This is a genomic window from Mycobacterium sp. D16R24 (assembly GCF_002013385.1).
Taxonomy (GTDB): domain Bacteria; phylum Actinomycetota; class Actinomycetes; order Mycobacteriales; family Mycobacteriaceae; genus Mycobacterium.
On record NZ_MAEV01000012.1, the window covers coordinates 56,626 to 113,778 of the forward strand.

Consider the following 57,153-nt stretch of genomic DNA (forward strand, 5'->3'; position numbering starts at 1 on the left):
GGACAGCAGCGCGTCCTTGGCCGAATCGCCAGCCTGCTTGACGAACTCCATGTCCTTGGTGCCGTCTGCGGACACGAACGTCGCGGTCACCCCGGCGTTGCGCAGCTGCTGCACCAAGGGGGCCGCTTCGGCGTAGTAACCGCCAAAGAACACCGCATCCGGTGTGGCGCTCTTGAGCTGAGAGACCGCCGCGGAGAAGTCCTTGTCCCCCTTCTTCACCGAGGCGTTGCACTCGGTTCCGAGTGTCCCGCGCACCGCGTTGGCAAGCCCGGAACCGTAGTCGGTGCTGTCGTCGACCACGCAGATCTTCTTGTACCCAAGCGTCTTCTTGAGGTAGTTGGCAACGGCCGGGCCCTGCACCCCATCGTTGGCCAGGCCTCGGAAGAATGTCTTCCAGCCCTGCTGGGTGAGAGTCACGTTGGTGGCCGAGGCGGTCGTCGAGACCAGACCGGCTTCACTGAAGATCTGGCCCGTCGACTTGGTTTCCCCGGAGAATCCCGGCCCGATCAGTCCAATGATGGTCGGGTCGCCGATGATTTGCGGAGCAATGTTGCTGGCATTCTGCGGCAGCCCCTCGGTGTCGAACTCACGGAGTCTGATCTGGCAGCCGGGATTAGCGGCGTTGTGCTTATCGATGGCCAGTTTTGCCCCGTCCAGGATGTTGATTCCCAGCGCCGCATCCGGGCCGTTGAGCGCACCGGCCATCGCCAGGGAAATGTTGGCGCACTGCGCCGTTCCATCACCGGCAGGATCGGCTGCCGACTTCACGTTGGACGCGGGCACCTCGGACCCGTCCTGAGCGATCTGCACCAAGGGCGAGATCTTCAGGCTGGTCTGGTTGGAATCGTCCGACTGAGTGCCGGCATGACAACCGGCCAGGGCGACGGTCACCGCGCCCAGCATGATCACACTCGCGCGTGCACGCACGATTACCTCCGGATGGCTGGGGCTGACAGGGCGAAACAAAAACGCTGATCAGAAAACATAGTCAACCGCGGGGCAACGCGCAGTGCTTACCCGAGTTTCAGCTCGGCGCGTCGGTGTCGAGTGTTTCCAGTACCACCTCGGCAACCCGCTTCATGGTGGTGCGTCGGTCCATCGCGGCGCGTTGGATCCATTTGAACGCTTCGGGTTCGGTGAGGCCCTGGGTTGACTGCAGGACGCCCTTGGCGCGCTCGACAAGCTTGCGGGTCTCCAGCCGGTCAGCCAGGGTCTGAACTTCCTTCTCCAGCGCGGTGAGCTCGCCAAAACGGCTCACGGCGACCTCGATGGCGGGCACCAGGTCAGTCTTGGAGAACGGCTTCACCAGGTATGCCATGGCACCGGCGTCGCGGGCCTTCTCGACGAGGTCGCGCTGGCTGAATGCGGTGAGGATCACGATCGGGGCGATGCGCTTGGCGGCGATCTCCGACGCGGCGTCGATGCCATCCCGGCGCGGCATCTTCACGTCCATGATCACCAGATCCGGTTTGAGCTCCTCGGCCAGGTCGACGGCTTCCTGCCCGTCCCCGGCTTGACCCACCACGTCATAGCCCTCCTCGTGGAGCATCTCGACCAGGTCGAGGCGGATGAGGGCTTCGTCTTCGGCGACGAGCACGCGGCGCGCGGGTGCCGCCGGTTCGGTGTTCTGAGGGCCGGTCATGGCGACCATTGTGACGCATGTGGTCGCACGTACGGCCATACCCTGGTGAAAGTGATGTACCCCATCCCTTAAGGTTGGAGATCGCGCGACTGGCCGCTGGCCACAAAAACGGCAGTAACGCCAGGCCCTCGTATCCCAACTGGCAGAGGAAACGGATTCAAAACCCGTGCAGTGTGAGTTCGAATCTCACCGAGGGCACCACGAACTACCGGCATCATGCTTTGATTCCCCGCATGAACCGAGCAACTGTCGGTGTGCTGACGCTTATGGTGTGCGCTTCCGCGGTCGCGGCATGCCAGACATCCTCTGGCATCACCCGGATATCGGAGACATCGTCGTCAACGGCCACCACGAAGGCCTTCGCCGCGTCGACTATCCCCAGGTCCACATCCATCTCGCCCACTACCAGTGCCGACGCGGATGACCCGGCCAAGCGCATCCGCGATACGTTCCGAAGCCTGCAAAACCCCGTCGTCGCCGCGACGAAGGACGGCGCCGGCAGCTATGAGATCCCGGTGCCACCCCAACCGTCAGCGTCAGGACCTGCGGCCTACATCGCGGCGCTGTGCACCGGCGGCCCGGCAGTCAACATCGCTCTCGACGGCGCTCCGGTGCCGGGCGGCGGTGTCTGTGGTGACGATCCCGGCAAGCCCGGAATCATTGTGATGCTTCTCGCTGTCAGAGCCGACCCGTCGGCCCCCCACACCATCAAGGTGCAGGGAGCCGCCGGACAGCGCAGCTGGGTGTCGATGGCCTACGGCCAGATGTACTGACCCCTGCAGCGCAACGCCTAGCCGACGTCGGTGCAGGTGACTCCGGGGTTCTCACAATCGGCGCCGGTCTGTCCGGGTGCGCTGACCCAGCCGCCATCGTCGTCATGTCCTGGAGCGATATTGGATTCGGGTGGGTTGTTGTCGGAACCACAGACCACCCAAGCGTTCTCGCACTGTGCTCCCGCGCCGCCGGGCAGGTAGCCCCAGCCGCTGTTTCCGTCGTTGCCCGGCTGATCGACCAAAGATCCGTGCGATGGCGAGTTCGGCGAGCCCGGAACCGGAGGTGCCGGAGACGGATCAGCCGACGCCACCACAGCCCCGAATCCGACGAAGGCAGCAGCCAGGACGCCAGCCGCAGGCGCCACAACAAGACGAGTGCATGAGTTCATGGGCACCTCTTCAAAGGGCGGACAAATACAGGACAAATGTACTCCCACACACAGCTTTTGCAGATGATCTTGGTAGGAACCGCACACCATGTCTAACCCCCGCCGATGCCGCACGCGACGCCCCTTCGCGTGCTACTACTGGCAATCATGACCCTCGCCACACTCGTCGACATCCACGAAATCACCGAGCTCAAGTACCGCTATGCCCGAACCCTCGACAACAAATTGTGGGACGAGTTCGCCGACACCCTCACCGAAGACGTCCAGGCGACGTATGGCACCGCGGTGCACGGCGCGCCCCTCGAGTTCACGTCGCGCACTGGCGTTGTCGACTACATGCGGTCATCGCTGACCACCGACATCACCAGCGTGCACACCATGAGTCATCCCGAGATCCAGGTCGACGGCGACACTGCGACCGGAAGCTGGGCCATGAGCGATGTCGTCATCGTCCCGGCCCACAGCGTCCTGATCACCGGTACCTCGTATTACACCGACCGCTACCGCCGTGATGTGGACGGTAAATGGCGGATCAGCTACATCTCCTATTACCGCCTCTATGAAGCCATGCAGAACACCAAGGACATCGGCTTCAACCTGATTGCGAACCGCTGGTCGCAGTAGCGCCGAGAACCGGGTACCCTATCGCCGGGTCTGGAGACATCCGTACTCCACATAGCTGGCTAAGGAGGGACCGGTGCGCTGCCGCCTGTGCGACTCGACGGAGCTGCTCAGCGTCGTCGATCTGGGTGCCACCCCGCCCTGCCAGAAGTTTCTGCACGCCGAAGAGCTGGATCTGCCGGAGCCCACCTATCCCCTGCACCTGAGGCTGTGCCGGGGCTGCATGTTGCTGCAAATTCCCGCTCTGATTAGCCCCGAGGACAACTTCACCGAGTACGCATATTTTTCGTCGTACTCCGACAGCTGGGTCGACCACGCGCACTCCTATGTCACCGACTCTATTGCGCGACTGGGACTTTCCCCTGAGCGTGCTGACGACTTCATTATCGAGGTAGCCAGCAACGATGGCTACCTGCTTCAGCATGCGGTCGCCGCGGGTATCCGCTGCCTCGGCATCGAGCCCTCAGTGAATGTTGGGCACGCCGCGCGCGACAAGGGCGTTCCGACACTGACGGCCTTCCTCGATGAGGACACCGCCGCCCGCGTTCGCGCCGAACATGGTCCCGCCCGCCTGGTAGCCGCGAACAATGTGTACGCGCACATCCCCGATTTGCGTGGGTTCACCCGTGCGCTGCGCGGGCTGGTCGCCGATGACGGGTGGATGAGCATCGAAGTGCACCACGCGCTGAACCTCATCGAGCTCGGCCAGTTCGACACCATCTACCACGAGCACTTCCAGTACTACACCGTATTGGCGGCCCAAAGAGCGCTTGCTGTAGCGGATCTGGAAGTGGTCGATGTCGAACTCCTTGATACGCACGGTGGTTCGATAAGGGTCTGGGCGCGCCCTCGCGAGTGCCGGCCCGCGATCGCGCCATCGGTCGCCGAGGTCTTGGAACTGGAACGGCGGGCCGGTCTACACGAGCTTTCTGGATATGAGCGATTCCGCGCGACAACCGAACGAATCCGTTTGGAACTCTTACAGTTTCTTCTAACCTGCAAGGCCGAAGACAAGACTGTCGTCGGCTACGGTGCGCCCGGCAAGGGCAATACCCTGCTGAACTACTGCGGCATCCGCACCGACATTCTCGCCTATACCGTCGACCGGAATCCTTACAAGCAAGGCATGTTCAGTCCCGGCACCCGCATCCCGGTGTACTCCCCCGAGCGCATCGACGAAGACAAGCCCGATGTGGTGCTTGTGCTCCCGTGGAATCTGGAAGCTGAGATCACCAGTCAATTGCGCCATGTCGGCGAATGGGGCGGAAAGCTGGTCTATCCGCTGCCCCGGCTGCATGTGGTAGAACCGCACGTTGAGCCCGAAGGAGCATCGGTATGAAGGTCGTGCTTTTCTGCGGCGGCTTTGGAATGCGCATGCGCAACGACGCCGGCGACGTGATTCCCAAGCCTCTCCAGATGGTCGGGCCGCGGCCGCTCATCTGGCATGTGATGAAATACTATGCGTACCACGGGCATAAAGAATTCATCCTGTGTCTGGGCTACGGTGCCGAAGCGATCAAGGACTTCTTTCTCGGCTACAACGAGGCACAGTCCAACGATTTCGTCCTGGCGGAAGGTCAGGTGCAGCTGTTGAAATCGGATATCGCCGATTGGACGATTACGTTCGCGGACACCGGCGCCGAGTCGCCCATCGGTGAACGGCTCCGGCGCGTCCGCCACCACCTGGGCGACGATCGCTACTTCCTGGCCAACTACGCCGACGTTCTGACCAACGCTCCCCTTGATGATCTAGTGGCCAAGTTCCAGGATTCCGGAGCGGCCGCGTCGATGCTTCTGGTTCCGCCGCAATCGTCCTTCCATACCGTGGATGTGAATGAGGGCGGATCCATCACCGATATCACCGCGGTCTCCAAGCTCGACATGTGGGAGAACGGCGGCTACTTCGTGCTCTCCCAAGATGTCTTCGATTATCTGCCCGCGGGTGGCGACCTGGTCGAGGACGCCTGTGGGTCGCTGGCCAAAGAGGGCAGGATGTTCGGCTACAAGTTCAACGGGTTCTGGAAGCCGGCCGACACGTTCAAGGAACGTGCCGAACTCGACGAGGGTTATCGCAGGGGTGTGCGCCCGTGGATGGTCTGGGAGCAGGAGCCCGCCACCACGTGATTGAACTCGGCACCGGATCCGTTGATGAAATCACACTACTGGCGGCCCATTGCGACGATATTGCGATTGGCATGGGCGGCACGCTGCTGACTATGGCCACGAGTCGGCCCGGCTTGCGCGTGCGGGCCCTCGTGCTGACCGGCGGCGGAACCGAACGGGAGTCTGAGGAGCGGGCCGCGCTAGCGGCGCTGTGTCCCGGCGCCGAGGTCACCGTCAACGTACTCGACTTTCCCGACGGACGGGCTCCTGCGCACTGGAATCAGATTAAGGACGCCCTGGCCGCATTTCGCCGTGAGTCCGCGGCCTCGGTGGTCTTCGCTCCGCAGCGTCACGACGCCCATCAGGACCACCGGCTGCTGGCGACCCTGGCACCCACCGAGTTTCGCGACCACCTGGTCCTCGGCTACGAGATCATCAAATGGGAGACCGACACCCCGACACCCACCGTCTTTCAGCCACTCAGCGATGAGATCGCCTGCAGCAAGGCCGATCTCATCTACACGCACTATCCGTCTCAGCGACCGCATGACTGGTTTGATCACGAGACATTTCTCGCCTTGGCACGAGTACGCGGTGTGCAATGCCGCCACCGGTACGCCGAAGCGTTCGTACTGGAAAAAGCAACGATCTCTCTAGGAGCAACGCAGTGAAGGTTCTCGTCACCGGTCATCAGGGCTATCTCGGCACCGTCATGTCGCAGATGGCCGCCGAGGCCGGTCACGACGTTGTCGGCCTGGACTCGGGGCTCTTCGCAGAGTGCGTCTTGGGCCCGGCACTCGTGGATCCGCCGTCGATTACCGTCGACCTTCGCGACGTCACGGTCGATCAGCTGGCTGGTTTCGATGCGGTGATTCACCTGGCAGCGCTCTCGAACGATCCCCTCGGCGCGCTGGCGCCGGACCTCACCTACGACATCAACCACCACGCCTCCGTGCGGCTGGCGCGGCTGGCCAAGGACGCCGGAGTGGGTCGCTACCTCTACGCCTCGACGTGTTCGGTGTACGGGTCGGCGGGCGATGAATTGGTCACCGAGAACGCTCCCCTTAAGCCCTTGACTCCGTACGCGGAGAGCAAGGTTCGCGTCGAGGACGATGTCGCGGCGATTGCCGACTCTGGTTTCTCCCCGGTGTTCCTGCGCAACGCCACAGCATTCGGATACTCACCCAGGCTTCGCGCCGATATCGTGCTGAACAACCTCGTCGGCAACGCCGTTATCACCGGTGAGGTCCGGGTACTCTCCGACGGAACACCCTGGCGCCCTTTGGTACACGCCCGCGACATCGGCTCCGCGTTCCTCGAGTGCCTCACGGCACCTCAGGACATGATTCACTGCGCGGCGTTCAACGTCGGCACCGAAGAGAACAACCAGACGGTCGCACAGATCGCGGAGGCGGCCGTCTCCGCCGTACCCAACTCGACCCTGACCATCACGGGCGAGACGGGCGCAGATCCTCGCTCCTATCGCGTCGACTTCTCCGCGATCCGAGCCGCACTGCCCGGTTACCACGCGCAATGGTCGATCGAGGCAGGCGCCAAGGAGCTCTACGAGCAGTGCGTGGCCGGCGACCTCACCGAATCGATGTTCCGCCAGTCCTTCACGCGGCTCGCCCATCTGAAGAGTCTGCGTGAATCGGGAGCAGTTGACGACACTCTGCGACCGGTCACCCGGTGAGCCGGTCAGCTTCCGGTCAACGCGGCCCAACTGCCGGCGGCGGCGTCCTTGGCGCTGATGACGGTGACCGGAAGCGGCCAGTCGATGCCGAGCTGGGGATCGTCATGGGCGACCGAGACATCCTCGGCGGGGTCGTGCGGCCGGTCGATGCGATAACAGAGGTCGGCCCACTCTGTCAGCGCTTGATGGCCATGCAGTACGCCGGCCGGGACGAATAGGTGTTTGAAGGTGGAATCGTCGAGAGTGAAGCTCTGCCAACGTCCGAAGGTCGGTGACGGGTGTCGCGCGTCGACCAGCACATCGAAGACGGCGCCGCGCGCACAGCGGATGAGTTTGCTTTCCCCCTTGCCGGAACGTCCGTGTAGACCGCGCAATACGCCCTGGCGCGAACGTGACTGGGAATCCTGCAGAAAGTCGGCGGCCCGAACCGCCGCTCCGGCGGCAAGCTGGTACTCATCGAAAACCGTGGCGTCGAATGTCCGGGTGAAGAACCCGCGGTCGTCCTGGTGTGGCGTGGGCTCCATCAGCAGTACGCCGTCGATTTCGGTGGTGTGGATGCGCACTCCGCCATACTGCCGTACGGCGCAAAGATTGTGGTGCCAACGGTGATCAGGTGTCGTTATTGCCAGGGCCAGGAGCTGCGCCGGGTCTTGGACCTGGGCGCCGTACCGGCCGCCGATCACTTCCCCTTCGCCTCCAGCACACCGGCGAAGGACACGCTGCATCCCCTGGGGATGATGATGTGCACGGACTGTGCGCTCGCACAGCTCGAGATCGACGATACCGACACCGAGGAGCCGCGGGCCGTCGAGCCGCAAGCCCTGCGGGACCAGGCCGCCGACGCGGTTGCCCGAGCGGAGGCCGCCGGCCTCCTCGCTGGACGCACCGTGTACGAGTTCGCCAGCCCTCATGGCGGCAGCTGGCTGAACCTCCTGGTTCCCAAAGGGTTTGAGATGGCAGCTGCTGAGCCTGCAGATCTGGTGTTGGACAGCTTCGGCATGATGCACGATAAGGATCAGGCCAAAGCGATCGGCCTGCGCGCCCGCCGCACCAGCGCGGACGGTGTGCTGCTTCTTCAATTCCATTCGATAGAGACGATCTTGAGTCTGGGTCAGTGGAACTCGCTGCGGCACGGACATTTTGCGTACTACTCCCTGACCGTGCTGCGTCGAATGCTCGCCGATGTGGGTATGTCCGTCGTAGCCGTATGGGAGTTCGACTTGTACGGCGGCACCCTGATGGTGGCCGCGCGGCATGGTGGGCACCCGGCTCCGCCTTCCGTGGAGCGGGTCCTGACACGGGAGAAGGCACACGGCGCTGAGAATTCAGGCGGCTTCGCCCAGCTGCAGCACGCGGTGGACGAGCAGGTGCAGCGGCTCAACCGCTGGCTTGATGAACGACGCGAGTCGGGACAGACTGTGTATGCGTATGGGGCGCCGTCGCGCGCGGTCGCGCTGTTTCACCGGGCGGGATTGACGACGGACTCGGTGGTGGCGGTCGCCGACGCATCTGTAGCCAAACAGGGGCGACGTATGCCCGGAACCGATATCCCGATCGTTTCCCCCGCCGATCTGGTGGCTGCCGATCCCGCCCACGTGCTGCTTACCCTCCCGGATCTGTATGCGGAAGTGCGCCTGCGCTTTCCGGAGCTGGAGGGCCGTTGGATGACGGGGCTGTGTTAACGCAGTAGCGCGGTCGCCAGGGCCGGGCTGAACTGTCCCCCGGGCGCGTCGGGCGCGGCGCCACAGGGGCCGTTCGAGCTGCCCGGCGCGAGAATCCAGAGGTTCATGTCCAGACCGTCGGGGCGCCCCAGCACCGCAGGCGGTGTCCCGAGCACACGGCCAGCGGGGTTGCACCAGTCGAAGTTCCAGTCCGGGTTGCCGTTCTGCGAGGTGTCGACCACATAGCGTGGATCAGGGATGCCGAACCACTGTTGCAACGCCGCCCGGATGCGTTGCGCGTACGCGGTGATCTCGGAGGTCGGGGCGAACGATGAGACGTTGACGGAGTACCCCACGTGATCGGAGACGCCGACCTTGGCGAGCAGGGCCGCCATGCGCTCCGGCGTCACCGAACCCGATGAGGTTCCGGCGTCGATGTAGACGCGCGTGTTGGCGTTCCGCGCCGAGAAGGTAGCAACCACATACCGGAGGGAGCCGATCCGATCGCCAAAATCAGTGCCCTTCAGGGATTGTCGATCGGCGAACCACAGGGCGTCGGGCTCGACGATCAGCACCAGCCGAGCGTCGCCCACGAGCGCGGACACCCGGTCGACCCATGCTCGGTACACCTGGGGCGTGACAGCGTGGTGCGGTCCCGAGAAGCCGTCATCGCGATCGGGAATGTTGTACAGCACCAATTGCGCGGTACCACCGGCATCGCGGGCCCGCGTGACGATGTCTCCGATGTTTCGGCGGTCGTCCTCGTCATTGCCGGTGACCCACATCGCGATCGGGTACCGGGCGATCCGATCCCGGATTGCCCCGGCGCGCGCGTCATCGGGGTGGGCGCGTACCCACCACTGCACGTCGAGGGCACCCGGCACCAGCGGGCCGGTATCGAGTCGGTGCGTCGCGGTGTCCGCGGCGCTGCGATGTTCAAACTTGCTGGAGTCGCGCGTCAGCACCATCGCAGCTATCAGGCCCACCACCGCGAGCGCCGCCGCGCACAGCCACCGCGGACGGCCATCTCGCAGTGCTGCCGCTCCGGTCACAGCGGGGAACGATACAGACCCATTGAGCTCTACACTTGGCCCGTGCCCAACACCGATCCAGCGCCTGCACCCGTGCGCGTCCTGGCCATCGGACCGGCCCCGGCAAGTCCCGAAAGCCGCGGAGGTATGGCAACCGTCATGGCGCATATGGTGGCGTTGACTGACCCCGCGGTGATGGTGCGGGTGGTGCCCACCTATGTGGACGCCGCGCGGTGGCGTTGGTTGTGGGTGGGCGTGCGAGGAATGATCGTGTCGTCATGGTTCGTCCTCGCCGGGCACGTCGACGTCCTCCACGTCCATCTCGGTCATGGCGGCAGCGTCGTCCGCAAAGCAGTGCCGCTATGGGCCGCACGCCTTCGGGGGGTACCGGCACTCATTCATGCGCACAGCTTCGACTTCGTTGGGTGGTACCGCGAGCAGCGGGCTGCGGTGCAGCGTGGCGTGCGATGGGGACTACGCGCCGATCAGTGGATCATCCTTGGACGTGACCTGGCCGATGAGTACACGGCCTGCCTGGAGCTCGATCCCTCTCGGGTGTCCGTACTGCGGAACCCGGTGCGCATCCCCGAACAGACCGCGATCTCCCGCGGCGACATCCTGACAGCGGTAAGCCTGGGCAGGCTCGGTCGGCGCAAGGGCACATACGACATCATCCGGGCGACATCGGCGCTCGCACCCGAGATTCGCGCAGCACTGCATATCCACCTTGCCGGCGACGGCGAAGTGGAACAGGCGCGCACCGCGGTCGCTTCGGCCGGTGTCGCGGATGTGATCACCGTGCACGGCTGGCTGGATGCGGCGTCGGGTGCCGAATTGCTCAGTGGTGCGGATATCTTCGTACTGCCCAGCTATGCCGAGGGGCTGCCCATGGCGCTATTGGAGGCGATGGCCTCGGCGGTCGCGGTAATCACATCACCGGTCGGATCGATTGCCGAGGTCGTGCGCGACGGAGAGAACGGCCTGCTGGTGACTCCCGGCGATATCGATGCCCTGGTCGGGGCCCTCACCCGGCTGACCACGGATCACCAAGAGCGTCGCAGACTGGCGGCCGCCGGGCGTGAGACGGTGCGCGGTCTCGACATCTCAGACTGGGAGGCACAGCTAGTGCGGATGTGGAAGCTGCTCGCAGATCGCTAAGAGCTTGGCTGCGGCGTGATCTGCGGTGAAGTTCCGCGCGTAATGCTCACGTGCCGCCCCGCCGAGGGCTGCGGCGACCACGGGATCGGCGTGGCGGTCGAACGCCGCGGTGAGACCGGAGGCGTCATCACGGCCCAAGGCGACCTCACCGGGCGGCTGAAACTCAGCCAAGGCACCCTCGGTAGAGACGATGACGTTCACACCCAGCTGCATCGAGAGCGTCTGCACCCCGCTCTGTGAGGCCTGCCGATAGTGCACAACGGAGGCCTTGGCTTTTGAAAGTGGTTGCAGCACATCGCTATAGCTGTACGGACCACGAATCCAGCGCACCGACTCAGGCAGGGTGCCCCTGATGTCTCCGTCACCGATCAGCACCAGATGATCGCCGCGCCAGGCCGGACCCGCGACGTGGGCCTTCCACGCGCGCAGGATGAGGTCGACGTTCTTGTACCCGTTGAGCCGCCCGATCAGGACGAAGTCCCGACGTCCGCTGGCGGGAGTGAGGGGTGGTACACGGTGCGGATCAAGATCACTGGTGAGCGGAACCACCCCGACCGGCGACGAAGCGTGCGAGGTGATGTGCTGCGCTACATAGTCGCTGAACGCCACGCGATGCGCCGCGTTCGCCTCCCATCGGCGAAACGCAGCATGCCGCCATCGCGACACCTCCTCAGACGCGTCGTGTGGCCGATCGTCGTGAATCAGCAGCACGCGCGGCCGGCCTGCGCCAAGTAGCTGCCAACGCGGATCGCGGACCAGCTCGGTGATCACCACATCAGGCTGGAACGCCCGGACTTTTGGCACCGCACGTACCCAGGTCACCCACCCGCCGGGATCCTTGAGCGAGGGCTCGAGCACCAGCTCATAGTCCCGTTCCGGCCCGGACTCGGGATGTTGGTCGGAGGTCACCAACAGCACCGAAGCGCCCCGACCGCGCAGTGCCTCGGCATGCACGCGTGCCAACGGCCTCATCCACGGCGATAGCCACAGGATTCTCATCTGGTCTCAGTCCTTGAGCACCGCGGTGAAGGCCTGCTCGTACGAGTCCGCCATCGTCTCGATCGTGTACAGCTCGCGCATGCGCTCAAAACCATTGCGTCCCATTACTGTCAAACGCTCGGGGGCGGCAAGGACGTCTCTGAGCGCGGCGCGCCACGACGGTACATCGATGGGCTCGACCACCAGGCCACTGCCGTTGTCGAGCATGTCGGGGACCGAGCACACCGCGGAGCCGATGACCGGTACGGCGCGTGCCATCGCTTCGAGGATCACCAGGGGAAAGGCCTCGCTTCGGCTGGGCACGCAGAGTACATCGCAATCGGCCAGCGCATGCTCGGGTCCCGGAGACCAACCCCTCCACCGCACACGGTCACGGACCGCCTCGGGAGTGAGCGCTTCCAGACGTTTACGGTCGGGTCCATCTCCGAAAATGGAAAGCTGCCAATCATATTCGGCCAATCCGCTCAGTGCCTCCACCAGCAGATGCGGATTCTTGTGTTCGACGATGCGGGACAGCATCACGAAGCGCAACGGGCCGCTCGGCGCCCGGCGCCCGGGCGCGCTCTCGGGAAGGTCTCGGCGGCTCACCACCCCGTTGGGCGCGGTGAAGAAACGCGCGCCCACCCGTTGATGTGCCGACACTTCCTCCCAGTGCCTCCGCGATAGCGCGATAAAGCCATCGGCCCGGCTCATCGCCGCCGCAAGTGGCGCCGAATATGTTCCGGTTTTCAGCTCAGGCGGGATATGGGCGGCCACAAGCCATCTGCGTTGCCTTCCGGCTGCGCGCCAGAGAGTCGCGGATCCGGTCTCGGTGTTGGTGTCCCCCGATACCAGGATGGCAGGTCCGGGGGCGGTCTCAAAGGTGGGACACCACCAAGGCTGGCGGACCACCCGCACAGTCGGCGGGATCTCGGCCACCAACGGACCGAGCCGCTGCATGCACGCGATGGTTACGGAGTAGCCGCGCCTGTCCAGTTCAGTGGCCAGTAACACATGCTGGCGTTCGGCTCCCCCATACACCAACCGATTCGTGGTCAGGATTATCTGCGGGCGTCCCCCACCGGGTTTGATCCGGATGCTGCGCGCGCGCCGGGCCGCGGGCTGTATCCGGTCCAACACGGATGTACCGGCCAGGTAGAGATCGGCCGAGCGCACTCCTCTCGAGTGTTCGAGTGTCAGCGCGATATTGGCCCGCAGCAGATCGTCGGAGCGGATGCCGCGCTGCCGATCTCCGGCGACGGTCCCCTTGGCGCTGTGCGTGACACCGGGTTCATCGACAAGAATCAGCCGCCATCCCGCTGACCGAGCACGGAGCTGCCAATCGGCTTCCTCGCCGTAAAGGAAGAACTCCTCGTCGAAGCCGCCGATCTCATTCCAGGTCCGCCGGTTGATCAAAAGGCAGGCGCCCGTGAGGTAGCCGTCGACGTCAGTGGGACGCGTTCGGTACAGCTCCGAGATCGCGCGACCGCGCAAGGCCGGCGCGTAGCCCGTACGTGACACCAGTGCCCGCAGCAAGCTGGGAGCGCGATGCCCGTTATCCCACGGGGACTCGCCGGGAAGCGGGGTGGCGGGCGCTATCGGCGGTGCGGCAGCGGCCACCCCCGCATCGAGCGTGACGCGGGCGCGGGTCTGCGTGAGCGGCCCCGTCACGATGGCATCGGGGTTGAGCAACAGCAGATGTGCTCCCGGTGCGAAGTCGGCCAATCTGTTGACGGCGGAGGCGAATCCCAGATTGTGACCCGTACCGTGCCAATGCACATCTGGGTACATCGCCCGCACCGTGTCCATCCCCGGGTAGTCCGGTCCGGAGTTGTCCCACACGTACACCGGCAGATCGCCGAGATGTTCGTGACAGGACCGCAGGCAGTCCTCGAGCAGATCCGGACGGCGGTACGCCACGATGCACACCGCGATACCCCCGTGCACCTCACTGACCCGAGGGGCCGGCAAGTAGGCCCGGTTGAGCTCCTTATGTCTTTTCCTAGCCATGTCGATCACCCATCAGAGCCCTCCTTGCGGAGTACTTCCCGGACATCTCTCAGGCGCACGGGTCCTGCCCACAGGTTCACCACCGCATACACACCGGCGGCGATGGCGGCGGCGATCAATTCGTGCATCCACTGCGCGCAAAGCAGGAGTGTGCCAACTGCCGCTAGCGTCGGTATGGCCAACCGCAACAGGAACATCCACGGCGTGCGATAACCCGTACAGGTCGTCAGTCTGATGGTGGCAGCGACCAAGCCCACCACCTCGCTGGTCACCAGCGCGATCGCCGCGCCCAGGGAACCCAGGTGTGGGATGAGCAGGATATTGAGAACGATGTTGCCGGCGAGATTGAAGACATTGAGGCGCAGCAGAAACGATTGATGATGCGCCGCGAACAGCGCCTGACTGACGGTGCCGGTCAGAAAGGTCAGGCCGACCGCGACCAGGAGTAACGGCATCACCAGATTCGATTTGTCCACGAACTGTTCGGTACCCAGGAGTGCGACCAGATCGCGGCCCACGAAGAAGCCGACGACTGCGATCGGCACCGCGATGGCCACCATCAACCCCATGGAACGCTCGGTGAACGCCGCGAAGCGCTCACGCGATGAGGCAAACAGTCCCGTCATCGTGGACAGGGTGGCGCCCAGGAAGAAGTTCCCCGCCAGCGACAAGGTGAACGCGGTCTGGTAGGCCAGGCCATACCGGCCGACTTCGGAGGGCGTGCTCATGAGACTGAGTATCACGCCATCAATACGCCAGTAGAGGACGCCGATAATGAGCACCATTGTCTGCGGCAGGCTTTCGCGTACGAGGGCCCAGGTCTCTTTCGCCGACACGACGATTCGCAGCGGGGTGATGCGATGTGCCGCGATGCCTTGTATCAACAGCAGCATGGCCGGTGCCGCCACCTGGGGCAGCGCGTACCAAACATGATCCGCACCAACGGTTACCAGGATGATCGTGACGACGAGCATCCCGACCCGGGATAGCGTGTCCGCCAGTGCCACCGCCGAGAACCGGACCGAGGACATGAATATCGGGTTGAGACAGCTCGACAGTGTTGTCAGTGTGAGGCTCGCACTGACAATCAGCAGCATCGACTGCACCTCTGGCTGATCCGCGTAGATCAGCCAACCCGATACGGCGGCCACGGCGGCAAGCGGAAGGCAATAGCTGAGGGAGAAGGCAAGATTGATACCGACCAGCCGCTGCAAGCTTCCGGCACCCGCAGAGACCCGTCGGACGATCACCACGCCGATACCCAGCTCAGTCAAGCTGGTCCACAGTCCGATGAAGAAGATCGCGGAATTAAGATGCCCGTAGGACTCTGGCCCCAGCGCACGGGTGGTCAGTGCGATCGCGGCGATGGAAACGATCGTCCCCAGCACCCGACCGCCCAGTTGCCATGCGACAGCACTGGCAATGCGCCGTCCAGATGCCGGCTCGGTGACAGGGGATCCATCGGCATGCTCCGGCGTCATGTGCTACCTTGCGCCGACACGGGATGGGAACAATGCAACGACGACTCCACGCGTATGTGGCTTTGCCGCACGGCGTTTCGGCTTCGCAATGGGAGGTCCGGAACCGTGCCGATGAGGTGCCGGACCGGGCGCCTTACGGACTGCATCGGTTGGCCAACTACGGCGTAGCCCCGACGTTCAGTGAATTCTCGTTTGGGCGCCGCCTTGAACGCGTGGCCGGTCACATTCGTTATCGCACCGGTGATCTGGAAATCCTGGAGGTCGTGGCTAACAGGGCGGCGCGACGTGCGTGCGATGTCGTCTTCTGTTACGACGAACGCACCGGTGTACCCGCCGCGGCCGCTGCGGCTATCCGGATGAGCCCGCCGGTGGTGACCGGAGTCGGGTGGCTCACCGAGCCCGCAGACTCTCCGCCGGTTTATCGCGGGCTGGCGCGCCACACGCTGGCCCGTAGCGCAGCGGTGTTTTCGCAGTCCCCCCCTCAGGTCGAACTGCTTTCCCGCGCCTGGGGCGTCGACGATTCGCGGCTGCACTTCGCACCTGTGGGGATCGATACCGATTTCTATCGCGTGCAACCGTGGGAGGGCACGGCCACTCCCCTGGTCGTCAGCGCGGGCGAGGACGTCCACCGGGATCACGCCCTCCTTATCCAGGCGGTTCTGACCGCCCGTGAGCGTTGCCCGAGCCTCTCGCTCGAGTTGGCTACCGCGCTGCCGGTCAGCGCGCCACCGGGGGTGGTCACACTGCATGCCGAGCGTCTCTACGGACGTATGCGCGATCTGTACCGCCGATCCACCGTGGTGGCGATCGCAGTACGCCCCAATGTGATCACCGGTTCGGGCCTTACGGTCGCCCTTGAGGCCATGGCCAGCGGGCGCCCGGTGGTTATGACGGACAATCCGGGGATATCGCATTACGTCCGGCACAACGTCGACGGCATCCTGGTGCCACCCGGTGACCCCAACACCTTCGCCCGGGCGATCGCGGAGCTGGCGTGCGATCCCGACCGCGCTCGCGCCCTCGGACAGGCGGGGGCGCAGCGGGCGCGGGCGGAGTTCAGCTCCGAACGAATGGCTGAGCATTTTGCGAGCATTATGCATGGGGTTTAGCTACGACGCGTGCCAGGATCGTGTGGGCTCGACCGAGGCCCTCCGTAACCGCATGACGGCCGCCGGCCCCTGCACCAGGTATCGCCGCGCCATGCGCCGTGGTTCGCGGCCCAACCGATAGGACCACTCGAGTCCGCAACGCTGCATCCATTCCGGTGCCCGCGTGACGGCGCCGGCAAGAAAGTCCGCGGATGCGCCGAAGGCCAGCAGGATTGCGGCACCGGCGGTCACACCGTGACGTGCAATCCACAGCTCCTGCAGAGGTTTTCCGAGCCCCACCACCAGCACATCGGTACCCCCGGCAGCGATGTCACGCGCCAGGTCCTCGCTGCGACCCGGGTCCGTGAGGTCAAGGCGATCGGGTGCCCACCAACCAGCGATTTCAAGGCCCGGATAGCGTTCGTCGAGCACCGCGCGCAGCCGGTCATGCATCTGCGGCAGTCCACCCAGGAATCCGACGCGCTGACCGGTGCGTGTCGCCTGGTCGAGAACCAGCGGCAACAAGTCGGCCCCGGTAATCCGCGGCCAGCTCCGCCGCGTCCTGAGGCGGGCACGTGCCACGATCGGTGCCCCGTCGGCAAGCATCAACCAATCCAGCTGCGGCCCGAGCTCCGCACAGTCCGGGTTCGCACGACCAGCGCCGAAGTGATGCAGATGGTCCAAGTTCACCGAGCCAACCACCAGCGGACGATCAGCACGCGCTGAGGCACGTTGCGCGACGGCGGCAAGGACATCCCGCACGGAGCAAAGATCCACCGTCACTTGGGAGATCGTCACCCTCACTGGCGAGCCCAGCGCTTTTGTCGACACGGCGGACAGCCTAGCGTCGTTGATTCCATACGGCGGGCAAGTGTGGGTTATCCTCGTGACCAATAACGCTGGTTATGGGACGGCGCGCCTGCTGCGAATAGTCCGGACGATAGCGAGAGTCGGAGCACCCGTGAACGTCAACGACCTGGTCAGGCGGATCTTGAACCGGCGAATCGCACTGCTCCTGGTGGCCATGTTGGTGTGCGGTGCGGGGGCCTACGGGTACACCACGGGGGTCACCGTTCGCGCGTCCACGGCCTCGGCCGTCGTCATACCGCCTCCCACATACTCCTCAACCGGTGACACCCTGGGCGCAAACCCCATGCTGAATCTCTCGCCGGAGAAGGCGCAGCTCGCCGGCATCCTCGCCACCTCGACGTCCAGCCAGGCCGCGCAGGCCGCCGTTGCCGCGGCCGCCCCGGGCGTGGACTACAAGGTCTCCAACACCATTGACCTGGGACCGAGTAATCAACAGCCGTCGCCTCAGGTGTCGATTCTGGTGCTCTGCAGCGCCGCGTCCGACTGTCAGGCAGGTGCGGCGGCGCTCCTGGACGTTGCGCGCGACAATCTGGTGAAGCTCCAGGTGGGCGCGTCCGTCTCACCCGAGAACTGGGCCAGCCTCACGGTTCTGCAAGAACCCACCGCGCCCGTCGTCATGTCCAACAGCGCGATGAAATCGGCGGGCTCCATGGCGGTCGCGGCACTGCTGGCGGGACTCATCGCGCTCCTGGTGCACGACGCGCTTGCGGCCCGTCTTCGCAAAGAAAAATCTGCCGATGCTCCGGCCGAGACCAAGGCCCGGGCGAAGACTCCGACGGCAGGCGCAGCGGACGGGCCACCCCCCGCCGCCGCACCGACCGAGGAACCGGCGTCAGCGGGCGCAGGCGGCAACGGTCACGCCGTGGCAAACAAGCCAACACCCAGGATAATCGACGACGATCTGGACAATGTCGAGATCGACGACGAGGCACTCGCCCAAGCGGTGCTGAACTGGACACCGCCCCGACTCACCGATTTCCGTAGCTGGCGTGACGACAAGCCTTCCGCGGACCAATAGCCCAGGCGCCGCGGTGTCCGGCCGCGGGCTGGACACCGTCACCTTCACGGCCGCGGCATTGATCGTGCTGCTGAGCACCCGGCAGGTCTACGCGGTCTACGCCCTGAAGGGACTGAGCCCTGCCCAGGTCGCGCTGATTCTCACCGGCGCGCTGGGCGCCTATTGGGTGTTGTCGGGGCATCGCCTTACGCTCGGCGCGCGCGGGCTTTCGATCGCGATCCTGGCTTCCCTCCTGACGACGGTGCTGTCGTTCAACGTCGTGACCACACGCGTTCTGCCGCACCTGGCCCTGATACAGGCCGGGCAAGGTATCGCCGCTTTCGCGGTAACGGTGACCGCGCTCATCGGCTTCATCTTTCTCTTCGCCGCCCATCCCCAGAGCTCCGCGCACACCATCGAGATCTTGTTGAAGGCACTCGTCATTGGCGGTGCCATCACCGCGGGCCTGGCCCTGGTGCAGTTCACGACCGGCATCGATCTCGCGGCCATGATCCGGATTCCCGGCATCATGAAGTTCGGCGATACCGGTGTCGCACACGGGATTGTCCGTGAAGGTGTCGTCCGCGCGCAGGGCGCTGCCGCCCACGCCCTGGAGCTCAGTGCGGTGCTGACCACCATCGCGCCCATTGGGGTCGCGCTCGTGTACAGCGCCAAGGCCGCCGGCAGAAGGACCTGGCCATGTGCCCTGCTGACCATCGTGGTGATCGCGGGCTCCGTGGTGACGGTTTCTCGATCGGCCTTCATCGGGTTGGCGGCGGCCATTCTTGTGATGTCGTGGCGTTGGCCGGTACGCCGCCTCGCCGGGTTGCTGTGCGCCGCTGTGGGTGTGGCGGCGGTCGCCGCGGTGAGCGGGCTCGGCGTCTTCGACGCGATCATCAGTACCTTCATGGGCAGCGCCAACGACCCGTCGCTGCAATCGCGCGCGCGGGGAATTGACTACGTCATGTCGCATTGGACAGAACACTTCTGGCTGGGACAAGGGTCGTTCACGTATCCGCTCGGGCCCGATCAGCCGGTTCTCGACAACGAATACCTCAGCCGCCTCATCGAAGGCGGCATCGTGGGCTTGCTGACCTTGATCGTTCTGATGATCGCGGCGATCATCTACGCTGTCGGCGCCCGCAATCGCTGCCACCATGCGCCCACTACGGAGTTGATCAACGGTGTACTGGGCGGGCTCGTCGCGCTCACCGTCGTTGGATCGGTGCTGGATGTATCTGCTTTCCAACAAATTTCGATGATTCGGTGGCTGCTGATCGTGCTCGCGGGTGCGGCGTGGGCACTGGTCAGACGCGACCAGGAAGTAACGACGTGACGCACCGGGGATTCGATCAGTCGAACGCATGGCAGGCCCGGCTCCACGATGCTGTGCCGGGAGGCGCGCACACCTACGCGCGCGGCTCCGACCAGTACCCCGTGGGCATGGCGCCGGTGCTGACCCATGGGTCGGGCGCACGCGTGTGGGATGTTGACGGCAATTCCTATGTCGAGTACGGCATGGGGCTGCGTGCCATAACCCTCGGCCATGCCTATGCCCCCGTCGTCGAATCCGTTCGCGAAACTCTCGACCGGGGAGTGAGTTTCAGCCGCCCGACGGTGTTGGAGGCCGAGGCCGCGGAGGATTTTCTGCGTACCGTGCCGACCGCCGAGATGGTCAAGTTCGCCAAGAACGGGTCGGATGTGACCACCGCGGCGATCCGCCTCGCCCGCGCTGTGACCGGACGTACGATGGTCGCAGCCTGCCAGCAGCCGTTCTTCTCGACCGACGACTGGTTCATCGGCACCACCGAGATGAACGCGGGCATCCCGAAAGCTGCGACGGATGACATAGTCAGATTCAACTACAACGATCTGTCCACTCTGACAACACTTTTCGACCGGTATCAGGGCGAGATCGCCTGCGTCATCATGGAGGCCGCCAGCGCGGCAGCCGAGCCCGAGCCCGGATTCCTGGAATCCGTGCGGGCACTCTGCACCGACCACGGTGCGCTCCTGGTGTTCGACGAAATCATCACCGGATTCCGGTGGTCCCGAGCGGGTGCGCAGGCTGTCTACGGGGTGACCCCGGATCTGTCGTGCTGGGGCAAGGCGATGGGTAATGGTTTCGCGATCGCCGCACTCGCCGGAAAACGGGACTACATGGAACGCGGTGGGCTGCGCACCGACGATCCCCGGACGTTTCTGCTGTCCACCACCAACGGACCGGAAGCGGTGGGATTGGCCGCGTTTCGCGCGGTGGTGCGATCCTATGCTGACGATGCCCCGGTCCGCGCGATGGAGGCGGCGGGCCGCAATCTTGCCGAGGGTGTCGCCAGTATCACCATGGAACTTGGTGTGGATGAGCATATCCGGACCGTCGGCAGGTCTTCCTGTCTCACCTTCACGAGCCTCGATCTGGACGGACGGCCGTCGCAGGCCTATCGCGCGCTGCTGTTGCAAGAACTCCTGTGTCATGGCGTATTGGGGCAGTCCTTTGTGATCTCCGCCGCACACACACCGTCCGATATCGAGTTGACCTTGGACGCGGTGCGGAGCGCCGCCGAGATGTATCGGCGAGCCCTCGATGCGGGCAGTACCGACGGATTTCTGGTGGGACCGGCCGTCGCGCCGGCATTGCGCTCACACGCCGCGCCCCGGCGGATCCCCTAACGTCGCCCTTCTTGTGGGTTCACGCGTTTACCGCCCCGCGTTCGTCTCGTTGGCGTATTAGTAAATGTGGCCCGTATCGCGTTGATCTCAGATAGCAACTACTACTACGCTGCGTCGTAGGAGGTGGCGATGAACGCCCTGGATGTATCCCGATGGCAATTCGGCATCACCACCGTGTACCACTTCATCTTGGTGCCGTTGACCATTGGGCTGGCACCGCTGCTAGCGATCATGCAGACGGCGTGGGTCGTCACCGGCAATAACGCTTGGTACCGCCTGACCCGGTTCTTCGGCAAGCTGTTTCTCATCAACTTCGCGTTGGGTGTCGCCACCGGCATCGTGCAGGAATTCCAATTCGGGATGAACTGGAGCGAGTACTCCCGCTTCGTGGGTGACGTATTTGGCGCTCCCCTTGCTCTCGAAGGGCTCGTGGCCTTCTTCCTGGAGTCAACCTTCCTGGGTTTGTGGATATTTGGATGGACGCGCCTACCCAAGTTGGTGCACCTGGGGTGTCTCTGGATGGTGGCGATCGGAGTCAATGCCTCGGCCTTTTTCATCATTGCGGCCAACTCGTTCATGCAGCACCCGGTGGGTGCCGTCTACAACCCCGAAACCCGGCGAGCGGAGCTGACCAGCATCACCGAGCTCCTCACCAACAACACGGCCTTGGCCGCCTTCCCGCACACTGTCGCCGGATCCTTGCTCACGGCAGGAACATTCGTCGCCGGCATCTGTGGCTGGTGGATGGTCCGCTCACACAAGCTCGGCACTCTGGAGGATGCGCGCACGATGTATCGGCCCGCCGCCATCGGCGCGTGTGCGGTCATGATCCTGTCCGGGGTCGGCCTGGCGGCAACCGGGGACGTCCAGGGCAAGCTGATGTTCCAGCAGCAGCCCATGAAGATGGCCTCGGCCGAATCCCTGTGTTACACCGAGAAGGATCCCAAGTTCTCGGTGTTGACCGTGGGTACCCACAACAACTGCGCCAGCGTCATACACGCCATTTCGGTGCCCTATGTCCTGCCGTTCCTGGCCGAGGGGAAGTTCAGCGACGTCACCCTCAAGGGCGTAGAAGACCTGCAGAAGGAATACGAGCAGAAATTCGGCCCGCGTAACTATCGCCCGAATCTCTTTGTCACCTACTGGGCCTTTCGCGCGATGATTGGTCTGGCCGCGGGATCGGCACTGCTCGCACTGGCCGGACTGTGGGTCACCCGGCGCGGGCGTATCCCCAACCAGCGTTGGTTCGCCTGGCTCTCAATCTTGGCCATTCCGACCCCCTTCCTGGCCAACAGCGCCGGGTGGGTGTTCACCGAGATGGGGCGGCAACCCTGGGTGGTTGCCCCCAATCCCACGGGAGTGGAACAAATCCGGCTTACCGTCGACATGGCGGTGTCCCACCATTCCGCGGCGACGGTGTGGCTTTCCCTCATCACGTTCACCCTCCTCTACGGCGCACTGGGTGTGGTGTGGTTCTGGCTCATCCGCCGATACACCATCGAAGGACCGCTGGAACATGACACCGAACCCGCACCACCGGTCACCGATGACGACAGCCTCAAGCCGCTGTCCTTCGCTTACTAGTCCAACCTGTCGAGTAAGGAGGTTCCGAACATGAATCCGACCACATTGCAACAGTTCTGGTTCATCGTCGTAGCGGCGCTATTTCTCGGCTTCCTCGTACTCGAAGGTTTTGACTTCGGTGTCGGAATGCTCATGCACCCACTCGGCCGCGGTGACGATCGCCGGCGGCGAGCCGTCCTGAACACCATCGGGCCGGTATGGGATGGCAACGAGGTCTGGCTCATCACCGCGGGCGGAGCGATGTTCGCGGCCTTTCCTGACTGGTATGCGACGGTGTTTTCCGGCCTATACCTTCCGCTGCTGCTCATTCTTGTGGCCATGATCGTCCGGATCGTCGCCATCGAATGGCGGGGAAAGATCAACGACCCCCGCTGGCGTGCCCGCTGCGACCTCGGGATAGCCATCGGATCCTGGATACCCGCACTGCTGTGGGGTGTGGCGTTCTCCTCACTGCTCGCCGGGCTCCCGGTGGACAGCGCCAAGCAGCTCACCCTCACCCTCGGCGATGTGCTCCGACCGTATGTCCTGCTGGGCGGCGTGGTTTTCGTGGCGCTCTTCGCCTTTCACGGTGCACTGTTTATCTCGCTCAAGACTGCGGGCGCGGTCCGCGAGGACGCCGTCTCGATAGCGCGCACATTAGCGATTCCCGTGATTGTCGCGTCCGGTGGATACGGATTATGGACACAGCTCGCCTACGGCAAGAGTTGGACGTGGATCGCGCTCGTGATCGCCGCGTTGTCGCTGGTGGGTGCGGCAGCCGCGTCGCGAATCTCTCGTGACGGCTGGGCCTTTGCCTGCACGTGCCTGACGGTGGTCGCGGTCGTCATCCTGTTGTTCGGCTCCCTCTACCCGAATCTCATTGTCTCCAGCCTTGATCCGGCCTACAACCTGACGGTGACATCCGCGTCGTCAAGCCCCTACACGCTCCGGGTCATGAGCTGGGCGGCGGCGGTCACAGCTCCCGTTGTGCTGATCTACCAAGGCTGGACATATTGGGTGTTCCGGCAGCGCATCTCGGCCGACCAGATTCCCGACCCCGTCGGGCTACCCGTGCGATGACGACATCGCGCGGTGCCCCGGTCGATCCGCGGCTGTGGCGCCGCAGCGCCCCAGCCCGCCGCTACCTGATCCTGACGGTGCTCTGCGAGCTGGTGATGACGGCCTGCACGCTCGCGATCGCCGTGGTTCTGGCGCATGCTCTTGCCCGGCTGATCACCGATCCGGCGTCTCGCGACATGGCCCATATGGGGCAGGCGCTCAGCATCCTCGTCGTGCTCTGGATTCTTCGGGCCGCGGCCCAGGGTGTGCAGACCCGGTTCAGCGAGCGGGGCGCGACCGGCGTCATCGCTGACCTCGACGACCAGCTGTTGTCGACGATGGCCCAGGCACAACCGCGTGAGCTGGAGCGGTGTCGGGACGCGACCACGACGGTATTGACCCGGGGACTGGACGACCTGCGCCCCTACTTCGCCGGATACCTGCCCGCGGTCCTCAGCGCCGCCATCGTGACACCCGCCGCAGCCGTAGTGATCGCTCTATCCGATATCCGATCGGCGATCATCGTCGCCATCACCCTGCCGCTCATACCGATCTTCATGATTCTCATCGGCCTGCTCACCCGGGATCGTGCAGAGGCGGCGCTGAACGCCTCAACGGCCGTCACCGGTCAGATTCTCGATGTGATCACGGGCATCCCGACCCTCCGGGCACTCGGGCGCACCGCGACGCCGTTGCGCCGAATCACTGAACTCGGTGCCTCGCAGCGCCGTTCCGTCATGGCCACACTGCGGGTGGCGTTCCTGTCGGCGATGGTGCTCGAAATGATCGCGACGCTCAGCGTGGCGCTGATCGCGGTGAGCATTGGCATGCGTCTGGTCTTCGGACACCTCGATCTCACCACCGCGCTGACGGTGCTGATTTTGGCGCCCGAGGTGTACTGGCCGTTGCGGCGCGTAGGAATCCAGTTCCACAGCGCCGCCGATGGTAAGGCCGCCGCGGACAAGGCCTTCGAACTCCTGGACACCATCGGTGGACCGGCCGCCGATAGTGGATCGGTCGTTCCCCGCAGGCATCCGCTGATCCAGCTGGACGAGGTCAGCGTGGCTGACCGAAGTGGTTATGCACCATGGGAATTGACCGCGACAATCCGCGCCCGCGCTGTCACGGTACTCGCCGGTCACAATGGCGCCGGAAAGTCGACGGTGCTGCACGCGATTACCGGCCTCACCACACCCGCGCAGGGCCAGGTACTCGTGGACGGGGTATCGCTTGACCAGATCCAACGCGATATGTGGTGGTCGATGATCGGATGGCTGCCGCAACGCCCGGTGCTAATACCCGGCACAGTGCGCGAGAACCTCGAAATATTCGGGGCGCTGGAGGATCTGAAATCTGCCCTGGCCGACAGCCAATTCGACAGCACACTGGCGACACTGCGAGACGGATTGGATACCCGCCTGGGTGCCGGCGGCGCCGGGCTGTCACTGGGTGAGCGCCAGCGGCTGTGCCTGGCCCGTGCGCTCGGTACCAATCGGCCGATCCTGCTACTCGACGAACCCACGGCGCACCTCGACGCCGATACCGAGGCCGCCGTGCTGGCCGCACTGGTGGCCCGCGCGCGCCGCGGTGCCACGGTGGTACTGGTGGGCCATCGAGCGCCCGTCCTGGCCGCCGCCGACGCAGTATTCACCGTGCAGGCAAGACATGCCGCGCACCTCTGATCCGTTGCGGCACTGGCTGATCGCGCTGCGGGTACGGCCGATACGGCTGGCCATCGCCGTGACATATGGCGTCTTGGCCCTGGGGAGTGCGCTGGCACTGGCCGGTTTATCGGCATGGCTGATCACCCGGGCCTGGCAGATGCCACCGGTTCTCGATCTGTCCGTAGCCGTCGTTGCGGTGCGCGCACTAGGTATTTCGCGTGGCATCTGGCGGTACTGCGAACGGCTCGCCGGTCACGACATCGCGCTGCGAGGCGCCGGCACTGTGCGCGCGCATGTGTACGCGCGCCTGGTCGGCGGCTCAGCCGGAGCCCTGCGCAAGGGTGCGGTGCTCGATCGTATCGGCGCAGACATCGACGAACTGGCCGAGACAGTCGTCCGCAGCGTCATCCCGGTCGCGGTGGCCGGGGTGCTCGGGGTCGCGGCCACCGTGGCGGTCGCGCTGATATCGATACCTGCCGCGGCCATCTTGGCCTGTGCGCTACTGGTCGCCGACGTGCTGGCTCCGGCGTTGGCGGCGCGCGCATCCAGTGCACGGGAGACACGCGGGGCCCGGGCTCGCGCCTTGCAGGCCGAGACGACGGTCGAGATCCTCGAACATGCGCCGGAACTGCGGGTAGGAGGCCTTCTCCCCCGTCAGCTTGACGTAGCGCGCCAGCGCCGCAAGGACTGGGCCGCGGCACAGGACGCTGCCGCTGGTCCTGCCGCGTGGTCGGCGGCGGCACCCACCCTGGCCATGGGAGCCGCGGTGGTCGGGGCCTTGGCGGCGGCGGCCGAGCTCGCCGGGTACATCGCACCGACAACCCTTGCCATTCTGGTGCTGTTGCCACTGGCCGCCTTCGAGGCCTCCACCGCGCTGCCTGCAGCGGCCATCGGGATCTCCCGTTCGCGCGCATCGGCACGACACCTCCACGTGCTGGCGGCCGGAGAGATCGACGCTCCTGCGCCTGTCGATGTGATGCCGAACTCCGACACGTCGGGCATGTCCCTCGAATGCGCCGAATTATGCTGGCGGACAGGTCATTCGATATCGGGCCCGCTGACGTTCCGGTTGGCGGCGGGTGCGCGGATGGCGATCACCGGTGCCAGCGGCATCGGCAAGACATCCCTGCTGACGACGCTCGCCGGGTTCGCATCGCCTACCTCTGGCGCCATCCGGATTGACGGTGACGCACTCGAGAGCATTGCGCCCACCGAGCTGCCCTCGCTCATCAGGTTTTTCGCCGAGGACGCGCACCTGTTCGCCACCACGGTGCGCGATAACCTTCTTATCGCTCGGGGTGATGCGACCGATGGCGACCTGGTCGACGCGCTATCCGAGGTTGGCCTCGGTCCCTGGATCGAGTCGTTGCCGCATGGACTGGACACGGTGTTGACCGCAGGTGCGGCCTCGGTATCGGGCGGTCAACGCCGGCGGCTGCTGCTCGCCCGGGCGCTGTTGTCCAAGGTACCCGTGCTGCTGTTGGACGAACCCACCGAACATCTCGATGGACCCGCCGCCGAGACGTTCCTGCGGGAGTTGTTGGACGCCAAGAGCTCACTGCTGGCGGGGCGGACGGTCCTGGTGGCGACCCACCATCTACCCGATTCAGTGACCTGCCAGCGCGTCCAACTCGGCGATACAGTGCAGGTATGACGGAAACGCCGCCTCCGCCCCCGCCGTACCATCCGTATCAGCCTCCCACCGGATACCCGCCCTACCCGTACCCGTACAGCGCGCCGGGAGTGCCGACTCCCCCACCGGCTCCCAAGAATGGCTTAGGCGTGGGTGCATTGGTCGTCGGAATCATCGCCATTCTCTTGTCGTGCACCGTCTTCGGCGGATTTCTCGGCGGGCTCGTCGCAGTGGTCCTGGGTATCGTGGGCGTGCGCAGAGTCAAGCGCGCGGAGGCCAACAACCGGGGCGTGGCGATCTCCGGCATCGCGCTCGGGAGCCTGGCCATACTGCTGTCGACGCTGGTTCTGGTGTTCACCCTGGTTTTCATGAAGTCAGCCGGTTTGAGCGACTTCATCACGTGCATCTCTGAGGCGAAGGGCGATCAGGCCAAGGCCACCCAATGCCAGAACGCTTTCGAGAATCGAATGAACCAGAAGGCCGGTACCCCCGAGCCGTGATCCCTACCGCGTGGGCGGATCGGCAGGCAACACATGCTCGCCGCCGCGGTCCGTGGCCAGGCTCAGCGATGAGATGTACTGCTTTTCACCGTTGGGACCTGGCTTGGCCGAGGCGAGCATGTCGGGACGCTCAAACTCGATCCCGCTGACCGCGCAGCGAAGCAACTCATCCGACGGGTTCCCGTATTCGTCGTACATCGGCAGGTCGATACCGTCATCGGTGCGACGCAGGTAGTACTTACCGCGCGTGGCCACCGCGAGTATCGGCGGCAGCACAAAGGCGATCACGACTGCCACGATCGGCGAGTAGGGACGGATCGCCTCTCCGAATACTCCGAAGAAGACCAGGATCGAGATGCCTGCCGAGAGCAGCATCGAGACGAATCCGACCGGATTGACGTTGTAGAGCATGCCGCGCCGGAATTCCGGCTCCATGGGCGAGATCTTGAGGACGTACTTGTTGATCGCGATATCGGTCGCCACCGTCACCACCCAGGCCATGCCGCAGTTGGCGTAGAACCCGAGGATGGTGTTCAGGAAGTCAAACATGTTGGCTTCCATCAGCACCAGCGCGATTAGCAGGTTGAACAGCACGAAAATCAACCGGCCCGGGTAGTGCTTGGTGATGCGGGTGAACGAGTTGGTCCAGGCCAGCGAGCCCGAGTATGCGTTGGTGACGTTGATCTTGATCTGGCTGATCACGACCAGAATCACGGCCAGCGTGATGGCCAGCCAATGCGGCATCATGTTCTGGTAGATCTCCAGGAACTGGTGCACGGGCTGGTTGGCCACCGCGGCACCGCCCGCCACATTGGCGATCAGATACACCGCCAGGAAGAGCCCGATCACCTGCTTGATGGCACCGAACAGCACCCAGCCAGGCCCTGCCAACAGCATCGCCGTCCACCAGCGGCGGCTGTTCTCGGGCGTCTTGGGCGGCATGAACCGCAGATAGTCGATCTGCTCGGCGATCTGCGCTATCAGGGACAGGCACACACCGGCGGCGAGCATGATCGACCCCAGGTTGACCCCCTGTGCCTCCTTGCCTCCGTAGGCGAAGAAGGTCCCGATCGAATCCGGGTGGCGCACCACGAGATACACGAACGGGATGACCATCATGACGAGCCACAACGGGGTAGTCCACACCTGGAGCACCGACAGCGCCTTCATCCCGTAGATAACCAGCGGAATGATGATGATGGTGGACACCGCATATCCGATGGGTACCGGTATCCCGAGCCCGAGTTTGAGGCCCTGGGCCATGATCGAGCCCTCGAGCGCGAAGAATATGAATGTGAACGTCGCATAGATGATGTTCGTGACGATGCTGCCGTAGTAGCCGAATCCGCTTCCGCGCGTGATCAAATCGAGATCGATGTTGTAGCGGGCCGCGTAGTAGGACACCGGGATTCCGGTCAGGATGATGATGACCGCGAAAACCCCTATGCCCCACAGCGCATTTCCGGTGCCGTAGGAGATTCCGATATTGGCGCCGATCGCGAAGTCCGCCAGGTAGGCGATGCCGCCAAGGGCGGTCACGCCCACCACCGCTGGGCTCCACCGGCGGAAACGCCGCGGAGCGAATCGAAGGGTGTAGTCCTCCAACGTCTCCCGCAGGGCCGCGCTCTCCGCGGCATCGTGGGTGGACGGAGCAGACGAAACGGGTGCGGATGCAGTCGTATCGAGAGTGTCGGTCACGCGGACAGCCTGTCGATCGCCCAAGTCGTACGCGTTTTCCCAACGTTAATGTCCTGTTACGCAGGCGCCTCAGCTGGTGTTTTGGGGCGCAACCGTGGGTTGAATTCCAGGCTCAGCAACGCGAATGCGACCAGCGGCACCGTAGACATCTGCACGAGCACGTAGCGCCGGTCACCCAGCGCGTGGAATTTGCGCAGGTAACGGTATAGAGACTCCAGCGCGATCAGCGGGTCGAGCACATGAATCGCCGAGTAGCAGAGCTCCTGCGCCCGGGTGCGGTTCTTCTCAGCGAAGATCTCCGGGAATGCCGCGAACGCCAGCGACAGGCGGCGGGCTCCTTCGGTCTTCGAGGCCGCGATCATGTCGATGGTCAGTCGCTCATCGATGCCGTTGGGTGCACCTGGGCGCCGCCACGGCACATCGAGCGAGACATCGGTGCCGCTCCCGGTGGTGGCGTATCGGTGAAATCCTTGCACCACACCGAGATTGTCGCGAGCAATGATCAACCGGATGCCGGGATAACGGCCGAGTAACGCGCCGTCGAGGATCATCGAGAACCCACGCTCGAATCGACCTCCATGCGAAAGTTCCATCACCTGTTGAAGTTCGGCGCGCAGTGCACCGTCGAGACTGCACTCATCGACGATCTCGGTGGTGACCCCCGCGTTGTGCGTGCGCTGCATGCCCTGGCGCAGGTTCCGATACTTGCGCCCCACCATGTCGAAGGTCTGCACGTCAACGACGACATCGCGACCCACCGCGACGGCGTGTAGCGGATGGCCCACGGCGCGCGCGTCACCCCAGAGCGGCAGGCGGCGTTCACTGCACCCCAGCACTGCGATGCGCCAGCCGTGAGAGCGACACATGGCCGCAAATTCCCGTACCAGGGAGGAGAACCCGGATTCATTTCCGATCGGATCTCCCCCCACCACGGCGAAACCGGCGCGCGTCCGATAGCCGATCGCCGCGGTGCGATCGGCGTTGAAGTAATAGGACTTGAGCGAGTGCATGGCAAAGGCGGCTAGCGGGTCGTCACTGGTCCTGGCCACCAGCGCGCCTACCTGGGCCAACGCTTCGGGCTGTGCCGGCGCCGACGTCGGCCACATCAGGATGAGTCCGGCAGCGATGACCAGCGCATCGCCGATGCGCTCGAACTGCAGGATGCTGGCCCCCAGCGCGATCAGCACGGCTGCCGCCGACCACGCCGCGTGGCCGTAGGTGACCGGCCGGCCCAAGAAGATACCGCGGGCGATGAACCCGAAGCAGAACAGAACGGTGAGGGGCCAAAGGATTTCGTCGAAATCGGGTTGCACCGGGTATCCGGAATGGGCAACCAATAGCACCAGCCATCCCGCGACAAACAGAACCGCGGCGGCACTTACGAAGCGCGCGCACCGCGAATCACTGTGAACTGCAACGCGTTCGGCAATACGCACATGAGTGGTAACGGCTGACGGTTCGAGCATTCCGTCACCTCCCACAGTCGCCCTGCATGGACCTTAAGGATACTCCCGTGGCTACCAGTGGTCGGAGGGATCGCTCTTTCCGATGGCAAACCAGAGAATGGGGCCGAAGATCGGGAACACGAGCACGATGATGGCCCACGGCAGCTTTTCGCCGTTGGGCTTCACCGGGTCCTTGATAATGGAAATGATGGTGACGACAGTGAGAACCAGCACCAGCAGAGAAAGAATTCGAATCATGACCGCCCCGGAAAGTATTTGATAACGCCTTCCTGGATAGTACTGGCCAGCAACGCTCCTTCGCGATCGAAATAGCGTCCCGCCCCCATTCCGCGGCCTGCCGAGGCAACCGGCGACTCGGTGGCGTAGAGCACCCAGTCATCGAATCGCAGTGGACGATGAAACCACACACTGTGGTTAATGGTGGCCGCGAAGATCCGGTCGTAGCCCCAGGACAGCCCATGGGTGGTGATGATCGAATCCAGCACCGTGGTGTCCGAGGAGTAGACCAGTGCCGCACTGTGGAGCACCGGATCATCGGGCAGCGGCGAGTGCGTCTTCATCCACACCCGATTATGTTCCAGCCGTTCAGATTTCGCCTTGAGCACCCATGCGGGGTCGTTGTCGTAGCGCCATTCGATGGGTTTGAGGGCGGCCACGAACATCGGCACGGTCTCCTCGTAGCCGACCAGGTGCTCGCCGATGCTCGGCAGTGTTTCCGGGGCGGCCACCGCGGGCGGCTTCACGGCATGTTCCAGTCCCGGAGAGTCCTTCAGATAGGACACCAATGCAGAGGACAGCAAGAGGTCCCCCTGGACCGCGTCGATGCGGCGATTGGCGAAACTCCGCTCGTCGCGCAACCGCAGCACCCGGAATTCGATGTCCTGCGCCGGGTCGCCACCGTTGATGAAATGGGTCGAGATGGCCGCCAGCGAAAGCTCCTCCGACACGGTGCGACCAGAGGCCACCACGGACTGCGCCATCAGCTGACCGCCGAAGGTGCGGGGCGGATTGACGGTGGGGTGACCGCCGATGAACAGGTCGGTCTCGGGGTTCTTCAGCTCCAGCAGCGCGAGTAGCTGTGCGAAATCAGGTGCGTTGCTGATGCTGATCCTCTTCCCTAGTGGTCGTCCTCGCCGATCCGGTGCACGTGGATCAGATTGGTCGAGCCTACTGTCCCCGGCGGAGCACCCGCGACGATCACCACCAGATCCCCCCGCTGATAGCGCTCCATCGCCAGCAATGCCGTATCCACCTGTTGGATCATGCCGTCAGTGGTATCCATGACCGGGACGATGAAGGTTTCCGTTCCCCAGGTGAGCGCCAGCTGGCTTCGCACCTCGGGCAGCGGAGTGAACGCCAGCACCGGCAGCGGGGTGTGCAGCCGCGCCAGCCGCCGCACCGTGTCACCGGACTGCGTGAACGCTACGAGTGCCTTTGCGTTCAGACGTTCGCCAATATCACGCGCGGCGTACGAGATGACGCCACGTTTCGTACGGGGCACATGGGTCAACGGAGGTGCGCTGACCGAATGGCTCTCGATCGCGGACACGATGCGGGCCATCGTCCGCACCGCCTCCATGGGGTACTTGCCGACAGAGGTCTCCCCCGACAACATCACGGCATCCGCGCCATCGAGAACCGCGTTAGCGACATCCGAGGCCTCGGCACGTGTCGGCCGCGAGTTCTCGATCATCGACTCGAGCATCTGGGTCGCCACGATGACCGGACGGGCGTTCTCGCGTGCGATCTGGATCGCACGCTTCTGCACAATTGGCACATCTTCGAGTGGCAGCTCGACACCGAGATCGCCCCGGGCGACCATGATCGCGTCGAATGCCAGCACGATGGCCTCAAGGTTGGCGACACCCTCAGGCTTCTCCAACTTGGCGATCACCGGCACGCGACGTCCGACGCGGTCCATGATGGCGTGCACGAGTTCCACATCGCCGGGTGACCGCACAAACGACAGCGCGATGAGGTCCACCCCGAGGCGCAGCGCGAATTCGAGGTCCGCGATGTCCTTCTCGGACAGAGCGGGCGCCGAGACGTTCATCCCCGGCAACGACAAACCCTTGTTATTGCTGACCGGACCGCCCTCGGTGACCAGGCACACCACGTCGTTGCCCTCGATGGCCTCGACGGTCAACCCGACCTTGCCGTCATCGACCAGAAGCCTGTCGCCGACGGCAGCATCGGCAGCCAACTGCTTGTACGTGGTTGAGACCCGGTCCGGGGTTCCCACAACGTCCTCGACGGTGATCCTGATCTGTTCGCCTGTCGCCCAGTGAGCGGACCCGGTGGCGAACCGGCCTAGCCGGATCTTGGGACCCTGCAGGTCGGCGAGGACACCGACCGCTCGCCCGGACTCGTCGGATGCCTTACGCACCCAGCGATAGTTCTGCTCATGGTCCGCGTGCTCGCCGTGACTGAAGTTGAGTCGCGCGACGTCCATCCCGGATTCCACGAGCTCGCGCACAAGCTCAGCGGAACCGGTCGCAGGACCAAGGGTGCAAACAATCTTTCCGCGTCTCGTCACGACTTTTGAGCATAGTCGTGGTGGTACCTACTCACGAGTCAGTGCGGGCACGATTCACTCAGCGGTTACCTTGACCGGTTTACGTTGTCAGGAGGCCAATTTCAGACCGATAATGCCGGCGACGATCAATCCGAGACTGAGCAGCCGCCAGACGTTGGCCGAATCACCGAACAACACGATGCCCAGGATCGCGGTGCCGACAGCGCCAACACCCACCCAGATCGCGTATGCCGTGCCGACCGGCAGGCTCTTCATCGCGAGGCCGAGCAGCGCGATGCTGACGATCATCGATCCGACGGTGCCGACGGTTGGCCACAACCGGGTGAAACCCTCCGTGTATTTCAGACCGATGGCCCAGCCCACCTCGAGCAGACCCGCGAGAAGAAGGACCAGCCAAACCATGAGGGATACCTCCGCATGTCGGTGAGGCCGTCCCCTGGCGAAGAATGACCGGGCCGTCCCGGTCATCACCATTGTCTCACACCCGCCGGGCTAGTCCCGAAGCTGGCGACCGCTCTTATCGCTGACCTTGCCGCCGAAAATTAGGACCGCATCGACGATCGCCCAGATGACTGCCACGATTCCGAACGTCACCAAGCCGATCAGCAGCTGCATAACGCCCAACAGCGTCTGACCCAGATAGATCCGGCCGAAGCCCAGGAATCCGACCAGTCCCAACAGTTGCAACAGGCCGGCGACCAGCTTCGACTTATCGGAGTACGGCGCTCCCGTGGCCGGGTCCCGCCCATAGGGAGCGGCGGGATCCACGTACGGCGGCGGATACGGAATGCCAGTCGGTGGCGGCACCGGCGGAGGTGTTCCGAAAGGAGGCGGAGTGCTCTCGGTCATTTCTCCACAATGCCAGAGTTCTCACCGGATTCGTCGGCCGATTCCTCCGCGGTGTCTGCCACCGGGTCTTTCGTGAGGTCTTCTTCCGCCGCTTCGGACTCTTGCGCGTCTTCCGCGACAGACGCCTCGGGAGATTCGTCGTCTGCGGGCTGCGCCGGGATGCCGCCCAGGGGCGCCGGGTCCTCGCGGCCCTTGGGAGCCAGCAGGATGTAGGCGATCGCGCCGAGGAACACCACCGTCGAGGTGAAGGAGTTGACCCGAATCCCGCCAAATTGCGTCGCCGGATCCACGCGCATCAACTCGACCCAGAAGCGTCCCACGCAGTACGCCGCGACGTACATCGCGAACAGACGTCCATGACCAATCTTGAAGCGCCGGTCGATGAAGATCAGCAGCGCGAAAACGAGGACGTTCCACAACAATTCGTAGAGAAAGGTGGGGTGCACGACCTGGGCGACCTCGCCGGTAGACACACCGTTGAGGTTGAGGACGTCAACGGTGCCGTCGGACGAACGGCGGTAGAACAGCTCCAGCCCCCACGGCATCGTGGTGGGGCCACCGGTGAGCTCCTGGTTGAAGTAGTTACCCAATCGACCGATTGCCTGGGCCAGCACGATTCCGGGCGCAATCGCGTCGCCGAACGCGGGCAGCGAAATTCCCCGGCGGCGGCAGGCAATCCAGGCACCGACACCTCCGAGGGCAACGGCGCCCCAGATGCCGAGACCGCCTTCCCAGACCGCTATCGCCTTGGCCAGTCCCTTACCGTGCGGGCCGAAGTAGGTCTGCCAGTCGGTCATCACGTGGTAAAGCCGTCCACCGACCAGCCCAAAAGGCACTGCCCACAACGCGATGTCGTAAATGACGCCACGTTCGCCGCCGCGTTGCTCCCATCGACGATCACCGATGACCAACGCGACGATGATGCCCGCGATGATGCACAGTGCGTAGGCGCGGATCGGGATCGGTCCCAGATGCCAGACCCCTTGGGGCGGGCTGGGGATGTATGCCAGATTCACGACTGTCACAGTGTTGTCCTTGTTGTCCCCGAGCCGATGCCCTGGCGCACTCCGGTAGCCAATTCTTCAGTCAGGGTACGCACGGCGGTTGCACCATGCGGAGCGGCCGCCACCAGGGCCGAGCCGACGATCACACCGTCGGCGTACGCGGCTATCTCGGCTGCTTGCGCGCCGGACCGCACGCCAAGGCCGACACCCACGGGGATATCGGAGACTTCGCGAACCCTGCTGACCAGGGCGGGAGCGGCGTTCGAGACCGCATCGCGGGCGCCGGTGACGCCCATCGTGGAGGCTGCGTAGACGAATCCCCGGCATGCGCCGATCGTCATCGCCAGCCTCTCCGGCGTGGATGAGGGCGCGACCAGGAAGATGCGATCGAGGTCATGCGCATCCGAGGCAGCGATCCAATCCTGCGCCTCGTCGGGGATCAGATCGGGAGTAATGATCCCGAGGCCCCCCGCCGCCGCGAGGTCACGCGAGAACGCGTCAACTCCGTACCGCAGCACCGGATTCCAGTACGACATCACAACGGCGTGCCCGCCTGCCTCGGTAATGGCACGGACCGTGGTGAAGACGTCGGCCACCCGAACTCCGTGGGTGAGCGCGGTTTCCGCGGCGGCCGCGATCATCGGGCCGTCCATCATCGGGTCCGAGTAGGCAATCCCGACCTCGATGATGTCGCACCCACCCCGCACCAGCGTGGTCATGAGTTCGATCGAGGTGTCCAGATCGGGATACCCATTGGGCAGGTACCCGATCAACGCGGCGCGCCCCTCGGCGCGGCACGTGTCGAAGACTTCGGTCAGGCGGCCGGGCTGCGTCATGGCCTCGTTCCATCCTGGTCGGTGCCGTTCTTGTCCAAGAGGTCGAACCACTTGGCCGCGGTCTCCACGTCCTTGTCGCCGCGACCCGACAGGTTCACCATGATGAGCGCACCTTCTCCCAACTCGGCTCCGAGTTTCAGTGCGCCGGCGACCGCATGCGCCGATTCGATCGCCGGAATGATCCCCTCAGCGCGAGAGAGCAGCAGGAAGGCGTCCATGGCCTCGCTGTCGGTGACCGGACGGTAGTCCGCACGGCCGGTTTCGCGCAGCCAGGCGTGTTCGGGACCCACCCCTGGGTAGTCCAGACCCGCTGAAATCGAATGCGATTCTATGGTTTGACCGTCTTCGTCCTGCAGCAGATAGGAGTAGGAACCTTGGAAGGCGCCCGGCGTCCCGCCGGTGAATGTGGCGGCGTGCCTTCCGGTTTCGACACCGTCGCCGGCGGCCTCGTATCCGATCAAGCGGACTGCCGGGTCGTCGATGAAGGCATGAAAGAGACCGATCGCGTTCGAGCCGCCGCCGACGCAGGCCACCACAGCGTCCGGCAATCTGCCCACCTGATCCAGTACCTGCGCCCGCGCCTCCATACCGATGATGCGCTGGAAATCACGGACCATCACCGGGAAGGGATGGGGGCCGGCGGCGGTACCGAAGCAGTAGTACGTGTTGTGCGCATTGGTCACCCAATCGCGCATGGCGTCGTTGATGGCGTCCTTGAGGGTTTTCGACCCCGACTCCACGGACACCACCGTCGATCCCAACAGCCGCATCCGCGCGACGTTAAGCGCCTGGCGCGCCGTATCGACGGCCCCCATGTAGATCACACATTCGATACCCAGAAGCGCACATGCGGTGGCGGTGGCGACGCCGTGCTGCCCCGCCCCAGTTTCCGCGATGACACGGGTCTTGCCCATCCTCTTGGCCAGGAGAACCTGACCGAGAACGTTGTTGATCTTGTGAGAACCAGTGTGGTTCAGGTCTTCTCGCTTGAGCAGGATTCGCGCACCGCCCGCATGGGTACTGAGACGTTCGGCCTCGTACAACGGCGACGGGCGGCCCACGTAATGCGTCTGCAACCGGTCGAGCTCGTCAAGGAAGGAGCGGTCGGATCTGACCTTCTCGTACGCGGCGGTGACTTCCTCGATGACGGCCATGAGCGCCTCGGCCACGTAACGGCCGCCATACGGACCGAAATGTCCTCGACCATCGGGATCATGTGCGGTGGTCTCGGCGATCGCAGCGCTCATCTGCGGTAGGCCGGTGTTCTTCATGTTGGATGAGCCGCTTGCGCGAAGACCGTCAGACTTGGATGAGCCGCTTGCGCGAAGACCGTCAGACATCGACTAGCGAGCCGGTTTGGGGCAGGACGGGTGCGTACCCGCAGTCACCAAATCAGCGACGGCTCCCCGCGGATCGCCACTGGTCACCAATCCCTCACCGACCAGGACGGCGTCGGCACCGGCACCGGCGTAGGCCAGCAGATCGGCGGTCCCGCGAATGCCGGACTCGGCGATACGGATCACGCCGCTGGGCAGTCCGGGTGCGATACGCGAGAAGCAATCCCGGTCAATCTCAAGAGTTTTCAGATCGCGCGCGTTGACACCGATGACGGAGGCGCCGGCAGACAGCGCACGATCGGCCTCTTCCTCGGTGTGTACTTCAACCAGCGCGGTCATCCCGAGCGACTCGGTGCGGTCGAGGAGAGAAACAAGTGTGTTCTGTTCGAGGGCCGCGACGATCAGCAGGATCAGGTCGGCGCCATGGGCGCGCGCCTCGTGAATCTGATACGGACCAACCACGAAGTCCTTGCGCAGCACCGGAACTGATACGGCAGCACGTACCGAGTCGAGATCATCGAGGCTTCCATGGAACCGCCGGCCCTCGGTGAGCACGCTGATGATCCGAGCTCCGCCGTCCTCATAGGCTTTCGCGAGCTCGGCGGGATCGCTGATATCTGCGAGCGCACCACGCGACGGGCTGGCCCGCTTGACCTCGGCGATCACGGCGATACCCGGCACCCGCAGGGCGGCCATGACATCGAGTGGCTTGGGCGCGGCCTTGGCCGCCGCCTTGACCGTGGCGAGATCGACAACGGCTTCGCGAGCCGCGACGTCAGCGCGCACGCCATCGAGGATCGAATCGAGTACGGTTCCCGAACTCATGACCTCGACGATTCCCTTCTTGCGGCGCCCCCGCGCCTGCGCACTCGAACTTCACAGAGGGTAGCCGCTGTGGCGTCACACACGAAAACCGGGTCAGGTCGCGCCGGATGCACCCTCTGCCGGGCCGAGGGTGGGGTCGTTCCCGTCGTCCAGGCTGTCCCACATCACCCGCTCGCTCTGCGTCTTATCTCCCGGATCGGTGCCGTCAGTGCGCCGCGCGGCCGGGGTCTGGTACTTCGTGTCCACGGCTCCCCGTGCCGCCCGCAGGAGCGTAATGGCGGCCAGTACCGCCACGACGGCGGCAATGACCGTGGTCGTGGCTCCAGCGGAGAGCCGATCGGCACCGATCAAGGTGGATATCGGAACGTTCTTGACCTCCGCCGCACGGGGTCCGACGTCGCGAATGGCCCAGAGGCTGACGCCCAGGTAGGCGGCGCCGGCCCCGATGATCGCCACGAGGACAGCCAAGATCCGCAGCGCCCATCCGCGGATCGCGAGGGTGGCGATGGCCGCCGCGACCAAGGCGACAGCCAGCGGAAACAGGGCGGCCGACCAATCGGCGCCCGACACCAGAATCGTTCGGGGCTCCCCCAAACCGTCGAACGACCTCAGGCGGACCCAGGTGAGCTTCGAAGCCCCCCACAACCCGCCTACTGCGATCAGCAGCAGTCCGGCCCCCGTGAGGAGACGCTTCCGGCCCGAATTCCGCGGAGTCGGGTCAGACATCCGCAGCGCCCGTGAGGGTTTCGGCGGCCGCGATCGCATTGAGCACCGCGGTGGCCTTGTTCCGGGCCTCGTTGTATTCGTACTCGCCCGTGGAGTCGGCCACCACGCCGCCGCCGGCCTGCACGTAGGCACGACCGTCCTTGAACAGCGCCGTTCGGATCGCGATGGCGAAATCGGCATTTCCGGCGAAGTCCAGGTACCCCAGCACTCCCCCGTAGAGGCCGCGGCGAGTGAGCTCGACTTCCTCAATGAGCTCCATGGCGCGCACCTTTGGCGCGCCTGACAGCGTTCCCGCGGGGAAGCATGCGGTGATGGCGTCCAGTGCGGTCTTGCCGTCGGCGAGCAGTCCAGAAACCGTCGACACCAAATGCATGACGTGGCTGTAGCGCTCGATGTGGCTGTAATCGCTGACCTTCACGGTGCCCGGGGTACAGACGCGTCCAAGATCGTTACGGCCCAGATCGACCAGCATGAGGTGCTCAGAGAGTTCCTTCTCGTCCGCGAGCAGATCCTTGGCCAGCAGGGTGTCTTCCTCGTCGGTGGCGCCACGCCAGCGCGTTCCGGCGATCGGATGGGTGGTGGCCACTCCGTCTTTGACCGTGACGAGCGCCTCCGGGCTCGATCCAACGACCGAAAACGCGGTCCCACCCTCGGAATCCGGCGCGTGGAGCAGATACATATAGGGGCTGGGATTAGTGACCCGCAGAATCCGGTACACCTCCAGCGGGTCGACATCGGTCTCCATTTCGAAGCGCATGCTCGGCACCACCTGAAATGCCTCACCTGCCTCGATCTCGCCAACCAGCTTGTCGACGATGGCGCTGTACTCCTCCACCGTGCGCTGGCTGCGATACGCGGGTGCCGGACGGTCGAAGTGGGCGACCGTGGAAGGCAGCGGCTGACTTAGGGCCGCCGTCATGACGTCCAGCCGCGCGACCGCGCCGTCATACGCCTCGGCCACACGTTCTGGGGTGTCATCCCAGTTGACCGCGTTCGCGATGAGCGTGATGGTGCCCTCGTGGTGGTCGACGGCCGCCATGTCGGTGGCGAGCAGGAGCAACAGATCCGGCAATCCCAGATCGTCGGTGGTCTGCTGCGGAAGTCGCTCCAGCCGGCGCACGATGTCGTAGGCCAAGAAGCCGACCATGCCTCCGGACAGCGGCGGGAGGTCTGACAGCGCCTCGCCTGCTAGCAGGTCCATCGTGGCCCGTAGCGCATCGAGAGGATCACCACCGACGGGAGCCCCCTCGGGAGTGGCCCCCAGCCAGGCGGCGTGACCGTCCCGGACGGTCAGCGCCGAGGGTGATCCCGCACCGATGAACGACCAGCGCGACCATGACCGCCCGTTCTCGGCCGATTCGAGTAGGAAGGTGCCGGGGCGGTTGGCGCCCAGCTTGCGGTAGGCAGAGAGTGGAGTCTCGCTGTCGGCCAATACTTTTCGGATCACCGGCACCACCCGATGCGCCGCCGCCAGGGCGTTGAACTCTTCCCTGGTCGTGGTCGCGGCGCCACTGACGGTGCTATGCATGGAAGATATTCTCCCAGACCCCCGCCAGCCGATTGGGTCGCGTTGCCGACGCGGGCGGGCCGGCCCTGATTCACCTAGCCCTCGTAGGCCCGCAGGGACTCCACCAGGCGCTCCAGTCCCCCCACGACGGCGTCGCGATCGTCGCCGAGTCCGGCCAGCGCCGCGGACTGGATAAGCAACCGCTCAGGAAAGTGCTCGTCAACCACCGCGCGCCCGCTATCCGTCATGCTGATGATGACCGCTCGCCGATCATTGACGCTGGCCTCCCGAGTCACATATCCACGCTCCTCAAGTTTGCGTAGCGTTCGGCTCACCCACGCTTGTGACACACCAAGTTCTTCGGCGATGTGACGAGCGATGACGGGGCCTTTTCGATATCGCAGCACAATGAGAATGTCGTGCTCAGGCTCCGGGATGGAAGCGGATGTGCACAAGGGTTCGATCGCGCGGGCAAGGAGACCCGAGGCACGCTTCAACAAGCCGACGACTTCCATGGAGGCCGTGTCGAGATCGGGCCTGTTCTGCGACCAATCGCGCACAGTGACCGAACTCTCCTTGACCACCATCGCGTCCCTTCTTGGACCCTCTCGACCGAGGGATGCCTACCTGGAAAAACACTTGCCGACCCAAGGCTATCGAACTCTGACCGCCCCACCCTGAAGCTCGGCAACATCCATGACAACCGGACTGGCGCGGTCTGCGTCACACTGACTAGACACCAATTACTTAACTTATATAGTATTCATCACGCATCCGTTCAGGACTTTGCCCGCGCTGTGACGAAAGATCCGTGAACGAGCGACGTGGAACGTCGACGGGTCAATGATGACCGACACATTCTTGCAGTAAGACATCAGTAACGCCGCGAAGACGTACCGCCATGTCCGCATGCCCGAAGGCTGTATCTAAGGACTGAAAGGGTTAGCCGTGAGCATCTCCAGGAGCCGTCGCGTACTCAATGAGGCCTGGTTGCCGCTCCTGTCCGTGGCGATACTCCTCACCGCAGGGCTGGCCATCAAGTTCGCACACGGGGTTTTCGGCTCGCAGGACCGCACACACAGCCCCGGAGGCAATTTCGCCGTCGTCCAATTCAATCCCAAGAACATCGTCTACGAGGTGTTTGGCGACTACGGCGGTTGGGCTCGGGTGAGCTACTGGGACACCAACAACAGACCGGTCGATGTTCAGCCCACCGCGTTGCCGTGGACACATACGGAGACAACCGTCTTGACGACCGCGACCGGCGATATCACCGCACAGGTGGCGGGGCGAAATGTCGGCTGCCGCATTACCGTTGATGGATTGGTGCGCTCGGAGCACACCGCAACCGGCGAGCACGCCGGTGTCTGGTGCCAGGTGCTGTCCGCATGAGCGCACATTCCACACAGAAGCCGTGGTTCGCCAGGACGATTCGCAGGTTCTCCATACTTGTGGTGCTCGCCTGGGCCGCCTTCACCGTCGTGATCAACACCGTGGTCCCGCAGCTCGAACCCGTCACCGACGCCAACCAGGGTCCGCTGGTTCCGCTCGACGCACCGTCATCCAAGGCCCTGATTCACATTGGTGAATCGTTCCAGGAATCGGACAGCAACAGTCTGGCGATGGTCATCCTGGAGGGTGATCACAAGCTCAACGATGCCGACCACGCGTTCTACAACACCCTGGCCAGCAAGCTGGAGAACGACAAGAAGCACGTCCAATACGTGATGAATCTGTGGGGCCAGGGCACGACCGCGGCGGGCGTGCAGAGCTCCGATGGGCAGGCCGCCTACACCCTCGTGCGGGTCGCCGGCGACCAGGGTTCGACGGTCTCCGATGAATCCATCCGTGCCGTCCGCGCACTGGTCGCCGAGGTCCAGCCCCCCAACGGGGTCAAGGTGTACGTTTCCGGCTCGGCCCCGCTATCCACAGACATGCTTCAGGTGGGCAACCAAAGCATGATCCGCCTGATGTACGTGACAATCGCCATCATCACGGTGATGCTGCTTATCGTCTACCGATCCGTCGCCACCGCCCTGCTGACTCTGTTGGTGGTGATGGTCGAGTTGTCCTGTGGGCGTGGCGTTGTCGCGTTCCTCGCCTATCACAAGCTAATCGGGATCTCGGTCTTCGCGTCGAACATCCTGGTGTCGTTGATCCTCGGCGCTGGGACCGACTATGCGATCTTCTTGATCGGCAGATACCAAGAGGCGCGACACGCGGGCGAGGATCGGGAGACGGCGTATTACTCTGCGGTGAAAGGCGTCTCGCACGTCATCCTCGGCTCCGGCCTGGCCATCGCGGGTGCGACGTTCTGTCTTCAGTTCACGCGCCTCAACTACTTCAACACCATGGGCATCCCGTGCGCGGCGGCGACGCTCGTCGCGGTCGCGGCATCCCTCACCTTTGGGCCCGCGGTGCTGGCGCTGGGTAGCCGCTTCGGGGTCTTCGAACCGAAAGTCAAGGCAAGTGCCGGTATTTGGCGCAAGGTGGGCACCGTCACCGTGCGTTGGCCGGGCCGGATTCTCGTGGTGAGCAGTGTTGTGGTGCTGATCGGATCGATCACGCTGCCGTCGTACCGTCCCAACTACAACGACCGGATATACATCGCCGACGACGTCCCGGCGAATCAGGGATATGCCGCGGCAGACAGGCACTTTCCCGTGAGCAAGCTCAACAGCGACATGCTCATGATCGAATCCGATCACGACATGCGTAACTCGACGGACATGATCGCGTTGGACAAGGTGGCGCGCGAGGTGTTCCACACGCCCGGAGTCGCCATGATCCAGAGCGTCACCAGGCCACTGGGCACGCCGCTGGAGCATTCGTCCTTCACGTACACGATGGGGACCATGGGAACCAAGATCAATGAACTGGTCCCGTTTCTTACGGACCTCACTGATCGGTTCACCGACATGGCGGATATCACTGACCGGATGGCTACCCTGATGCGCCAACAACAGGCGCTGACCGGACAGCAAGCGGGCGCGGCGCATATCACCGTCAAGGGTGCGCAGGAGTTGAAGGACGTCACGGTGAGCATGCGGGACACCCTTGCCAATTTCGACGATCAGTTCCGGCCGCTGCGCAACTACTTCTACTGGGAACCGCACTGCGCGGATATCCCGATGTGCTGGGCGATGAGGTCGCTGTTCGATATGACCGACCAGGTCGATTCGATGACCGATGCGGTGGACGACACCCTTAAGGCTGCGCTGATACAGGACGCGGTCACTCCGCAATTGGTCGAGGTCATCGGCAAGAGTGCCGCCGAGCTGGACAACATGAGAAAGGTGGTGCTCACCGAGCAGAGCACCATGCGGCCGATGCTCACCCAGCTGAACGAGTTGGGCCGCCAGATGATGGACCTCGGACACGCATTCGATAGTTCCAAGAACGACGAGTTCTTCTACCTGCCACCGGAGGCCTTCGACAATCCGTACTTCCAGATCGACCTGAAGTACTTCGTCTCACCGGACGGGAAATCCGCCCGCTACATGATCTACCACGACGGTGAGGCACTGAGCGAGGAAGGCATCCAGCACGCGCAGGCTTATCTGCCCGCCGCCAAGGAGGCGCTCAAAGGAACGACCCTGGCCGGATCGCGGGTCTATCTGGGCGGTGCGGCGGCGACGTACTGGGATATCCAGGACGCCACCAAGACCGATCTCCTGATTGCGGCGATCGCGGCGTTCGCACTGATTTTCCTGGTCATGCTGTTGATCACCCGCAGCGTGGTGGCGGCACTGGTCATCGTCGGCACGGTGGCGTTTTCCTACTCGGGCGCCTTCGGCCTGTCCGTGTTGGTCTGGCAGCACTTCCTTGGGATACCACTGAGCTGGCTGAACCTGCCGATCACCTTCATCATCCTGGTGGCCGTGGGGTCGGACTACAACCTGTTGCTCATTTCCCGCTATCTGGAGGAAAGCAAGGCAGGGCTCAATACTGGTCTGATCCGTGCGGTGGCCAACTCCGGCAAGGTCGTCACCACCGCGGGCATCGTGTTCGCGACCACGATGATGGCCATGCTGTCCAGCGATCTGCTGTCGGTGGGCCAGCTTGGCTCCATCATCGGCCTTGGCCTGCTGCTGGACACGCTCATCGTGCGATCATTCATCACACCCGCCATTGCCCGGCTGCTCGGGCCGTTGTTCTGGTGGCCCCGGGTGATCCGGTCACGCCCGCTACCCGCCCGCTAATGTGACGGCACGCCTGGGACCGCATGTGCGGCCCGGGCGTGCCGTGCGGGGCACTCTGTTGTTCGCATGTCGACGCTCGCGCGCCATTGCGAGAGTGCCGGTGAGCCCTGTTGCGCCAGTGAAATTCCCAGTGAAACTCCCACACCGCGCCGCCGGGCAGGAACACCGTCACGTTCTTCGATGGCATGTCGCACCTCATCACGTCGAGCCCGATATACGGGCCTGTTCGGCCGCATCTCCCGATGCCTTCATGCTATCGAACACCTGTTCGATAGGTCAATGTCTCTAGCGTGAAGCGGTGGCTGACGAGTGCTTGTTTTGCGGAATTGTCTCCGGTGTTGTGCCCGGCGTACGCGTCGCGGAGGATGCCAAAACCTATGCCTTCATGGACATCAACCCCGGCTCAGACGGACATCTCCTGGTGGTTCCGAAGCAGCACAGTAAGGATCTGCTTGAGATACCCGCCGGTGATCTGAGCGCTGTGACGGTGGCCGCCCAGCGGATCGCCAAAGCGGTCGTCACCGAACTCGGGGCCGACGGGGTGAACCTCCTGAATTGCTGCGGCGCGCACGCATGGCAGACGGAGTTTCATTTTCACCTCCACGTGATCCCCCGGTACATCGACAAGTTCAAAGACCGGCTGGGACTGCCCTGGGCGCCCGGTGTCCGTGGTGACATGCGCACAATCACCGCCCTGGGAAACCGGCTGTCCGACGCGCTGGCGTAGCGTTCGACTCATGAAACCTGGTGATCGTGTCGCCGACTTCGAACTTCCGGACCAGACCGGCACAACCCGCAGCCTCTCCGCGCTCCTGGCCGACGGACCCGTCGTGCTGTTCTTCTATCCCGCCGCGAATACGCCGGGCTGCACCGCCGAGGCCTGCCATTTCCGGGACTTAGCAAGCGAATTCAAAGAAGTGGGCGCCTCTCGCGTCGGCATCAGCGTCGACTCGGTCGAAAAGCAGGCAGACTTCGCCGACAAGCGCAAGTTCGACTACCCACTGCTCTCGGACAAGGGCGGGGCGATCTCCACGGCATTCGGCGTCAAGCGCGGACTGCTGGCCAAGCTGGCACCCGTCAAGCGGACCACGTTCATCATCGACACCGACAAGACGGTGCTCGAGGTGTTCTCCAGCGAGCTCAACATGAACGCCCACGCGGACAAGGCCCTAGAGTTCCTCCGCGCCCGCACGTAGTACGCGCAACTTAACGCTCTTCACCCAAGAGCTCATCGGCGTCAAAGCAACTGTGCGCGCCGGTGTGGCATGCCGGCCCGGTCTGATCGACTTCGAGCACCAGTGTGTCGCCGTCACAGTCCAGCCGCACCGCATGCACGTACTGGGTATGACCCGACGTCTCGCCCTTGACCCACAGGCGCTGACGCGAACGTGAGAAGTAGGTGCCGCGTCGCGTCGCAAGGGTCTGTGCCAGGGCCTCGTCATTCATCCAGGCGACCATCAACACCGTGCCCGTGCCGTGCTCCTGCACCACCGCGGTCAGCAGACCGGCAGAGTCCCGCTTCAAGCGGTCGGCAATGGCCGGATCGAGGTCGCTCATCGCACGGTGATCCCTTCTGCGGCCATAGCCGCTTTCACCTGGCCGATGGTCAGCTCGCGGAAATGGAAGACACTGGCCGCCAGCACCGCGTCGGCCCCCGCTTTGACCGCCGGCGCGAAGTGCTGAACCGCGCCAGCCCCGCCACTGGCGATCACCGGAACGTCGACCGCCGCACGCGCGGCCGTGATCATCGCAAGATCGAACCCCGCCTTGGTGCCATCGGCATCCATGGAGTTGAGCAGGATTTCCCCCACTCCCAATTCGGCTCCGCGCGTTGTCCATTCGATGGCGTCGATCCCGGTGCCCGTGCGGCCGCCATGGGTCGTGACTTCCCATCCTGACGGAGTCGGCGGGTCACCCTCGCGGACCCGGCGGGCGTCCACACTCAGCACAATGCACTGAGATCCGAACCGCTGCGCCAGCTCGGCCAGCAGTTCCGGGCGCGCGATCGCCGCGGTGTTGACGCCCACCTTGTCCGCACCGGCACGCAGCAGCACGTTGACGTCCTCCACCGATCGCACACCACCGCCCACCGTCAGCGGAATGAACACCTGCTCGGCGGTGCGCCGCACCACATCCAGCATTGTCGCCCGACCCGAGGACGAGGCCGTGACGTCGAGGAAGGTCAGTTCGTCCACGCCCTCGGCGTCATACGCGGCAGCTAGCTCCACTGGATCTCCTGCATCACGCAGGTTTTCGAAGTTCACACCCTTGACCACTCGACCATCGTCGACGTCGAGGCAGGCGATGACACGGGTAGCAACACTCATCGGTAGTCCTCCGGATCCCCGACCCCGGCCAGCACTTCCAGAATCTGTTCGTGCACGCCGGGCGCGGCCACCAGCACTGACGGCGATTCGGGGGTCCAGGGATTGCCACCGAGGTCCGTCGCGTGGCCGCCCGCCGCCTGAACCAGTGCGATACCGGCGGCGTGGTCCCACACGTGTGCGCCGAAACTCACCGCACCGCCCAGGATCCCGCCCGCGGTGAACGCCAAATCGATCCCGGTGCTGCCGTGCATACGCAGTCGCGACGTGATGCGGCTCAGCTTCTCCAGCACCGTCAGCCGATAGCGTCCCGGCACCCGGCCTTTCCAGTCCACATTGAAGGTGCCCAGCCCCACCGCCACATCCGCGAGATCGACGCGGGGCAACGGCGGCATCGGCACGCCGTTGCGCACCAAGGGGCCACCCGCCAAGCCGGTGTACTTGTCCCCCATGAACGGCAACCAGGTCAGGCCCGCGACCGGTTCTCCGTCGGAGAGCAGCCCCAGCAGAATTGCCGCCATCGGCGAACCCGCCGCGTAGTTCACGGTTCCGTCGATCGGGTCGACCACCCAGACCAGCCCGGAATCCACGGCCGGACCACCGAATTCCTCACCGTGCACAGCGATTCCGGTGCGCTCCGTGAGCGCCTTCACCACCATCCGTTCGATGGCCAGATCCTCCTCGGTGGCGAAGTCCTTACCGCCCTTGAAGACGACACCATCGGCCCCGTGTCCGGCCACGAAACGCTGCGCCGCCACGTCCAAAATCGCGGACGCCTCAGCAATCAGCGCAGTCAGCTCCGCAGTAGTAGGCATGTCAGGAAACGGCAGTCAACGCGTCGGGCAGGGTGAAACGGCCGGCGTAGAGGGCCTTTCCGACGATCGCGCCCTCGATACCGGCGCCGGTTAGTTCTGCGATGGCACGCAGGTCATCGAGGCTCGAAACCCCGCCCGAGGCAATGACAGGTGCGTTCGCGACACCCGCGACCTGTGCCAGCAGTTCGAGGTTCGGCCCGGTGAGGGTGCCATCCTTGGTGACGTCGGTAACCACGTAACGCGAGCATCCCTGCGCACGAAGACGTTCCAGCACCTCCCAGAGGTCACCGCCGTCGCTGACCCAGCCACGGCCGCGCAGCCGGTGCTCGCCGTCCACAATTTCGACATCTAGCCCCACCGCGACACGTTCACCGTGCCGGGCGATCGCCGAGGCGCACCATTCCGGGTCCTCTAGCGCGGCAGTGCCGAGATTGACTCGGGCGCAACCGGTTGCAAGCGCTGCCATCAACGATTCGTCGTCCCGGATGCCGCCGGAGAGCTCGACCTTCACATCGAGCTCGCCCACCACCTGTGCCAGTAACTCGCGGTTGGAACCGCGTCCGAAGGCGGCATCCAGGTCCACCAGGTGCACCCACTCGGCACCGTCGTTCTGCCACGCCAGCGCCGCATCACGCGGTGAGCCGTAGGTGGTTTCGCTGCCCGCCTTGCCCTGCACCAGGCGCACGGCCTGGCCGTCGGCGACATCGACCGCTGGTAATAGAACGAGACTCACGAGATTCCCTTCACCCAATTGCTCAACAACACGGCCCCCGCGTCACCGCTCTTCTCCGGATGGAACTGTGTGGCCGCCAGTGCCCCATTCTCCACCGCCGCGATAAACGGCACGTGATGGGTCGCCCATGTCACCAGCGGCTTCGCGATGGGTGACTCGGCGGGCGTTTCCAGCTCCCATTTCTGTACCGCGTAGGAATGCACGAAGTAAAAGCGTGTGTCGGCATCCAGCCCGGCGAACAGGTCCGATCCGGTCGGCGCATCGACGGTGTTCCAGCCCATGTGCGGGATCACCGGTGCGTCCAGACGGCTGACCACGCCTGGCCACTGGCCGCATCCTGCGGTATCGACACCGAATTCAATGCCGCGACTGAACAGGATCTGCATGCCGACGCAAATACCCAGTACTGGGCGGCCGCCGGAGAGCCGAACGTCGATGATGCGCTCGCCGTCAATGCCGCGCAGCCCGTCCATGCACGCCGCAAAGGCGCCTACCCCAGGGACCACCAGACCGTCGGCATTGAGCGCCGCATCGGCATCGGCGGTCACCGTGACGTCGGCGCCGACCCTTTCCAGCGCGCGCTGCGCGGATCTGAGATTACCCGAACCGTAGTCGAGGACAACGACTTTGGGTCCGGCACCGGTCACAGGCTGCCCTTGGTCGACGGCACACCGGTAACCCGCGGGTCGGGCTCGACGGCCTGGCGCAGCGCTCTGGCCACGGCCTTGTACTGGGCCTCGGTGATGTGGTGCGGGTCGCGCCCGTACAGGGTGCGCACATGCAGCGCGATCCGCGCGTTGAGCGCCAACGACTCGAACACGTGCGCGTTGATGACAGTGTGGTACGGAACCGAAGAGCCCGCGATCGTGGTGTGCAGCAGGTGGTCCGGCTCGCCGGTGTGCACACAGTACGGGCGGCCCGATACGTCCACCGCGGCGTGGGCCAGAGTTTCGTCCATCGGGATGAAGGCGTCCCCGAACCTGCGGATTCCCTTCTTGTCCCCCAGCGCCTCGGCGAGCGCCTGCCCGAGCGTGATGGCGGTGTCCTCCACCGTGTGATGCGCCTCGATCTCGGTATCACCCGTGGCGGTGATCGTGAGATCGAAACTGGCGTGCGTCCCCAGGGCGGTGAGCATGTGGTCGAAGAACGGCACCCCGGTATCGATGTGCACCTGACCGTTGCCATCCAGGTTCAGTTCCACCACGATGTCCGACTCGCGGGTGGCCCGGGCCACTCGCGCCACCCGATTCCACGCGGATGCTGTCATGAGGGCGCACCTTTCTCTAGGTCCGTCGCGGCCAGTGTGTCGCTGACCTTCAAGAACACGTTATTCTCGCTCGCCAGCCCGATGGTGACGCGCAAATACCCCGGAATGCCGACATCCCGGATAAGAACGCCCGCATCGAGATACCGCTGCCAGCTCGCCGCCGAATCGACAAACCTGCCAAACAGCACGAAGTTCGCGTCACTGGGAATAACCCGGAATCCGCTGGCCGACAACGCCTCCGATACCCTGATGCGTTCGGCAACCAACGTCGCGACGCTACCAAGGGTCTCCGCACGGTGTTTCACCGCCGCGCGAGCGGCGGTCTGCGTGAGCACCGACAGGTGGTACGGCAGCCGCACCAACTGCAGTGCGTCGATAACGGCCGGTGCCGCCACCAGGTATCCCAGCCGTCCGCCCGCGAAGGCGAAGGCCTTGCTCATGGTGCGGCTCACGATCAGCTTCGCCGGATACTCGTCCACGAGCGTGATTCCACTGGGCGCCGCCGAGAATTCGCCGTATGCCTCATCCAGGATCACAACTCCCCGAGCCGCGTCGAGGATCTGGCGCAGGTCCTCCAACGGAACAGACTGTCCCGTCGGGTTGTTGGGGCTCGTCACGAAGACGACGTCGGGCTGATGCTCCCGAATCGCTGCGACCGCCGTGCGTATATCCAGCGAGAAATCCTCCGAACGCTGAGCCTGCAGCCATTCGGTCTGGGTTCCATCGGAAATGATCGGGTGCATCGAGTAGGACGGCGTGAAACCTAGCGCGGTGCGGCCAGGCCCACCGAAGGCCTGTAATAGTTGCTGCAGTATCTCGTTGGAACCGTTTGCCGCCCAGACATTCTCGGCGCCCACGGGTACGCCCGTCTGCTCTGCCAGGTAGGCCGCCAGATCGGTACGCAAGGCCACCGCATCGCGGTCCGGGTAGCGATGCAGCTCCGCCGCCACCCATCGGACCGAATCCGCCACATCGTTGATGAGGCCGGCCGACGGTTCGTGCGGGTTCTCGTTGGTGTTCAGCCGCACCGGCACTGTCAACTGCGGTGCGCCATAAGGACTCTTGCCGCGCAGGCTGTCGCGCAGCGGCAGGTCCTCGAGTCGGGCCGCGCCGCCGATCAGACCGCTCATGATCGCTCGAACCTGCGTCGAACCGCCTCACCGTGCGCGGGCAGATTCTCTGCATTCGCGAGCGTGATCACGTGCCCGGAGACCTCTTTGAGAGCGGCCTCGGTGTAATCCACGATGTGGATACCGCGCAGGAACGTCTGCACGGACAGCCCACTGGAATGCCGTGCACATCCGGCGGTGGGCAGCACGTGATTGGATCCCGCGCAGTAGTCGCCGAGGCTCACCGGTGACCATGGCCCCAGGAAGATCGCACCGGCATTGCGAATGCGCGCGGCCACCGGCACCGGATTGGCCGTCTGAATTTCCAAATGCTCGGCCGCGTAGGCATTCACGACCTTGATCCCCGCACTGAGGTCGTCGACGAGAACGATTCCGGATTGAGCACCGGTCAGCGCGGCGGTGACGCGTTCTGCGTGCACCGTCGTCTCCAGCTGTGCGGCAGTCTCTTTCACCACGGCGTCGGCCAGCTTCTCGCTCGTGGTGACGAGCACACTCGCCGCCAGCACATCGTGTTCGGCCTGGCTGATCAGATCGGCGGCCACATGTACCGGATCAGCGGTCTCATCGGCAAGGACTGCGATTTCAGTGGGGCCGGCCTCGGCATCGATACCTACCAGCGATCGGCACAACCGCTTGGCCGCGGTCACGTAGATATTGCCGGGCCCGGTGATCATGTCGACCGATGCGAGCTCGGCACCGTCGGTATCGGTACCACCGTGCGCCAATAGCGCGACACCCTGGGCGCCACCCACGGCCCAGATCTCTTCGACGCCGAGCAGCTGTGCGGCCGCGAGAATCGTCGGGTGAGGCAGTCCGCCGAATTGGGCCTGCGGTGGTGACGCGATGACGAGCGATCCCACCCCGGCTGTTTGTGCCGGGACGACGTTCATGACGACGCTCGACGGATACACGGCGTTACCGCCCGGAACGTACAAGCCCACGCGCTCGACGGCTACCCAACGCTCGGTGACGGTGGCGCCATCCGCGACGGTGGTCACCGTGTCCTGGCGGCGCTGATCGGCGTGCACCGCACGCGCTCGCAGAATGGACACTTCGAGCGCGTCGCGCACCGCCGGGTCCAGCTCCGCGAGTGCGCGCTCCAGCTCGGCAGTGGGAACACGGACGGTCGCGGGGCGCACGCCATCGAACTGGGCGCTGAATTCCAGTGCGGCCTCGGCGCCGCGGTCCCTGACCGCCTCCACCACGGGCCGTACCGTCGGCAGCACGGCATCGACGTCGGTCCCGCCCCGCGGAAGGGCAGAGCGCAGATGGGACGGGGACAGGTTCGCACCGCGCATGTCGATACGGCGAAGCAGCGATGTGCCGCCTGCGCGAAGAGCATCTGATGGGGTGGGTCCGTCGCTCACCCCGCCATTCTCCCAGAGCTGCTCAACCCCATTTACCGCGCAGTCACCGGTTGTGTGTGACGCACGTCTAACTAGACTCGTCGGCAGGAAGACCCTACCGGCCCACAACGATCGGATCATCGATGTCAGCAAACAATCAGCCCGGCGTGCCCATGCTCATGCCCGATTGGCTTGAGCGAGCTCAGATCAAGTTCATGAATCCATTCATGGCCCGTATCGCGCGCTTTTTACCGTCGTTCGCTACCGTTACGCACTTCGGCCGCACGTCAGGCACCAAGTACGAAACCACCGTGAACGCATTCCGCAAAGGCGATGTCATCTCCATCGGGCTGATTCACGGTAAAACCAACTGGACCAAGAACGTGATCGCCGCCGGCGGTGCCGACATCAAGCTCTTTCGCGGCAAACAGATCCATGTGATCAACCCGCGCATCGTGGAGCAAGGCCAGGGAGATCCAGCGCTGACCCGCTCGACCCGGCAAGTCAACAAGCTCGCAGGGGTCTTCGTCGCCGATATCGCGAAGTAGCTGCCGTGTTGGATGCCCCCGGCTTCGATCGTCTGGTCCCGGGGGCGGTCGGCGATCTGCGCCTTTCTCGCGACCCCAGTTCCACGGGAGATCCTGAACGCCGCGTTAGAGACTCCGCAACACGCGCCGTCCAACTCGAACATCCAGCCCTGGCGGGTCGCCATTGTCGCGGGCCGGACACGGGACACGCTGGCGACCACGTTGACGGCATACGCGCGCGAGCACGGTCTGGCCCGCATGGATATTCCCGGTCGCAGCCGCTACTGGTCGGAGGTGCTCGCACCGTTCATCAAGGCGCTCAACGCCGTTCCACGCATCGTGCTGGCCTCATTGTTCATCATCTGGTTCGGTCTCGGGCTGAGCTCCAAGGTCGCCACCGTCGTGGTTCTGGTGTTCTTCGCGGTGTTCTTCAACGCATTCATCGTGCAAAAGCTAGTCACGTCGTTCGTTCAAACGCTGCGCTGGATCAAGCTGCACTCGCCCGCACAGATCGCCGACAACATGCCACCTCAATACGCGGGCGCAAACAAAGACCCCTACTTGCAGTCCATTGTCGACTCCATCGGAATGTTCAGCGGCGACGGGATCATGAAATCCGATGGCGCACAGAACGCATTGCGCATCCTCGGCATGTACTCGAAGAACGTCGCACCCGTGAAGCAGCGGATCGACATCAACGCGACGTACACGACGGAGTTCGCGCGGGCCGCGCTGCGCGACTGAGGTTTACATATCCAAACCGATGTCGAGCACCCGGGCGGAATGCGTCAGCGCACCGACCGCAAGGTAGTCGACACCCGTCTTGGCGTACGCCGCGGCCGTCTCGAGCGCAAGCCCTCCCGAGGATTCCAGCTTGAGCTGGGGAGCCTGAGCATCGCGGCGCTGCACGGCAACCTGGGTCTGCCAGACCGGGAAGTTATCCAAAAGTACGAGCTCGGCACCCTCGGCCATGACCTCATCGAGCTGTTCGAGCGAGTCGACCTCGACCTCACACTCGATGTTCGGCGCCGCCGCTCGGACCGCACGCAGCGCGGCCACCACCGAACCGGCGGCCACGACGTGATTGTCTTTGATCAGTGCGGCATCGCCGAGGCCGAGGCGGTGGTTCACGCCACCTCCGGCGCGGACGGCATACTTCTGCAGGAGTCGCAGTCCCGGCAGGGTTTTGCGGGTGTCGCGGATCTGCGCGTGAGTACCGTCGACCGCGTCCACCCAGGCAGCAGTCGTGGTCGCGATGCCCGAGAGATGACACACCAGGTTCAGCATGGTGCGCTCGGCGGTCAGCAGATCGCGGGTGGGGGCGGTGACCGTGAGCAGCGCTGTCCCGGTACCGACTCGAGTGCCGTCAGTGAGACGATTCTCCACGCGGTAGTTCCCCGCGCCCACCACTGCGTCAAGAACGATGAGGGCGATTTCCACTCCGGCGATCACACCGCCGGATCGCGTCACCATCGCGGCGGTGCATTCGGCGTCGGCGGGCACGGTGGCTTGGCTCGTGACATCGGGACCATAGCGCAGGTCTTCTTCGAGAGCACGCTGGACCACCGAACGTGCCTCGGCGAGTTCGGTTTCCGTCAGCGTCGCGGTCAACATGGCACCCCAGACGGTAGCGCAACCTCGCATCCGTCGGCGTCCCGGCGCACCGGAAAACTGATGGCAAAATCGGGATCGGTGCCGGGCCAATCCGAGCGGGCATGGCAGCCGCGGGATTCGGTGCGCGCCGAGGCCGCGGCGACCACGGCGGCAGCGGTGAGGGTCAGCGCGGCGTCTTCCACCTCGAGCGGGGTCGATGTCGGCACCGCGGCGCACGAACGTAGCTCGTCATCAAGGTTTGTGAGCCCCTCGGCATCACGCAGTACGGATGCCCAACGGCTCATCGCCGCCTGCAGCCGCCGACGGTCGAGACGCGGTTGCGCATCGTGATGCTCCCCGCTCATGGCCGACCGTTCAGTCACCTGCGCGGCGGCCTCCCCCGCACGCCTGCCCACCACGAGGCCTTCCAACAAACTATTGGAGGCCAGCCGGTTTGCCCCGTGCATCCCGGTACGCGCGACCTCACCCGCGGCGAACAAACCGGCGATCTCGGTCCGGCCGTAGGGATCGGTGACGACCCCGCCACAGCTGTAATGCGCCCCCGGTACCACCGGGATGAGCTGAGCCGTCGGATCGATACCCGCCGCCGCACACGCGGCGGTGATGGTGGGGAATCGGCCCGCGAAGTTGTCGATCGTGCGCGCGTCGAGATAGACGCACTGATCTCCGGTCTCGCGCAGCCTGCGGGCGATCGCTCCGGCCACGATGTCGCGTGGCGCCAGATCGCCCATGGGATGCACTCCGGAGGTCACCGAATCCCCACGGGCGTCAACAAGAGTGGCTCCCTCGCCGCGGACCGCCTCACTGATGAGGGGCCGGCATCCGTTGGCATGCGCGGCATGCAGCATGGTCGGATGAAACTGGATGAACTCGATATCGGCCACCGGCACACCCGCACGCAAGGCCAGTGCGATTCCGTCTCCGGTTGACCCCTCTGGATTGGTGGTGGCCGAATACAGATGCCCGAGGCCGCCGGTAGCCAGAACCACGGCCCCGGTACGGATCACGCCTGAGCCGTCAGCGTTTCGGACGACCACACCGCCCACGCCGTCCGGCCCGATGAGGACGTCGTGCACCACATGGCTCCGACGGATATCGAGTGTCGCCGCGGCGTGATCGAGCGCCCGCTGCACTTCCGCACCGGTCGCATCGCCGCCCGCATGGATTATCCGGCGGGTGCTGTGTCCGCCTTCGCGTGTCAATGCCCATTGTCCGGAATGTGTTTCGTCGAATCGGGCACCATCGGCCACCAGATCGCGCACCGCGCGATAACCGTCCGACACGATCGAGACCACCGCATCGACATCACACAGACCGGCCCCGGCGCTCAGCGTGTCACGGACATGAGCCTGGACTGAATCGTCCGTGTCGGGCAGTACGACGGCGATACCGCCCTGGGCGAAATGCGTCGCAGTAGCACCGATCTTGCTGAGCACCAAGACCTTTCGCCCTCGGCGGTGCGCGGCGAGCGCCGCCGCCAATCCGGCTACGCCCGCACCGACGACAACCACATCTGCATCAGTGCTCCAGGTGGCTCCCCCGGGCAGCGTCATTCTCCGCCGCCGGGCTGCCCGATCTCGATCATCCGCTGCACACTTCGCCGCGCTAACCGCGCGGTTTCCGGGTCCACATGCACCTCATCACGACCCTCCACGAGGCAGCGCAGCATCGCCGCAGGGGTAATCATCTTCATGTATGTGCATGAGGCTCGGTCGTTGACCGCCAGGAAGTTCACGTCGGGCGCCGCCTTACGCAGCTGGTGCAGCATGCCGACCTCCGTGGCCACCAACACCTCCCGTGCGCGCGTTTCACGGGCCGCGTCGAGCATTCCGCCCGTCGAGAGGATTTTCACCCGATCGTCGGGCACGGCCCCCTCGCCGGCGAGGTACAGGGCCGATGTCGCGCACCCGCATTCGGGATGCACGAACAGCTCGGCATCCGGGTGTAAACGTGCCTGCCCGGCAAGTTCCTCGCCGTTGATTCCGGCGTGCACGTGGCACTCGCCCGCCCAGATCTGCAGATTCTGACGACCCGTCACCCGCTTGACGTGTGCGCCGAGGAACTGGTCCGGACAAAACAGCACCTCGCGGTCCGGGTCGATCGACGCGACGACGTCGACGGCGTTCGAGGAGGTGCAGCAGATATCGGTGAGCGCCTTCACAGCCGCGGTGGTGTTGACGTACGAGACCACCACGGCGTCGGGAAATTCGGCCTTCCAGTCCCGCAGATCCTCGGCGGTGATGGAATCGGCGAGCGAGCATCCGGCGCGCTGATCCGGGATGAGCACCGTCTTATCCGGACTGAGGATCTTGGCCGTCTCGGCCATGAAATGAACACCGCAGAACACGATGGTGTCCTCTGGCGCCTCGGCGGCAATGCGGGAGAGCGCCAGCGAGTCGCCGACGTGGTCCGCCACGTCCTGGATCGCCGGAAGCTGATAGTTATGCGCGAGCAGTGTGGCGCCGCGCTGGTCGGCCAATCGGCGCACCTGCTCGGCCCAACGGGCATCGCCCTCCACACCGCTGTATCCACCAGGGCCGTCGATCACGCCGTCAAGTAACACGTCAGCTGCCGTCATGGCCGCCTCCTCGCGCCCTCGGGTCTCGGTCGGCTTTCGGGCTCCGTTTGGCCTACCGAGGTTTTCGACTTATGATCGAAAACATGGTCCATACTAGCACCGAGCACGAGGTGTTAGCCGTGGTGTTCCAAGTGCGTCACTTCAGTGACACCTCAACCAGCACAAATGGCCCCGCGCGCACGCCCGAGCTCGCCGTGCTGCTGTGGCAGCGCGCACTCGAACCGCACCACGGCGCATGGGCTCTCCCCG

58 protein-coding genes and 1 tRNA gene (2 of these 59 cut by a window edge) are annotated in these 57,153 nt (G+C 64.4%); 25 read left to right on the forward strand and 34 right to left on the reverse strand.

Annotated elements, in window-relative coordinates:
- Both B4383_RS10580 and B4383_RS10585 read right to left on the reverse strand, forming a co-directional pair.
- Positions 1–927 carry the 5' portion of a branched-chain amino acid ABC transporter substrate-binding protein gene (locus B4383_RS10580; RefSeq protein WP_139360689.1) on the reverse strand. Its footprint begins 258 nt before the window's first position, so only the first 927 of its 1,185 coding nucleotides appear in the window; the start codon lies at positions 925–927; its stop codon lies beyond the left edge, outside the window.
- A 97-nt stretch (positions 928–1,024) separates the two neighbouring features.
- A complete protein-coding gene (locus tag B4383_RS10585; protein WP_078288248.1) occupies positions 1,025–1,642 on the reverse strand; it encodes an ANTAR domain-containing response regulator in 618 nt (205 codons plus the stop codon).
- 124 nt (positions 1,643–1,766) lie between these two features.
- On the opposite strand from B4383_RS10585, the gene B4383_RS10590 reads away from it, so the two are divergent.
- Both B4383_RS10590 and B4383_RS10595 read left to right on the forward strand, forming a co-directional pair.
- A tRNA-Leu gene (locus tag B4383_RS10590) sits at positions 1,767–1,843 on the forward strand.
- Positions 1,844–1,875: 32 nt separating this feature from the next.
- A complete protein-coding gene (locus B4383_RS10595) occupies positions 1,876–2,415 on the forward strand; it encodes a hypothetical protein (protein WP_139360690.1) in 540 nt (179 codons plus the stop codon).
- 17 nt (positions 2,416–2,432) lie between these two features.
- Here B4383_RS10595 and B4383_RS10600 read toward each other — a convergent pair whose 3' ends face one another.
- The gene (locus B4383_RS10600) at positions 2,433–2,804 is read right to left on the reverse strand and encodes a hypothetical protein (RefSeq protein WP_078288143.1); all 372 of its coding nucleotides are present in this window, start codon (positions 2,802–2,804) and stop codon (positions 2,433–2,435) included.
- A 147-nt stretch (positions 2,805–2,951) separates the two neighbouring features.
- On the opposite strand from B4383_RS10600, the gene B4383_RS10605 reads away from it, so the two are divergent.
- The 5 genes from B4383_RS10605 to B4383_RS10625 all read left to right on the forward strand — a co-directional run bounded on the left by B4383_RS10605 (position 2,952) and on the right by B4383_RS10625 (position 7,221).
- Positions 2,952–3,428, forward strand: coding sequence for a nuclear transport factor 2 family protein (locus B4383_RS10605; protein ID WP_078288247.1), 477 nt, complete (start codon positions 2,952–2,954; stop codon positions 3,426–3,428).
- 73 nt (positions 3,429–3,501) lie between these two features.
- The gene (locus tag B4383_RS10610; RefSeq protein WP_078288142.1) at positions 3,502–4,764 is read left to right on the forward strand and encodes a class I SAM-dependent methyltransferase; all 1,263 of its coding nucleotides are present in this window, start codon (positions 3,502–3,504) and stop codon (positions 4,762–4,764) included.
- Positions 4,761–5,549 (forward strand): glucose-1-phosphate cytidylyltransferase, encoded by a 789-nt coding sequence (locus B4383_RS10615; protein WP_078288141.1) that lies wholly within the window; start codon positions 4,761–4,763, stop codon positions 5,547–5,549. Before B4383_RS10610 ends, B4383_RS10615 begins: the two co-directional genes overlap by 4 nt.
- Positions 5,546–6,199 carry a PIG-L family deacetylase gene (locus tag B4383_RS10620; RefSeq protein ID WP_078288140.1) on the forward strand — a complete coding sequence of 218 codons (654 nt, stop codon included), beginning with the start codon at positions 5,546–5,548 and terminating at the stop codon, positions 6,197–6,199. Before B4383_RS10615 ends, B4383_RS10620 begins: the two co-directional genes overlap by 4 nt.
- Positions 6,196–7,221: an SDR family oxidoreductase gene (locus tag B4383_RS10625; RefSeq protein ID WP_078288139.1), complete on the forward strand. Its 1,026-nt coding sequence runs from the start codon at positions 6,196–6,198 to the stop codon at positions 7,219–7,221. Before B4383_RS10620 ends, B4383_RS10625 begins: the two co-directional genes overlap by 4 nt.
- A gap of 5 nt (positions 7,222–7,226) precedes the next feature.
- Here B4383_RS10625 and B4383_RS10630 read toward each other — a convergent pair whose 3' ends face one another.
- Positions 7,227–7,784 carry a dTDP-4-dehydrorhamnose 3,5-epimerase family protein gene (locus tag B4383_RS10630; protein WP_078288138.1) on the reverse strand — a complete coding sequence of 186 codons (558 nt, stop codon included), beginning with the start codon at positions 7,782–7,784 and terminating at the stop codon, positions 7,227–7,229.
- 42 nt (positions 7,785–7,826) lie between these two features.
- Here B4383_RS10630 and B4383_RS10635 point away from each other — a divergent pair, with 42 nt between their 5' ends.
- A complete protein-coding gene (locus tag B4383_RS10635) occupies positions 7,827–8,903 on the forward strand; it encodes a class I SAM-dependent methyltransferase (protein WP_078288246.1) in 1,077 nt (358 codons plus the stop codon).
- On the opposite strand, the gene B4383_RS10640 is transcribed toward B4383_RS10635, so the two are convergent.
- Positions 8,900–9,934: a glycoside hydrolase family 6 protein gene (locus B4383_RS10640; RefSeq protein WP_176126527.1), complete on the reverse strand. Its 1,035-nt coding sequence runs from the start codon at positions 9,932–9,934 to the stop codon at positions 8,900–8,902. The genes B4383_RS10635 and B4383_RS10640 overlap by 4 nt on opposite strands.
- 42 nt (positions 9,935–9,976) lie before the next feature.
- Between B4383_RS10640 and B4383_RS10645 the strand changes: the two genes are divergently transcribed.
- Positions 9,977–11,071 carry a glycosyltransferase family 4 protein gene (locus B4383_RS10645; RefSeq protein WP_176126525.1) on the forward strand — a complete coding sequence of 365 codons (1,095 nt, stop codon included), beginning with the start codon at positions 9,977–9,979 and terminating at the stop codon, positions 11,069–11,071.
- On the opposite strand, the gene B4383_RS10650 is transcribed toward B4383_RS10645, so the two are convergent.
- The 3 genes from B4383_RS10650 to B4383_RS10660 are packed head-to-tail and all read right to left on the reverse strand — an operon-like array spanning position 11,036 to position 15,540.
- Positions 11,036–12,070 carry a glycosyltransferase family 4 protein gene (locus B4383_RS10650; protein WP_286143857.1) on the reverse strand — a complete coding sequence of 345 codons (1,035 nt, stop codon included), beginning with the start codon at positions 12,068–12,070 and terminating at the stop codon, positions 11,036–11,038. The two genes, B4383_RS10645 and B4383_RS10650, sit on opposite strands and share 36 nt — an antisense overlap.
- 6 nt (positions 12,071–12,076) lie before the next feature.
- Positions 12,077–14,059, reverse strand: coding sequence for a glycosyltransferase (locus B4383_RS10655; RefSeq protein WP_078288243.1), 1,983 nt, complete (start codon positions 14,057–14,059; stop codon positions 12,077–12,079).
- A gap of 5 nt (positions 14,060–14,064) precedes the next feature.
- Positions 14,065–15,540 carry a flippase gene (locus B4383_RS10660; protein WP_078288136.1) on the reverse strand — a complete coding sequence of 492 codons (1,476 nt, stop codon included), beginning with the start codon at positions 15,538–15,540 and terminating at the stop codon, positions 14,065–14,067.
- A 32-nt stretch (positions 15,541–15,572) separates the two neighbouring features.
- Between B4383_RS10660 and B4383_RS10665 the strand changes: the two genes are divergently transcribed.
- Entirely contained in the window at positions 15,573–16,649 is a 1,077-nt protein-coding gene (locus B4383_RS10665) for a glycosyltransferase family 4 protein (protein ID WP_078288135.1), read from the forward strand.
- Here the strand turns inward: B4383_RS10665 and B4383_RS10670 are convergent, their stop codons facing one another.
- Positions 16,650–17,459 (reverse strand): WecB/TagA/CpsF family glycosyltransferase, encoded by an 810-nt coding sequence (locus B4383_RS10670; protein WP_078288134.1) that lies wholly within the window; start codon positions 17,457–17,459, stop codon positions 16,650–16,652.
- Between the two features lie 130 nt (positions 17,460–17,589).
- Between B4383_RS10670 and B4383_RS10675 the strand changes: the two genes are divergently transcribed.
- The 8 genes from B4383_RS10675 (at position 17,590) to B4383_RS10710 (ending at position 27,584) form a co-directional block, all read left to right on the forward strand.
- Positions 17,590–18,516 carry a hypothetical protein gene (locus B4383_RS10675; protein ID WP_078288133.1) on the forward strand — a complete coding sequence of 309 codons (927 nt, stop codon included), beginning with the start codon at positions 17,590–17,592 and terminating at the stop codon, positions 18,514–18,516.
- Positions 18,488–19,831, forward strand: a complete 1,344-nt coding sequence (locus B4383_RS10680) for an O-antigen ligase family protein (protein ID WP_139360693.1) — start codon at positions 18,488–18,490, stop codon at positions 19,829–19,831. Before B4383_RS10675 ends, B4383_RS10680 begins: the two co-directional genes overlap by 29 nt.
- Positions 19,828–21,165, forward strand: a complete 1,338-nt coding sequence (locus B4383_RS10685) for a glutamate-1-semialdehyde 2,1-aminomutase (protein WP_078288131.1) — start codon at positions 19,828–19,830, stop codon at positions 21,163–21,165. The genes B4383_RS10680 and B4383_RS10685 overlap by 4 nt, the downstream gene beginning before the upstream one ends.
- A 129-nt stretch (positions 21,166–21,294) precedes the next feature.
- The gene (locus tag B4383_RS10690) at positions 21,295–22,749 is read left to right on the forward strand and encodes a cytochrome ubiquinol oxidase subunit I (protein WP_078288130.1); all 1,455 of its coding nucleotides are present in this window, start codon (positions 21,295–21,297) and stop codon (positions 22,747–22,749) included.
- Positions 22,750–22,779: 30 nt separating this feature from the next.
- The gene (gene cydB / locus B4383_RS10695) at positions 22,780–23,808 is read left to right on the forward strand and encodes a cytochrome d ubiquinol oxidase subunit II (RefSeq protein ID WP_078288129.1); all 1,029 of its coding nucleotides are present in this window, start codon (positions 22,780–22,782) and stop codon (positions 23,806–23,808) included.
- Positions 23,805–25,469, forward strand: coding sequence for a thiol reductant ABC exporter subunit CydD (cydD, locus tag B4383_RS10700; RefSeq protein ID WP_078288128.1), 1,665 nt, complete (start codon positions 23,805–23,807; stop codon positions 25,467–25,469). Before cydB ends, cydD begins: the two co-directional genes overlap by 4 nt.
- A complete protein-coding gene (cydC, locus tag B4383_RS10705) occupies positions 25,453–27,105 on the forward strand; it encodes a thiol reductant ABC exporter subunit CydC (RefSeq protein ID WP_078288127.1) in 1,653 nt (550 codons plus the stop codon). Before cydD ends, cydC begins: the two co-directional genes overlap by 17 nt.
- The gene (locus B4383_RS10710) at positions 27,102–27,584 is read left to right on the forward strand and encodes a DUF4190 domain-containing protein (protein ID WP_078288126.1); all 483 of its coding nucleotides are present in this window, start codon (positions 27,102–27,104) and stop codon (positions 27,582–27,584) included. Before cydC ends, B4383_RS10710 begins: the two co-directional genes overlap by 4 nt.
- Positions 27,585–27,587: 3 nt before the next feature.
- On the opposite strand, the gene B4383_RS10715 is transcribed toward B4383_RS10710, so the two are convergent.
- The 14 genes from B4383_RS10715 to B4383_RS10780 form a co-directional block, all read right to left on the reverse strand.
- Complete coding sequence (locus tag B4383_RS10715) at positions 27,588–29,282, reverse strand: hypothetical protein (RefSeq protein ID WP_078288125.1); 1,695 nt, start codon at positions 29,280–29,282, stop codon at positions 27,588–27,590.
- A 56-nt stretch (positions 29,283–29,338) separates the two neighbouring features.
- Complete coding sequence (locus B4383_RS10720; protein ID WP_078288124.1) at positions 29,339–30,748, reverse strand: phosphatidylglycerol lysyltransferase domain-containing protein; 1,410 nt, start codon at positions 30,746–30,748, stop codon at positions 29,339–29,341.
- A 51-nt stretch (positions 30,749–30,799) separates the two neighbouring features.
- On the reverse strand, positions 30,800–30,985 hold the full coding sequence (locus B4383_RS10725) for a PLD nuclease N-terminal domain-containing protein (RefSeq protein ID WP_078288123.1): 186 nt from the start codon (positions 30,983–30,985) through the stop codon (positions 30,800–30,802).
- Entirely contained in the window at positions 30,982–31,851 is an 870-nt protein-coding gene (locus B4383_RS10730; protein WP_176126539.1) for an acyl-CoA thioesterase II, read from the reverse strand. The genes B4383_RS10725 and B4383_RS10730 overlap by 4 nt, the downstream gene beginning before the upstream one ends.
- Before the next feature lie 14 nt (positions 31,852–31,865).
- The gene (gene pyk / locus B4383_RS10735) at positions 31,866–33,284 is read right to left on the reverse strand and encodes a pyruvate kinase (RefSeq protein ID WP_078288121.1); all 1,419 of its coding nucleotides are present in this window, start codon (positions 33,282–33,284) and stop codon (positions 31,866–31,868) included.
- Positions 33,285–33,371: 87 nt separating this feature from the next.
- The gene (gene sugE / locus B4383_RS10740) at positions 33,372–33,686 is read right to left on the reverse strand and encodes a quaternary ammonium compound efflux SMR transporter SugE (protein ID WP_078288120.1); all 315 of its coding nucleotides are present in this window, start codon (positions 33,684–33,686) and stop codon (positions 33,372–33,374) included.
- Positions 33,687–33,776: 90 nt separating this feature from the next.
- Positions 33,777–34,133, reverse strand: coding sequence for an NINE protein (locus B4383_RS10745; protein ID WP_078288119.1), 357 nt, complete (start codon positions 34,131–34,133; stop codon positions 33,777–33,779).
- Positions 34,130–35,158, reverse strand: coding sequence for a prolipoprotein diacylglyceryl transferase (gene lgt / locus B4383_RS10750; protein WP_078288118.1), 1,029 nt, complete (start codon positions 35,156–35,158; stop codon positions 34,130–34,132). The genes B4383_RS10745 and lgt overlap by 4 nt, the downstream gene beginning before the upstream one ends.
- Entirely contained in the window at positions 35,155–35,973 is an 819-nt protein-coding gene (gene trpA, locus B4383_RS10755) for a tryptophan synthase subunit alpha (RefSeq protein WP_078288117.1), read from the reverse strand. Before trpA ends, lgt begins: the two co-directional genes overlap by 4 nt.
- A complete protein-coding gene (gene trpB / locus B4383_RS10760; protein WP_078288116.1) occupies positions 35,970–37,244 on the reverse strand; it encodes a tryptophan synthase subunit beta in 1,275 nt (424 codons plus the stop codon). Before trpB ends, trpA begins: the two co-directional genes overlap by 4 nt.
- Positions 37,245–37,316: 72 nt before the next feature.
- Positions 37,317–38,135, reverse strand: coding sequence for an indole-3-glycerol phosphate synthase TrpC (gene trpC, locus B4383_RS10765; protein WP_078288115.1), 819 nt, complete (start codon positions 38,133–38,135; stop codon positions 37,317–37,319).
- Between the two features lie 93 nt (positions 38,136–38,228).
- On the reverse strand, positions 38,229–38,861 hold the full coding sequence (locus B4383_RS10770; RefSeq protein ID WP_078288114.1) for a TIGR02234 family membrane protein: 633 nt from the start codon (positions 38,859–38,861) through the stop codon (positions 38,229–38,231).
- On the reverse strand, positions 38,854–40,389 hold the full coding sequence (locus B4383_RS10775) for an anthranilate synthase component I (protein WP_078288113.1): 1,536 nt from the start codon (positions 40,387–40,389) through the stop codon (positions 38,854–38,856). Before B4383_RS10775 ends, B4383_RS10770 begins: the two co-directional genes overlap by 8 nt.
- A gap of 74 nt (positions 40,390–40,463) precedes the next feature.
- Positions 40,464–40,955 carry a MarR family transcriptional regulator gene (locus B4383_RS10780; protein WP_078288112.1) on the reverse strand — a complete coding sequence of 164 codons (492 nt, stop codon included), beginning with the start codon at positions 40,953–40,955 and terminating at the stop codon, positions 40,464–40,466.
- Positions 40,956–41,316: 361 nt separating this feature from the next.
- Here B4383_RS10780 and B4383_RS10785 point away from each other — a divergent pair, with 361 nt between their 5' ends.
- The 4 genes from B4383_RS10785 (at position 41,317) to B4383_RS10800 (ending at position 45,766) form a co-directional block, all read left to right on the forward strand.
- Entirely contained in the window at positions 41,317–41,760 is a 444-nt protein-coding gene (locus tag B4383_RS10785; RefSeq protein ID WP_078288111.1) for an MmpS family transport accessory protein, read from the forward strand.
- Positions 41,757–44,570: an MMPL family transporter gene (locus B4383_RS10790; RefSeq protein ID WP_078288110.1), complete on the forward strand. Its 2,814-nt coding sequence runs from the start codon at positions 41,757–41,759 to the stop codon at positions 44,568–44,570. Before B4383_RS10785 ends, B4383_RS10790 begins: the two co-directional genes overlap by 4 nt.
- Before the next feature lie 298 nt (positions 44,571–44,868).
- Positions 44,869–45,297 carry an HIT domain-containing protein gene (locus B4383_RS10795; protein WP_078288109.1) on the forward strand — a complete coding sequence of 143 codons (429 nt, stop codon included), beginning with the start codon at positions 44,869–44,871 and terminating at the stop codon, positions 45,295–45,297.
- Positions 45,298–45,307: 10 nt separating this feature from the next.
- On the forward strand, positions 45,308–45,766 hold the full coding sequence (locus tag B4383_RS10800; protein WP_078288108.1) for a peroxiredoxin: 459 nt from the start codon (positions 45,308–45,310) through the stop codon (positions 45,764–45,766).
- Positions 45,767–45,776: 10 nt separating this feature from the next.
- Here B4383_RS10800 and hisI read toward each other — a convergent pair whose 3' ends face one another.
- From hisI to hisD, 8 genes are read right to left on the reverse strand one after another with little or no spacing between them, the layout of a single operon-like run.
- Complete coding sequence (hisI, locus tag B4383_RS10805) at positions 45,777–46,127, reverse strand: phosphoribosyl-AMP cyclohydrolase (RefSeq protein ID WP_078288107.1); 351 nt, start codon at positions 46,125–46,127, stop codon at positions 45,777–45,779.
- Entirely contained in the window at positions 46,124–46,897 is a 774-nt protein-coding gene (gene hisF / locus B4383_RS10810; RefSeq protein WP_078288106.1) for an imidazole glycerol phosphate synthase subunit HisF, read from the reverse strand. The genes hisI and hisF overlap by 4 nt, the downstream gene beginning before the upstream one ends.
- Positions 46,894–47,709 (reverse strand): inositol monophosphatase, encoded by an 816-nt coding sequence (locus B4383_RS10815; protein ID WP_078288105.1) that lies wholly within the window; start codon positions 47,707–47,709, stop codon positions 46,894–46,896. The genes hisF and B4383_RS10815 overlap by 4 nt, the downstream gene beginning before the upstream one ends.
- Before the next feature lies 1 nt (position 47,710).
- Entirely contained in the window at positions 47,711–48,442 is a 732-nt protein-coding gene (priA, locus tag B4383_RS10820) for a bifunctional 1-(5-phosphoribosyl)-5-((5-phosphoribosylamino)methylideneamino)imidazole-4-carboxamide isomerase/phosphoribosylanthranilate isomerase PriA (RefSeq protein ID WP_078288104.1), read from the reverse strand.
- The gene (gene hisH / locus B4383_RS10825; protein ID WP_078288103.1) at positions 48,439–49,089 is read right to left on the reverse strand and encodes an imidazole glycerol phosphate synthase subunit HisH; all 651 of its coding nucleotides are present in this window, start codon (positions 49,087–49,089) and stop codon (positions 48,439–48,441) included. Before hisH ends, priA begins: the two co-directional genes overlap by 4 nt.
- Positions 49,086–49,709, reverse strand: a complete 624-nt coding sequence (gene hisB, locus B4383_RS10830; protein WP_078288102.1) for an imidazoleglycerol-phosphate dehydratase HisB — start codon at positions 49,707–49,709, stop codon at positions 49,086–49,088. Before hisB ends, hisH begins: the two co-directional genes overlap by 4 nt.
- Positions 49,706–50,839 (reverse strand): histidinol-phosphate transaminase, encoded by a 1,134-nt coding sequence (locus B4383_RS10835; protein WP_078288101.1) that lies wholly within the window; start codon positions 50,837–50,839, stop codon positions 49,706–49,708. The genes hisB and B4383_RS10835 overlap by 4 nt, the downstream gene beginning before the upstream one ends.
- A complete protein-coding gene (gene hisD / locus B4383_RS10840; RefSeq protein ID WP_176126537.1) occupies positions 50,836–52,155 on the reverse strand; it encodes a histidinol dehydrogenase in 1,320 nt (439 codons plus the stop codon). Before hisD ends, B4383_RS10835 begins: the two co-directional genes overlap by 4 nt.
- A gap of 203 nt (positions 52,156–52,358) precedes the next feature.
- Here hisD and B4383_RS10845 point away from each other — a divergent pair, with 203 nt between their 5' ends.
- Positions 52,359–52,733, forward strand: coding sequence for a nitroreductase family deazaflavin-dependent oxidoreductase (locus tag B4383_RS10845; protein ID WP_078288099.1), 375 nt, complete (start codon positions 52,359–52,361; stop codon positions 52,731–52,733).
- Positions 52,734–52,745: 12 nt separating this feature from the next.
- Positions 52,746–53,456, forward strand: a complete 711-nt coding sequence (locus B4383_RS26900) for a nitroreductase family protein (protein ID WP_078288098.1) — start codon at positions 52,746–52,748, stop codon at positions 53,454–53,456.
- Positions 53,457–53,459: 3 nt separating this feature from the next.
- Here the strand turns inward: B4383_RS26900 and nadC are convergent, their stop codons facing one another.
- Genes nadC through nadA form a run of 3 tightly spaced genes read right to left on the reverse strand, consistent with a single transcriptional unit; the run spans position 53,460 to position 56,904 of the window.
- Entirely contained in the window at positions 53,460–54,326 is an 867-nt protein-coding gene (gene nadC, locus B4383_RS10855) for a carboxylating nicotinate-nucleotide diphosphorylase (protein ID WP_078288097.1), read from the reverse strand.
- Positions 54,320–55,879, reverse strand: coding sequence for an L-aspartate oxidase (locus B4383_RS10860; RefSeq protein ID WP_078288096.1), 1,560 nt, complete (start codon positions 55,877–55,879; stop codon positions 54,320–54,322). Before B4383_RS10860 ends, nadC begins: the two co-directional genes overlap by 7 nt.
- The gene (gene nadA / locus B4383_RS10865) at positions 55,876–56,904 is read right to left on the reverse strand and encodes a quinolinate synthase NadA (RefSeq protein WP_078288095.1); all 1,029 of its coding nucleotides are present in this window, start codon (positions 56,902–56,904) and stop codon (positions 55,876–55,878) included. The genes B4383_RS10860 and nadA overlap by 4 nt, the downstream gene beginning before the upstream one ends.
- A gap of 83 nt (positions 56,905–56,987) precedes the next feature.
- Between nadA and B4383_RS10870 the strand changes: the two genes are divergently transcribed.
- Positions 56,988–57,153: the 5' end (the start) of an NUDIX domain-containing protein gene (locus tag B4383_RS10870; RefSeq protein ID WP_078288242.1), read on the forward strand. Its footprint extends 554 nt past the window's final position; only the first 166 of its 720 coding nucleotides appear in the window; the start codon lies at positions 56,988–56,990; the stop codon falls past the right edge of the window.

Excerpts from the sequence above, each read along its gene's own strand:
- B4383_RS10585 (WP_078288248.1), bottom strand. The coding sequence starts at position 1,642 with ATGACCGGCCCTCAGAACACCGAACCGGCGGCACCCGCGCGCCGCGTG.
- B4383_RS10595 (WP_139360690.1), top strand. The coding sequence starts at position 1,876 with ATGAACCGAGCAACTGTCGGTGTGCTGACGCTTATGGTGTGCGCTTCC.
- B4383_RS10600 (WP_078288143.1), bottom strand. The coding sequence starts at position 2,804 with ATGAACTCATGCACTCGTCTTGTTGTGGCGCCTGCGGCTGGCGTCCTG.
- B4383_RS10605 (WP_078288247.1), top strand. The coding sequence starts at position 2,952 with ATGACCCTCGCCACACTCGTCGACATCCACGAAATCACCGAGCTCAAG.
- B4383_RS10615 (WP_078288141.1), top strand. The coding sequence starts at position 4,761 with ATGAAGGTCGTGCTTTTCTGCGGCGGCTTTGGAATGCGCATGCGCAAC.
- B4383_RS10650 (WP_286143857.1), bottom strand. The coding sequence starts at position 12,070 with ATGAGAATCCTGTGGCTATCGCCGTGGATGAGGCCGTTGGCACGCGTG.
- B4383_RS10655 (WP_078288243.1), bottom strand. The coding sequence starts at position 14,059 with ATGGCTAGGAAAAGACATAAGGAGCTCAACCGGGCCTACTTGCCGGCC.
- B4383_RS10660 (WP_078288136.1), bottom strand. The coding sequence starts at position 15,540 with ATGACGCCGGAGCATGCCGATGGATCCCCTGTCACCGAGCCGGCATCT.
- B4383_RS10665 (WP_078288135.1), top strand. The coding sequence starts at position 15,573 with ATGCAACGACGACTCCACGCGTATGTGGCTTTGCCGCACGGCGTTTCG.
- B4383_RS10690 (WP_078288130.1), top strand. The coding sequence starts at position 21,295 with ATGAACGCCCTGGATGTATCCCGATGGCAATTCGGCATCACCACCGTG.
- cydB (WP_078288129.1), top strand. The coding sequence starts at position 22,780 with ATGAATCCGACCACATTGCAACAGTTCTGGTTCATCGTCGTAGCGGCG.
- cydD (WP_078288128.1), top strand. The coding sequence starts at position 23,805 with ATGACGACATCGCGCGGTGCCCCGGTCGATCCGCGGCTGTGGCGCCGC.
- cydC (WP_078288127.1), top strand. The coding sequence starts at position 25,453 with ATGCCGCGCACCTCTGATCCGTTGCGGCACTGGCTGATCGCGCTGCGG.
- B4383_RS10710 (WP_078288126.1), top strand. The coding sequence starts at position 27,102 with ATGACGGAAACGCCGCCTCCGCCCCCGCCGTACCATCCGTATCAGCCT.
- B4383_RS10720 (WP_078288124.1), bottom strand. The coding sequence starts at position 30,748 with ATGCTCGAACCGTCAGCCGTTACCACTCATGTGCGTATTGCCGAACGC.
- B4383_RS10725 (WP_078288123.1), bottom strand. The coding sequence starts at position 30,985 with ATGATTCGAATTCTTTCTCTGCTGGTGCTGGTTCTCACTGTCGTCACC.
- sugE (WP_078288120.1), bottom strand. The coding sequence starts at position 33,686 with ATGGTTTGGCTGGTCCTTCTTCTCGCGGGTCTGCTCGAGGTGGGCTGG.
- B4383_RS10745 (WP_078288119.1), bottom strand. The coding sequence starts at position 34,133 with ATGACCGAGAGCACTCCGCCTCCTTTCGGAACACCTCCGCCGGTGCCG.
- trpA (WP_078288117.1), bottom strand. The coding sequence starts at position 35,973 with ATGACGCAGCCCGGCCGCCTGACCGAAGTCTTCGACACGTGCCGCGCC.
- trpB (WP_078288116.1), bottom strand. The coding sequence starts at position 37,244 with ATGAAGAACACCGGCCTACCGCAGATGAGCGCTGCGATCGCCGAGACC.
- trpC (WP_078288115.1), bottom strand. The coding sequence starts at position 38,135 with ATGAGTTCGGGAACCGTACTCGATTCGATCCTCGATGGCGTGCGCGCT.
- B4383_RS10770 (WP_078288114.1), bottom strand. The coding sequence starts at position 38,861 with ATGTCTGACCCGACTCCGCGGAATTCGGGCCGGAAGCGTCTCCTCACG.
- B4383_RS10775 (WP_078288113.1), bottom strand. The coding sequence starts at position 40,389 with ATGCATAGCACCGTCAGTGGCGCCGCGACCACGACCAGGGAAGAGTTC.
- B4383_RS10780 (WP_078288112.1), bottom strand. The coding sequence starts at position 40,955 with ATGGTGGTCAAGGAGAGTTCGGTCACTGTGCGCGATTGGTCGCAGAAC.
- B4383_RS10790 (WP_078288110.1), top strand. The coding sequence starts at position 41,757 with ATGAGCGCACATTCCACACAGAAGCCGTGGTTCGCCAGGACGATTCGC.
- B4383_RS10800 (WP_078288108.1), top strand. The coding sequence starts at position 45,308 with ATGAAACCTGGTGATCGTGTCGCCGACTTCGAACTTCCGGACCAGACC.
- hisI (WP_078288107.1), bottom strand. The coding sequence starts at position 46,127 with ATGAGCGACCTCGATCCGGCCATTGCCGACCGCTTGAAGCGGGACTCT.
- hisF (WP_078288106.1), bottom strand. The coding sequence starts at position 46,897 with ATGAGTGTTGCTACCCGTGTCATCGCCTGCCTCGACGTCGACGATGGT.
- B4383_RS10815 (WP_078288105.1), bottom strand. The coding sequence starts at position 47,709 with ATGCCTACTACTGCGGAGCTGACTGCGCTGATTGCTGAGGCGTCCGCG.
- hisB (WP_078288102.1), bottom strand. The coding sequence starts at position 49,709 with ATGACAGCATCCGCGTGGAATCGGGTGGCGCGAGTGGCCCGGGCCACC.
- B4383_RS10835 (WP_078288101.1), bottom strand. The coding sequence starts at position 50,839 with ATGAGCGGTCTGATCGGCGGCGCGGCCCGACTCGAGGACCTGCCGCTG.
- B4383_RS10845 (WP_078288099.1), top strand. The coding sequence starts at position 52,359 with ATGCTCATGCCCGATTGGCTTGAGCGAGCTCAGATCAAGTTCATGAAT.
- B4383_RS26900 (WP_078288098.1), top strand. The coding sequence starts at position 52,746 with ATGCCCCCGGCTTCGATCGTCTGGTCCCGGGGGCGGTCGGCGATCTGC.
- nadC (WP_078288097.1), bottom strand. The coding sequence starts at position 54,326 with ATGTTGACCGCGACGCTGACGGAAACCGAACTCGCCGAGGCACGTTCG.
- B4383_RS10860 (WP_078288096.1), bottom strand. The coding sequence starts at position 55,879 with ATGACGCTGCCCGGGGGAGCCACCTGGAGCACTGATGCAGATGTGGTT.
- nadA (WP_078288095.1), bottom strand. The coding sequence starts at position 56,904 with ATGACGGCAGCTGACGTGTTACTTGACGGCGTGATCGACGGCCCTGGT.